General features: G+C 61.6%; 52 protein-coding genes, 1 tRNA gene and 4 pseudogenes (1 of these 57 only partly in view). 36 read left to right on the top strand and 21 right to left on the bottom strand.

What is annotated here, in order from left to right; all coding sequences use genetic code 11:
* The 6 genes from napA to msrB all read left to right on the top strand — a co-directional run.
* A protein-coding gene (napA, locus tag YY7_RS0123415) for a periplasmic nitrate reductase subunit alpha (RefSeq protein ID WP_028165373.1) crosses the window boundary here: on the top strand, window positions 1-194 show its 3' portion. 2320 nt of this gene lie to the left of the window's left edge; the window shows 194 of its 2514 coding nt (coding positions 2321-2514); its start codon lies off the left edge, out of view; the stop codon is at window positions 192-194.
* Complete coding sequence (locus YY7_RS0123420) at window positions 191-661, top strand: nitrate reductase cytochrome c-type subunit (RefSeq protein ID WP_028165374.1); 471 nt, start codon at window positions 191-193, stop codon at window positions 659-661. Before napA ends, YY7_RS0123420 begins: the two co-directional genes overlap by 4 nt.
* On the top strand, window positions 658-1296 hold the full coding sequence (locus YY7_RS0123425; protein WP_028165375.1) for a NapC/NirT family cytochrome c: 639 nt from the start codon (window positions 658-660) through the stop codon (window positions 1294-1296). The genes YY7_RS0123420 and YY7_RS0123425 overlap by 4 nt, the downstream gene beginning before the upstream one ends.
* Before the next feature lie 124 nt (window positions 1297-1420).
* Window positions 1421-2530: an ATP-dependent DNA helicase gene (locus YY7_RS0123430; protein WP_028165376.1), complete on the top strand. Its 1110-nt coding sequence runs from the start codon at window positions 1421-1423 to the stop codon at window positions 2528-2530.
* 352 nt (window positions 2531-2882) lie between these two features.
* The gene (gene msrA, locus YY7_RS0123435; protein ID WP_028165377.1) at window positions 2883-3602 is read left to right on the top strand and encodes a peptide-methionine (S)-S-oxide reductase MsrA; all 720 of its coding nucleotides are present in this window, start codon (window positions 2883-2885) and stop codon (window positions 3600-3602) included.
* Between the two features lie 143 nt (window positions 3603-3745).
* The gene (msrB, locus tag YY7_RS0123440) at window positions 3746-4156 is read left to right on the top strand and encodes a peptide-methionine (R)-S-oxide reductase MsrB (protein WP_028165378.1); all 411 of its coding nucleotides are present in this window, start codon (window positions 3746-3748) and stop codon (window positions 4154-4156) included.
* 116 nt (window positions 4157-4272) lie between these two features.
* On the opposite strand, the gene YY7_RS0123445 is transcribed toward msrB, so the two are convergent.
* The 3 genes from YY7_RS0123445 to YY7_RS0123455 are packed head-to-tail and all read right to left on the bottom strand — an operon-like array spanning window position 4273 to window position 7055.
* Window positions 4273-5802 carry an FAD-dependent oxidoreductase gene (locus YY7_RS0123445; RefSeq protein ID WP_028165379.1) on the bottom strand — a complete coding sequence of 510 codons (1530 nt, stop codon included), beginning with the start codon at window positions 5800-5802 and terminating at the stop codon, window positions 4273-4275.
* Between the two features lie 39 nt (window positions 5803-5841).
* Entirely contained in the window at window positions 5842-6294 is a 453-nt protein-coding gene (locus YY7_RS0123450) for a GatB/YqeY domain-containing protein (RefSeq protein ID WP_028165380.1), read from the bottom strand.
* 59 nt (window positions 6295-6353) lie between these two features.
* Window positions 6354-7055, bottom strand: coding sequence for an alpha/beta fold hydrolase (locus YY7_RS0123455; protein WP_028165381.1), 702 nt, complete (start codon window positions 7053-7055; stop codon window positions 6354-6356).
* A gap of 157 nt (window positions 7056-7212) precedes the next feature.
* Between YY7_RS0123455 and carA the strand changes: the two genes are divergently transcribed.
* The 6 genes from carA (at window position 7213) to YY7_RS0123485 (ending at window position 12932) form a co-directional block, all read left to right on the top strand.
* On the top strand, window positions 7213-8403 hold the full coding sequence (carA, locus tag YY7_RS0123460) for a glutamine-hydrolyzing carbamoyl-phosphate synthase small subunit (RefSeq protein WP_028165382.1): 1191 nt from the start codon (window positions 7213-7215) through the stop codon (window positions 8401-8403).
* Window positions 8404-8524: 121 nt separating this feature from the next.
* Window positions 8525-9052: a cupin domain-containing protein gene (locus tag YY7_RS0123465; RefSeq protein WP_028165383.1), complete on the top strand. Its 528-nt coding sequence runs from the start codon at window positions 8525-8527 to the stop codon at window positions 9050-9052.
* A gap of 382 nt (window positions 9053-9434) precedes the next feature.
* Window positions 9435-10892: a DUF1254 domain-containing protein gene (locus YY7_RS0123470; protein WP_028165384.1), complete on the top strand. Its 1458-nt coding sequence runs from the start codon at window positions 9435-9437 to the stop codon at window positions 10890-10892.
* A gap of 248 nt (window positions 10893-11140) precedes the next feature.
* Window positions 11141-11566 (top strand): YeeE/YedE family protein, encoded by a 426-nt coding sequence (locus tag YY7_RS0123475; protein ID WP_028165385.1) that lies wholly within the window; start codon window positions 11141-11143, stop codon window positions 11564-11566.
* An 8-nt stretch (window positions 11567-11574) separates the two neighbouring features.
* A complete protein-coding gene (locus YY7_RS0123480) occupies window positions 11575-12027 on the top strand; it encodes a DUF6691 family protein (RefSeq protein WP_028165386.1) in 453 nt (150 codons plus the stop codon).
* An 11-nt stretch (window positions 12028-12038) separates the two neighbouring features.
* Entirely contained in the window at window positions 12039-12932 is an 894-nt protein-coding gene (locus YY7_RS0123485; RefSeq protein WP_035690640.1) for an MBL fold metallo-hydrolase, read from the top strand.
* Window positions 12933-13002: 70 nt separating this feature from the next.
* Here the strand turns inward: YY7_RS0123485 and YY7_RS0123490 are convergent, their stop codons facing one another.
* Window positions 13003-13542, bottom strand: a complete 540-nt coding sequence (locus YY7_RS0123490) for a Dps family protein (protein WP_028165388.1) — start codon at window positions 13540-13542, stop codon at window positions 13003-13005.
* A 126-nt stretch (window positions 13543-13668) separates the two neighbouring features.
* On the opposite strand from YY7_RS0123490, the gene YY7_RS0123495 reads away from it, so the two are divergent.
* Both YY7_RS0123495 and YY7_RS60545 read left to right on the top strand, forming a co-directional pair.
* Entirely contained in the window at window positions 13669-14367 is a 699-nt protein-coding gene (locus YY7_RS0123495; RefSeq protein WP_028165389.1) for a class I SAM-dependent methyltransferase, read from the top strand.
* A gap of 74 nt (window positions 14368-14441) precedes the next feature.
* Window positions 14442-14518: transfer RNA gene (locus tag YY7_RS60545), tRNA-Ala, on the top strand.
* 36 nt (window positions 14519-14554) lie between these two features.
* Here YY7_RS60545 and YY7_RS0123500 read toward each other — a convergent pair.
* On the bottom strand, window positions 14555-14923 hold the full coding sequence (locus YY7_RS0123500; protein ID WP_028165390.1) for an ArsR/SmtB family transcription factor: 369 nt from the start codon (window positions 14921-14923) through the stop codon (window positions 14555-14557).
* Between the two features lie 116 nt (window positions 14924-15039).
* On the opposite strand from YY7_RS0123500, the gene YY7_RS0123505 reads away from it, so the two are divergent.
* From YY7_RS0123505 to YY7_RS0123520, 4 genes are all read left to right on the top strand, one after another.
* Window positions 15040-16212, top strand: a complete 1173-nt coding sequence (locus tag YY7_RS0123505) for an MFS transporter (protein WP_028165391.1) — start codon at window positions 15040-15042, stop codon at window positions 16210-16212.
* A gap of 144 nt (window positions 16213-16356) precedes the next feature.
* The gene (gene carB, locus YY7_RS0123510) at window positions 16357-19686 is read left to right on the top strand and encodes a carbamoyl-phosphate synthase large subunit (protein ID WP_028165392.1); all 3330 of its coding nucleotides are present in this window, start codon (window positions 16357-16359) and stop codon (window positions 19684-19686) included.
* A 231-nt stretch (window positions 19687-19917) separates the two neighbouring features.
* Entirely contained in the window at window positions 19918-20391 is a 474-nt protein-coding gene (greA, locus tag YY7_RS0123515) for a transcription elongation factor GreA (RefSeq protein WP_130226034.1), read from the top strand.
* Window positions 20392-20780: 389 nt separating this feature from the next.
* Window positions 20781-21182, top strand: a complete 402-nt coding sequence (locus YY7_RS0123520; protein ID WP_028165394.1) for a DoxX family protein — start codon at window positions 20781-20783, stop codon at window positions 21180-21182.
* Window positions 21183-21332: 150 nt separating this feature from the next.
* On the opposite strand, the gene YY7_RS0123525 is transcribed toward YY7_RS0123520, so the two are convergent.
* The gene (locus YY7_RS0123525; RefSeq protein ID WP_028165395.1) at window positions 21333-21812 is read right to left on the bottom strand and encodes an Lrp/AsnC family transcriptional regulator; all 480 of its coding nucleotides are present in this window, start codon (window positions 21810-21812) and stop codon (window positions 21333-21335) included.
* A gap of 268 nt (window positions 21813-22080) precedes the next feature.
* Here YY7_RS0123525 and trxB point away from each other — a divergent pair, with 268 nt between their 5' ends.
* The 3 genes from trxB (at window position 22081) to YY7_RS0123540 (ending at window position 25379) form a co-directional block, all read left to right on the top strand.
* Window positions 22081-23046 carry a thioredoxin-disulfide reductase gene (trxB, locus tag YY7_RS0123530; protein ID WP_028165396.1) on the top strand — a complete coding sequence of 322 codons (966 nt, stop codon included), beginning with the start codon at window positions 22081-22083 and terminating at the stop codon, window positions 23044-23046.
* Between the two features lie 2 nt (window positions 23047-23048).
* The gene (locus YY7_RS0123535; protein WP_028165397.1) at window positions 23049-23972 is read left to right on the top strand and encodes a LysR family transcriptional regulator; all 924 of its coding nucleotides are present in this window, start codon (window positions 23049-23051) and stop codon (window positions 23970-23972) included.
* A gap of 462 nt (window positions 23973-24434) precedes the next feature.
* The gene (locus YY7_RS0123540) at window positions 24435-25379 is read left to right on the top strand and encodes a 4-hydroxy-tetrahydrodipicolinate synthase family protein (protein ID WP_028165398.1); all 945 of its coding nucleotides are present in this window, start codon (window positions 24435-24437) and stop codon (window positions 25377-25379) included.
* A gap of 139 nt (window positions 25380-25518) precedes the next feature.
* On the opposite strand, the gene YY7_RS0123545 is transcribed toward YY7_RS0123540, so the two are convergent.
* Window positions 25519-27909 (bottom strand): heavy metal translocating P-type ATPase, encoded by a 2391-nt coding sequence (locus tag YY7_RS0123545; protein ID WP_028165399.1) that lies wholly within the window; start codon window positions 27907-27909, stop codon window positions 25519-25521.
* A gap of 66 nt (window positions 27910-27975) precedes the next feature.
* On the opposite strand from YY7_RS0123545, the gene YY7_RS0123550 reads away from it, so the two are divergent.
* Together YY7_RS0123550 and YY7_RS64440 are read left to right on the top strand one after the other, a co-directional pair.
* Window positions 27976-28251: a metal-sensitive transcriptional regulator gene (locus YY7_RS0123550; protein ID WP_028165400.1), complete on the top strand. Its 276-nt coding sequence runs from the start codon at window positions 27976-27978 to the stop codon at window positions 28249-28251.
* 300 nt (window positions 28252-28551) lie between these two features.
* A complete protein-coding gene (locus tag YY7_RS64440; protein WP_283807018.1) occupies window positions 28552-28686 on the top strand; it encodes a hypothetical protein in 135 nt (44 codons plus the stop codon).
* A 204-nt stretch (window positions 28687-28890) separates the two neighbouring features.
* Here the strand turns inward: YY7_RS64440 and YY7_RS0123560 are convergent, their stop codons facing one another.
* The 4 genes from YY7_RS0123560 to YY7_RS0123575 form a co-directional block, all read right to left on the bottom strand.
* Complete coding sequence (locus YY7_RS0123560) at window positions 28891-29571, bottom strand: ParA family protein (protein WP_028165401.1); 681 nt, start codon at window positions 29569-29571, stop codon at window positions 28891-28893.
* A gap of 180 nt (window positions 29572-29751) precedes the next feature.
* Complete coding sequence (locus YY7_RS0123565; RefSeq protein ID WP_051396860.1) at window positions 29752-30045, bottom strand: hypothetical protein; 294 nt, start codon at window positions 30043-30045, stop codon at window positions 29752-29754.
* 157 nt (window positions 30046-30202) lie between these two features.
* Window positions 30203-30487, bottom strand: coding sequence for a hypothetical protein (locus tag YY7_RS52505; protein WP_349642670.1), 285 nt, complete (start codon window positions 30485-30487; stop codon window positions 30203-30205).
* Between the two features lie 350 nt (window positions 30488-30837).
* Complete coding sequence (locus YY7_RS0123575) at window positions 30838-31725, bottom strand: cation diffusion facilitator family transporter (protein WP_028165403.1); 888 nt, start codon at window positions 31723-31725, stop codon at window positions 30838-30840.
* A gap of 652 nt (window positions 31726-32377) precedes the next feature.
* Between YY7_RS0123575 and YY7_RS58350 the strand changes: the two genes are divergently transcribed.
* On the top strand, window positions 32378-32707 hold the full coding sequence (locus YY7_RS58350) for a septal ring lytic transglycosylase RlpA family protein (protein ID WP_080663813.1): 330 nt from the start codon (window positions 32378-32380) through the stop codon (window positions 32705-32707).
* A gap of 38 nt (window positions 32708-32745) precedes the next feature.
* On the opposite strand, the gene YY7_RS60550 is transcribed toward YY7_RS58350, so the two are convergent.
* Window positions 32746-32892, bottom strand: coding sequence for a hypothetical protein (locus YY7_RS60550; protein WP_155255290.1), 147 nt, complete (start codon window positions 32890-32892; stop codon window positions 32746-32748).
* 61 nt (window positions 32893-32953) lie between these two features.
* Window positions 32954-33853: an alpha/beta fold hydrolase gene (locus YY7_RS0123585; protein ID WP_196237307.1), complete on the bottom strand. Its 900-nt coding sequence runs from the start codon at window positions 33851-33853 to the stop codon at window positions 32954-32956.
* Between the two features lie 736 nt (window positions 33854-34589).
* On the opposite strand from YY7_RS0123585, the gene YY7_RS62555 reads away from it, so the two are divergent.
* From YY7_RS62555 to YY7_RS60560, 3 genes and pseudogenes are all read left to right on the top strand, one after another.
* The gene (locus YY7_RS62555; protein ID WP_210164703.1) at window positions 34590-35138 is read left to right on the top strand and encodes a hypothetical protein; all 549 of its coding nucleotides are present in this window, start codon (window positions 34590-34592) and stop codon (window positions 35136-35138) included.
* A 352-nt stretch (window positions 35139-35490) separates the two neighbouring features.
* Window positions 35491-35655: pseudogene (locus YY7_RS64445) on the top strand (restriction endonuclease); the annotation flags it as partial.
* A gap of 60 nt (window positions 35656-35715) precedes the next feature.
* Window positions 35716-36476, top strand: a pseudogene (locus tag YY7_RS60560) (3'-5' exonuclease); the annotation flags it as partial.
* A 262-nt stretch (window positions 36477-36738) separates the two neighbouring features.
* Here YY7_RS60560 and YY7_RS0123600 read toward each other — a convergent pair.
* A complete protein-coding gene (locus YY7_RS0123600; RefSeq protein WP_196237308.1) occupies window positions 36739-38109 on the bottom strand; it encodes a pentapeptide repeat-containing protein in 1371 nt (456 codons plus the stop codon).
* 143 nt (window positions 38110-38252) lie between these two features.
* Between YY7_RS0123600 and YY7_RS0123605 the strand changes: the two genes are divergently transcribed.
* Entirely contained in the window at window positions 38253-38522 is a 270-nt protein-coding gene (locus tag YY7_RS0123605; protein ID WP_028165406.1) for an exonuclease domain-containing protein, read from the top strand.
* 201 nt (window positions 38523-38723) lie between these two features.
* On the opposite strand, the gene YY7_RS0123610 is transcribed toward YY7_RS0123605, so the two are convergent.
* On the bottom strand, window positions 38724-39476 hold the full coding sequence (locus YY7_RS0123610; protein ID WP_028165407.1) for a sulfite exporter TauE/SafE family protein: 753 nt from the start codon (window positions 39474-39476) through the stop codon (window positions 38724-38726).
* Between the two features lie 213 nt (window positions 39477-39689).
* Here YY7_RS0123610 and YY7_RS0123615 point away from each other — a divergent pair, with 213 nt between their 5' ends.
* Window positions 39690-40616, top strand: a complete 927-nt coding sequence (locus YY7_RS0123615; protein WP_051396861.1) for a LysR family transcriptional regulator — start codon at window positions 39690-39692, stop codon at window positions 40614-40616.
* Window positions 40617-40745: 129 nt separating this feature from the next.
* Here YY7_RS0123615 and YY7_RS0123620 read toward each other — a convergent pair whose 3' ends face one another.
* Both YY7_RS0123620 and YY7_RS52520 read right to left on the bottom strand, forming a co-directional pair.
* A complete protein-coding gene (locus tag YY7_RS0123620; protein ID WP_196237309.1) occupies window positions 40746-41150 on the bottom strand; it encodes a YybH family protein in 405 nt (134 codons plus the stop codon).
* Between the two features lie 65 nt (window positions 41151-41215).
* Window positions 41216-41620 carry a YybH family protein gene (locus YY7_RS52520; RefSeq protein ID WP_130229280.1) on the bottom strand — a complete coding sequence of 135 codons (405 nt, stop codon included), beginning with the start codon at window positions 41618-41620 and terminating at the stop codon, window positions 41216-41218.
* A 291-nt stretch (window positions 41621-41911) separates the two neighbouring features.
* Between YY7_RS52520 and YY7_RS52525 the strand changes: the two genes are divergently transcribed.
* From YY7_RS52525 to YY7_RS60570, 4 genes are all read left to right on the top strand, one after another.
* Window positions 41912-42850 carry a hypothetical protein gene (locus tag YY7_RS52525; RefSeq protein ID WP_080663810.1) on the top strand — a complete coding sequence of 313 codons (939 nt, stop codon included), beginning with the start codon at window positions 41912-41914 and terminating at the stop codon, window positions 42848-42850.
* A 776-nt stretch (window positions 42851-43626) separates the two neighbouring features.
* A complete protein-coding gene (locus YY7_RS52530; RefSeq protein ID WP_035690649.1) occupies window positions 43627-43869 on the top strand; it encodes a hypothetical protein in 243 nt (80 codons plus the stop codon).
* Between the two features lie 296 nt (window positions 43870-44165).
* Complete coding sequence (locus YY7_RS60565; protein ID WP_155255291.1) at window positions 44166-44330, top strand: hypothetical protein; 165 nt, start codon at window positions 44166-44168, stop codon at window positions 44328-44330.
* Between the two features lie 210 nt (window positions 44331-44540).
* Entirely contained in the window at window positions 44541-44792 is a 252-nt protein-coding gene (locus YY7_RS60570; RefSeq protein ID WP_155255292.1) for a hypothetical protein, read from the top strand.
* A gap of 35 nt (window positions 44793-44827) precedes the next feature.
* Here YY7_RS60570 and YY7_RS0123645 read toward each other — a convergent pair whose 3' ends face one another.
* Together YY7_RS0123645 and YY7_RS64780 are read right to left on the bottom strand one after the other, a co-directional pair.
* Window positions 44828-45136 (bottom strand): hypothetical protein, encoded by a 309-nt coding sequence (locus tag YY7_RS0123645; RefSeq protein ID WP_028165411.1) that lies wholly within the window; start codon window positions 45134-45136, stop codon window positions 44828-44830.
* 26 nt (window positions 45137-45162) lie between these two features.
* Complete coding sequence (locus YY7_RS64780) at window positions 45163-45357, bottom strand: PilZ domain-containing protein (RefSeq protein ID WP_349642671.1); 195 nt, start codon at window positions 45355-45357, stop codon at window positions 45163-45165.
* A gap of 257 nt (window positions 45358-45614) precedes the next feature.
* Between YY7_RS64780 and YY7_RS64450 the strand changes: the two genes are divergently transcribed.
* On the top strand, window positions 45615-45749 hold the full coding sequence (locus YY7_RS64450; protein WP_283807017.1) for a hypothetical protein: 135 nt from the start codon (window positions 45615-45617) through the stop codon (window positions 45747-45749).
* Between the two features lie 54 nt (window positions 45750-45803).
* Here the strand turns inward: YY7_RS64450 and YY7_RS60575 are convergent, their stop codons facing one another.
* On the bottom strand, window positions 45804-46046 hold the full coding sequence (locus YY7_RS60575; protein WP_155255293.1) for a hypothetical protein: 243 nt from the start codon (window positions 46044-46046) through the stop codon (window positions 45804-45806).
* A gap of 157 nt (window positions 46047-46203) precedes the next feature.
* On the opposite strand from YY7_RS60575, the gene YY7_RS65115 reads away from it, so the two are divergent.
* Window positions 46204-46377, top strand: coding sequence for a DUF6894 family protein (locus YY7_RS65115; RefSeq protein ID WP_433994521.1), 174 nt, complete (start codon window positions 46204-46206; stop codon window positions 46375-46377).
* Window positions 46378-46733: 356 nt separating this feature from the next.
* Here YY7_RS65115 and YY7_RS63350 read toward each other — a convergent pair.
* A pseudogene (locus YY7_RS63350) lies at window positions 46734-46914 on the bottom strand (PRC-barrel domain containing protein).
* Between the two features lie 1465 nt (window positions 46915-48379).
* Here YY7_RS63350 and YY7_RS60585 point away from each other — a divergent pair.
* Window positions 48380-48557 (top strand): annotated as a pseudogene (locus tag YY7_RS60585) (IS110 family transposase); the annotation flags it as partial.

Genomic DNA, 48557 nt, shown 5'->3' on the forward strand with positions numbered 1-48557 from the left:
CCCGCCGCGGTTTCATCCGCGTCCGGCTGGAGACCCGCGGTCGCGACAAGCCGCCGCGCGGCCTGGTGTTCGTGCCCTGGTTCGATGAATCCAAGCTCATCAACAAGGTGACGCTGGATGCGACCGATCCGATTTCGCTGCAGACCGACTACAAGAAATGCGCCGTGCGCATCGAGAAGGTGACGACGACATGATCGGAAAGTCCGCCATCGTTGTTCTTGCCATTGCGCTTGTCGCCGCTTCAAGCTCGCTGCTCGCGCAAGGCGTCACGTCCGGCCTGCGCGGTCCCGCCCCGCTCAACGAGGAGGGACCGGCGCCGCCGATGACGCCGATGCGCAACACCGCTGAACGGGAGATCCGCAACTACCCGGAGCAGCCGCCGGTGATCCCGCATTCGATCGACGGCTACCAGGTCGATATGAACGGCAACAAATGCCTGTCCTGCCATGCCCGCGCCCGCACCGGCGAATCGCAGGCGCCGATGGTGAGCATCACCCATTTCATGGACCGCGACGGCCAGTTCCTCGCCTCGGTATCGCCGCGTCGGTACTTCTGCACGGAATGTCACGTTCCGCAGAACGTCACGACGCCGCCGGTGACCAATGATTTCGTCGACATCGACACCATCCTGAATCGCCCAGCACCCGGTGGCCACCGATGAGCGACGTCGACAAGGCGCCGCCAGGCCAAGGCTGGTTTGCGCGGCCGTGGCGTTTTGCCCTCGAACTGTGGGACGTGCTGATCCGGCCGAGCTCGGTGTTCGGGCTCGGCGTCTTGGTGCTTGCCGGTTTCGTCGCCGGCGTGATCTTCTGGGGCGGCTTCAACACCGCACTGGAACTGACCAACACCGAAAAATTCTGCACCGGCTGTCACGAGATGCGTGACAACGTCTTTGCCGAATTGAAGTCCACCATCCACTTCACCAACCGCTCCGGCGTGCGCGCGACCTGCCCGGACTGCCACGTCCCGCACAACTGGACCGACAAGATCGCCCGCAAGATGCAGGCCTCCAAGGAAGTCTGGGGCCATCTTTTCGGCAGCATCGACACCCGCGACAAGTTCGTCGACAATCGGCTCGAGCTCGCGCTGCATGAATGGGCGCGGTTCAAGGCCAATGATTCGCTCGAATGCCGCAACTGCCACAGCGCGCAATCGATGGACATCACCAAGCAGTCGCCGCGGGCGAGCGTGGCGCATCAGCGCTTCCTGTTCACGGGCGAGAAGACCTGTATCGACTGCCACAAGGGTATCGCTCACCACCTGCCGGATATGCGCGGCGTTCCCGGCTGGCAATAGGCTTGGGTATCTTTGGGTATCCTGGGGCGGCCGGCCGGCACCTTGCGCCGGCAGCCTGAATGGCTAGGTTGAGGGGCTGAGTCGGCGGGCGATCGCCCGCTTGTCCTCTCCTCCGCCGAGACCCATGACCACCTTTACGCCGCATCAGGATTCCGCGCTACAAGCCGTCGCCGACTGGCTCAAGGCAAAACCCGGCCGGAACGGCACGCCGCCGATTTTCCGCCTGTTCGGCTATGCCGGCACCGGCAAGACCACGCTCGCACGCCACATCGCTGAAGGCGTCGATGGCGAGGTCAAGTTCGCGGCGTTCACCGGCAAGGCGGCGCTGGTGATGCGCAACAAGGGCTGCGAGAGCGCCTCCACGATCCATTCGCTGATCTACCGCGCCCGCGAATCCGGCGTCGAGCAGCCGACATTCGAATTGTGGGACGACGCGCCGGCATCGAAAGCCAAGCTGATCGTGATCGACGAATGCTCGATGGTGGATGCCGAGCTCGGCCGCGACCTGATGTCGTTCGACTGTCCACTGCTCGTGCTCGGCGATCCCGCGCAGCTTCCGCCGATCCAGGGCGCCGGCTTCTTCACCAATGCCGAGCCCGACGCGATGCTGACCGAGGTGCATCGCCAGGCGCAGGACGATCCGATCGTGCGGATGTCGATGGACATCCGCGAAGGCCGCGAGCTCGAGATCGGCCGCCATGGCGAGAGCGAGGTGGTGCCGCGCAACGAGCTCGATCCCGAGCGCGTCATGAACGCCGACCAGGTGCTGGTCGGCCGCAACAACACCCGCCGCGCCTACAACATGCGGATGCGACAGCGGCAGAACATCGAGGATCCCTTGCCGGTCGCCGGCGACAAGCTGGTCTGCCTGCGCAACAACCGCAAGAAGGGCCTGTTCAACGGCGGCCTGTGGCGGGTGAAAGCGCGCGCACAATCGAAATCCAAGATCATCACCATGCGCGTGATGCCGGACGAGGATTTCGGCCACAAGGTCACCAAGGTCTCCGTGCGCGGCGAATGCTTCGGCGGCGCCATCGAGAGCATCCCATGGGAACAGCGCAAGCCCTACGACGAATTCGACTACGGCTATGTGCTCACCGTGCACAAGTCACAGGGCTCGCAATGGGACGACGTCGTGCTGTTCGACGAAAGTTTTGCGTTCCAGGACAGCCGCGCGAGGTGGCTGTACACGGGGATCACGCGCGCGGCGAAGCGATTGAGCGTGGTGGTGTAAGGCCACGGGCGAGATCCGGGCCTCATGGTTCGAGACGGCGCTTGGCGCCTCCTCACCATGAGGGTTTGGCAGTTGCCCGAGGGCGGGTGGATAAGCGCCTGCAGCTCCGTCTCCGAGCGACCACACTTCCCCTCATCCTGAGGAGCGCGCAGCGCGTCTCGAAGGATGAGGCCACCGGCGGTGCCTCTTGCATCCGCGCCGCGCCGCCCAGGTTCACGGACTCGTGTCCATCCGGCCGTAACACCCCCCTCCCCAGCCCGTATCTTCGGCATCCAGGGGAAGACCGCCCGATTTCCGAAACCCGGCTTCCGTTCTAGACTGGCTCCAGGCCCTCCCATCCAAAGAGGAAACCATGTCCAATCGCCCGTTCCGCCGCCTGTCGCTCTGCGCTGCCGCCCTCGGCGCGCTGGCCATCGCCGCACTTGCCGCAGCCCCCTCGCGGGCGGCTGAAGACGCCGTGATCATTCCCGTCCCGACGCTCGACGCAAAGGCCACCGATGGCATCCAGACCGCGGTGCTCGCGGGCGGCTGCTTCTGGGGCGTACAGGGCGTGTTCCAGCACACCGCTGGCGTCGTCAGCGCGGTGTCCGGCTATGCCGGCGGCAACAAGGCGACCGCTGACTACAACATGGTCTCCACCGGCACGACCGGACACGCGGAATCCGTCGAGATCAAGTACAACCCGAAGCAGGTTTCCTACGGCAAGCTCCTGCAGATCTTCTTCTCGGTCGTGCACGACCCGACGCAGTTGAATCGCCAGGGTCCGGACACCGGCACGCAATACCGCTCGGCGATCTTCGCCACCAGCGACGATCAGAAGAAGGTGGCGGAGGCCTATATCGCCCAGCTCAACGCCGCCAAGGTCTACAAGAAACCGATCGTGACCAAGGTCGGGCCGCTCGAGGGGTTCTATCCCGCGGAGGCCTATCACCAGGACTACCTGACGCTGCACCCCAACCAACCCTATATTGCGTATAACGACATCCCGAAGGTCGAGAACCTGAAGAAGATCTTCGCGGAGAACTACATCGAGAAGCCGACACTGGTCGGGAACACCAAGGTCACGAATTGACGGAATAGTTTCCGTCATTGCGAGCGAAGCGAAACAATCCACCTCTCCGCATGTTGCGGCATGGATTGCTTCGCGGAGCCTGTCATCGGGCGGCGCTTCGCGCCGACCCGGTGGCTCGCAATGATGCAAAGAAAGGAGCTTTCATGTCCGACACCAAGACCCCAGACAAGGTCGTCAAGAGCGATGCCGAATGGCGCAAGGAATTGACGCCGATGCAATATGCGGTGCTGCGCGAGAAGGCGACCGAGCGTCCCTTCACCGGCGAATACGAGCACGATCAGCGCAAGGGCACCTATGTCTGCGCCGGCTGCGGCCAGACGCTGTTCGAGTCCGACGCCAAGTTCGATTCGGGCTGCGGCTGGCCGAGCTTCACGCAGCCGGCGGCGGAAAGCCATGTCGACGAGGAGACTGACCTCAGCCACGGCATGGTCCGCACCGAGGTACTGTGCTCGAAATGCAGCGGCCATCTCGGCCACGTCTTCCCCGACGGCCCCGGCCCGACCGGCCTGCGCTACTGTATCAACTCGGCAGCGCTGAAGCTGCAGCCGAAGTAATCTGCTCTCGTCATGGCCGGGCTTGTCCCGGCCATCCACGAAGATACTTGCTCGAGCAACAAAGACGTGGATGCCCGGGACAAGCCCGGGCATGACGGCAGTATACCGAGGGTAGGCTACGCCGCCAACGCGCCGCGCTCCATGGCGAGTTCAGCCTCGAGGCTCGCAATATCCCGATAGATCGACGCCACCGCGAGCACGCGGCCGCCTCTCTTGTAGCGCACCACGCAGTCCCGCCCAGCGATATCGCCGTCGACGTCGATCTCGTCCCATTTCTCGGCGTGGCCGACATAGTTGATCGGCACGTCGTAATGCTGGCTCCAGAAGAACGGCACCGCATCGAAGACTTCGCGCTGGCCCAGCATGTTGCGCGCAGCTAGCTGGCCCTGGCGCTCTGCCACCACCCAGTGTTCGACGCGGATGTTCTCACCGGAATGCGGATCCGGCCAGCGGGCGATGTCGCCCGCCGCATAAATGCCGGGGCTGCTGGTTTCCAGATAGGCGTTGACGGTGACGCCGCGATCGATCGCAAGCCCGGCCTTTTCGGCCAGCGCGAGACGCGGCCGCACGCCGACGCCGATCACGACGAGATCGGCCTCGAGCACACCGCCGCTCTGCAGGCTCGCGCGCTTGCCGTCGATCGCGGTGACGGTGTCGCCGAGGTGAAAGACAACGCCGTGCTCTTCGTGCAGGCTGCGGACGAAGTCGCCCATTTCGGGCCCGAGCACGCGCTCCATCGGCCGCTGCTCCAACCCGACGACGTGGACCTCGATATCCCTCGCCCGCAGCGAGGCCGCGACCTCGAGCCCGATGAAACTTGCACCGATCACAACCGCGCGGCGCGCGCCGCTCGCGGAAGCGATGATCGCGCGGCAATCATCCAGCGAGCGCAAGAGATGAACATGGGGCTGGTCCGCGCCCGGAATCAACAGACGCACCGGCTCCGCGCCGGTCGCCAGCAACAACCGGTCATAGGGCAAGGCCTTGCCATCGGCGAGCACGACCTGGCGCGCAGCAGGATCGATCGACGCGACTTTGGTCTTGAGCCGCAGATCGATCGCGGCGTCAGAATAGAAATCGTCCGGACGCAGCGGCAGCCAGTCCTCTGGCGCGCTGCCGGCGAGATAATCCTTCGACAGGTTCGGCCGATCGACAGGCGCCGCCGCCTCGCCGCTCAGCATCGTGATGCTGCCGTGATAATCCTGTCGTCGCAGCATCTCGGCGGCGGCAAATCCCGCCGCGCCACCGCCCACGATCACGATGCGGCCGGGCGCATCGATCACGCCTTTCACCCGGGGCTTGGGCTGTTCGCGCTTCTCGCGGACAAAGATGCGCTCGCCTTCGTGCTCGACCTTCCACACCGCGAGCGTGCTCAACGCCGGAGCGCGTGCAGCCTCGCCGGTGCGCAGATCGAAACAGGCGTGATGCCAGGGACAGCGGACGCTCTCGCCGACGACGAGGCCTTCCGCCAGCGGCCCGTGATAATGGCTGCAATGGGCGTCGATCGCGAAGACGTCCGACCCTGAACGCACCAGCAATACGTCTTCATCGCCGACATGGCCGAGCAGAGTGGCGCCGGAGAAGTCGGAGGGCGCCACGCCTTGCGACAGATCGGGACCGGAGGGTTGGGCTTGCTGGTCGGCCATGATGTCCTCCGTCGGTTTGAAACTGGTCCGTTCGAAGCCCTATCCCAGCGCCGCCTTCACCAGGCCACTGGCTTTCGCAAAATCCATCTGCCCGGTGTACTTCGCCTTCAACGCGCCGATCACCTTGCCCATGTCCTTGACCCCGGCAGCATTGGTCTCGGCGATCGCGGCTGATATCGCGGCCTTCACCTCATCCTCCGACATCTGCTTCGGCAGATAGGCTGAGATCACCGCGATCTCCTCGCGCTCCTGCGCGGCGAGCTCGGCGCGGCCGCCCTTGTCGTAGAGCTCGACCGCTTCCTGGCGCTGCTTGATCATTTTCTGCAGCACGCCGAGCAATTCGGCATCAGAAAGCGGCGGCTTGCCTTGGCCGCGCGCGTCGATATCGGCGTTCTTGATGGTCGAATTGACCATGCGCAGCGTGGAGAGCTTGCGCTCCTCCTTCGCCTTCATGGCGTCCTTGACCGCGTTGTTGATGTCGTCGCGCAGCATGGCCGTGTCCCTGAATGATGAAACCTTCCATCTAGGCCGTTCGTTCCGCGAGAACAACCTCAGTTCCGCAGCCATTCGACCAGCGCGTTCGCGGTCGCCTCGGGCTGTTCCGGCTGCGGCAGGTGCCCGCAACTAGGCAGGATCACGAGCTTGGCGCCTGGAATGCCGTTCGCCATCTCAACCGACAGCGAATTCGGGATGGTGTGGTCCTCGTCGCCCGTCAGCACCAGGGTCGGGCACTTAATCCAGGCCAGCGTCGGCCGCGAGTCGGGCCGGCTGATCACCGCCGTCTGCTGGCGGATGAAGCCCTCGACCCCGACATCCTCGCCCATCTCGTGGACAAGCCGGCGCAGGCCGGCGTCCTCCCGCCGCGACGGGTGCACGAAGCCGGGAAACAGCTCATCCAACACACCGCGGAAATCGCCGCTTTTGGCGCGGGCCATCATGCCGCGGCGGCGTTCGGAGGCCTCCGGCGTATCAGGGCGGGCCTGGGTATTGATCAGCGCCAGCTTTGCCACCCGCTCCGGCGCCTGGCGCATGATCTCGAAGGCGATGTAGCCGCCCATCGAATGCCCGGCCAGCGCAAAGCGCGGCGGCGCCTCGGCCAGGATCCGACGCGCGATCGCCCCCATATGGTCGTCGCGGATGTGGTTGGCGACCGTGACCGGCCCGAGCCGCCACAACGCCGGCACGACAGGGGCAAAGATCCGCGGCGAAGAAACCAGGCCCGGGACGAGCAGGATCGGCATCGTGTTGTCCATGCGGGCTCCGAAACGGGCAATTTGGCCGGGAAACGAGGTTATGGTGGGAACCCTAGCTTAAAACCCCGGAACCGCCAGTCAAATAGGCGCAAAACCCGTGTGCATGGATGCCCTTTCGCTTTGACGCGGCAGGATGTGGGAACTATGTAAAGGGCTCATGACCACATCCGAAAACGCTTCAGCCTGGCCGGACCACAAACCGACCGCGCTCCTCGTGCTCGCCGATGGCACCGTGCTGGAAGGCTTTGGCCTCGGCGCGGAAGGCCAGGCCGTCGGCGAAGTCTGCTTCAACACCGCCATGACCGGCTATGAGGAGATCCTGACCGATCCCTCCTATGCCGGGCAGATCATCACTTTCACCTTCCCGCATATCGGCAACGTCGGCACCAACGACGAAGACATCGAGACGGTGAACATGGCGGCAACGCCGGGCGCGCGCGGGGTCATCCTCCGCACCGCGATATCGGATCCCTCGAACTACCGCGCCACCCGCCATCTCGATCAATGGCTGAAAGCGCGCGGCATCATCGGCCTGTCGGGCATCGACACCCGCGCGCTCACGGCGCTGATCCGCAGCAAGGGCATGCCGAACGCCGTCATCGCGCATTCGAAGGACGGCAGGTTCGACCTGCACGGCCTCAAGGAAGAAGCGCGGGAATGGCCCGGCCTCGAAGGCATGGACCTGGTGCCGATGGTGACCTCCGGTCAGCGCTTCACCTGGGACGAGACGCCCTGGGAATGGGACAAGGGCTACGGCCGGCAGACCACCCCTGAATTCAACGTGGTCGCGGTCGACTACGGCATCAAGCGCAACATCCTGCGCCTGCTCGCCGGCGTCGGCTGCAAGGTCACGGTGGTGCCGGCGACCACGTCGGCCGAAGACATCCTCGCGATGAACCCGGACGGCGTGTTCTTGAGCAACGGCCCCGGCGATCCCGCCGCGACCGGCAAATATGCCGTGCCCGTCATCCAGAAGGTGATCGAGTCGGGCACGCCGACCTTCGGCATCTGCTTGGGGCATCAGATGCTCGGGCTCGCCGTCGGCGCCAAGACCAGAAAGATGCACCAGGGCCATCACGGCGCCAATCACCCGGTGAAGGACGAGACCACCGGCAAGGTCGAGATCACCTCGATGAACCATGGCTTTGCCGTGGACCAGGCGACATTGCCCGCCGGCGCAACACAGACCCATATCTCGTTGTTCGACGGCTCCAATTGCGGCATCCAGCTCGACGGCAAGCCGGTGTTCTCCGTGCAGTATCACCCGGAGGCGTCGCCCGGCCCGCGCGACTCGCATTACCTCTTCAAGCGCTTCGCCGACCTGATGCGCGACAAGAAGCGGGCGTAGGAACGTAGGCGGCCGAAATGAAGTTGTAGGATGGGTAGAGCGAAGCGAAACCCATCATCTGGTGGCTCACGGCAATCGCGATGGGTTTCGCTTCGCTCTACCCATCCTACGGGAGCTTCCCATGTCCGTCGTCAAGGCCGATACAACGCCGCTCACGATCGTCTTCGAGGATGACGGCCTGGTGCCGAACAATCGGCTGCCGTTCCTGGTCTACAAGGCGACCGTCGACGTCGACAACGAGCATCCGGAGAAGACTATCGAAGGGTTGTTCGGCGCCAATGGCTGGGGCGCTATGTGGCGCAATGGCGTCTACGATTACCTGCACTATCATTCGACCGTGCACGAGGTGCTCGGCGTCTCACGAGGACATGCGCGCGTACAGTTCGGCGGCGATCGCGGCAAGGTGCTGGAGATCTCCGCCGGAGACGTCGCGATCCTGCCCGCCGGCACCGGGCACCAATTGATTGCCGCGAGCGATGATTTCTGCGTGGTCGGCGCCTATCCGCCGGGACCGTCGATGGAGATCACGCGACCGACGCCCGAAAATCACGCCAAGGCGCTGAAGACGATCCCACAGGTCGCGACACCCAAGACCGATCCGGTGATGGGCGAGAATGGGCCGCTGGTGAGGTTGTGGAAGCGCGGCTGACCGTGCGGGCCAAGTGGCCCATCGCGCGTCCCCATGGGGTCAGCAGGACCGAAAGATGCGGGAAGTGCCCGCGGGGATATGCCTACGAGCGGGCACATAGCGCAACGAGCTAGCGATGGCCCGACTGGTTCACATTCACGCTTGTGCTAGATTGTACTCGTGGAGGTAGTTGAAACAGTCGTTCTTCGACATCGGACTTTATAGCATTTGATTCAATAATCTGCCCCGCGGGCGTCGGGTCGCGTCTTATGCTGCACACCCCCTCTTGCACAGCTGACATCCCTTGCCTGAACGCGAAGACTTCGAAGTCGAAGCATCCAACGATTGTGGAGGCCTGCCCCCATAAATCACGACAGCACACATCAGTTGAGGAGTAGTCGATATGTTTCGAGGAATTCTGACGCTGACTTTGTCTCTCGGCCTGGGCGCGGCGGCTCTGCCCGCTGCGCTTGCGCAACAAGCGGCGCCGGCAATCACCGAGCAGGAAGCGCACGCCATCGCGGTGGACGCCTATATTTATTTCTACCCTATCCTGTCGATGGACGTGACGCGGAAGCAATTCACCAACGGCACCACCGATTTCAAGGGCCCGATGAACACGTTCGTCAACGTGCCCGAATATCCGCCGGCGAATTTCAAGGGCGTGGTGCGCTCCAACTTCGACACGCTCTATTCCGTGTCATGGCTCGACATGACCAAGGAGCCTGTGGTGGTCTCGGTACCCGATACCGACGGGCGCTACTACCTGCTGCCGATGCTGGACATGTGGAGCGATGTCTTTGCGTCGCCGGGGTGGCGGACGACGGGCACCAAGGCGGGCACCTTCCTGCTGACGCCTCCCGGCTGGCGACCGGATCTGCGTGACAGATTTATCGATGAGTTCAAGCTCCCGAGAGACACGCAGCGGATCGACGCACCAACGCCTTATGTCTGGGTGATCGGCCGTACCAAGACCGACGGCCCGGCAGACTACGATGCGGTTCACAAGATCCAGGCGGGTTACAAGGTCGCGCCGCTTTCAGAATTCGGCAAGACGCCCAAACCCGTCGAATTCAAGCCCGACCCAAGCGTCGACATGAAGACGCCGCCGAAAGTCCAGGTCGATACGATGACGGCCGGCGTGTATTTCGCCTATGCGGCCGAACTGCTGAAGCTTCACCCGCCTCATATCACCGATCAGCCGATCATCGCGCAGATGAAGAAGATCGGCATCGAGCCAGGCAAGAGCTTCGACATCGGCAGGATCGACCCTGTCCTGCAGCGCGCCGTCGAGACCGCCCCGCAGGACGCGCAGAAGCTGATGGCCTGGAAGGTGCCGACGCTTGCGCGGGTTGCCAATGGCTGGTCGATGAACACCGATACGATGGGTGTTTACGGCAACTACTATCTGAAGCGTGCCATCGTCTCGCAATTGGGGCTCGGCGCGAATCTGCCCGAGGACGCCATCTATCCGCTCAATCTCGGCGACGAGACCGGCAAGCCGCTCGACGGCGCAAGCAAGTACACCATCACGTTCGAGAAGAATGCCGCCCCGCCGGTCAACGCGTTCTGGTCGATCACGCTGTACGATCCGGAAGGCTTCCAGGTCGGCAATGTGCTGAACCGCTTCGCAGTCAGCAGTTGGATGCCGTTCAAGTATGATGCGGACGGCTCGCTCGATCTTTACTTCCAGAACGAAAGCCCGGGCAAGGACAAGGAAGCCAATTGGCTTCCGGCGCCGAAGGGCCCCTTCAACCTGACCATGCGCCTCTACAGTCCGAAGTCCGAGGCGCTGACCGGAAAATGGAATCCTCCGCCCGTCGTCAAGACGCAGGCAACGCTGGGATTGTCGGCACAGTAAATCTCGATCGGGCGTCGGCGCCGTCTCAAGACCCACTAAAGCGGGATGACTTTTCTTCGAATCGTCATCCCGCTTTGATCTTTTTCGGAAAACCGGTGCCCACTTTTCTGGATCATGCTCTAGATTGGCTCGCGCAATCAATTGGGCGAGTTGATCAGACGGCTGGCGGATGACGGATCCGGTTCGCAGCCTCCGCACTTTCGGACGCCGCCCCCGTCTCAGTGACGGCCCATCGAGGGAGCAAGAAGATGCCGACCACCTTCACGCCGATGACCGCGCTGCTGGGCGGAGCCTTGATCGGCCTTTCCGCCGTGGCGTTGATGGCGTTCGCCGGGCGGATCGCGGGAGTGAGCGGCATCGCCGCCCGCCTGCTTCCGCCGTTCAACGATCAGGAATGGCCCGGTCGCCTCGCCTTCATTGCCGGGCTCGTCGCCGCGCCCGTCGTGGTACGGGTTGCGATCGGCAGCCTTCCGCCGCAAGCCATCGAGACCGGCGGCATACTTTTGGCGATCGCGGGCCTTTTGGTTGGCTTCGGTTCGGTATGGGGCAGCGGCTGTACCTCCGGCCACGGCGTCTGCGGCATATCGCGGCTGTCGCTTCGATCCATTGTCGCTACACTGGTCTTCATGGCGACGGGATTTGCGACGACCTTCATCATCCGGCATCTCGCATGAGGTCCCGCATGTCTGTTCTGATCCAGTTCGTCATCGGCCTGGCATTCGGACTCGGGCTACTGGTCTCCGGCATGTCCAATCCGGCGAAGGTCCTGAACTTCCTAGACCTCGCGGCGATTCGCACGGGATCGTGGGATCCCAGTCTCGTATTCGTGATGCTAGGTGCCGTCATCATCACGTTTATCGGCTTCAGGCTTGTGCTGAAGTGGCCGCGACCGGTTCTTGCGGGTGCATTCCATCTGCCGACCAAAACCGATTTCGATTTGCGCGTGATCGTCGGACCTGCGATTTTCGGGGTAGGCTGGGGTATCGCCGGTTTCTGTCCCGGTCCCGCCTTCGTGGCGCTTGGTTATGGATCGTCGGCGTCGATCCAGTTCATGATTGCCATGCTGGTCGGGATGGCCGGCGCCCGCGCGCTCGCCGACCGGCAGCCGGCGCTTGCCGGATCACTTTACGAGTAGAGGAGCAGCCCATGTCCGACATTCCTCACACCGTCGACCTCTCCGTGAAGCCCGAGGTCACCGCATTCTTCGATCCGGCGACCAACACCGTCAGCTACGTGGTCAAGGACCCCACATCGAAGGCCTGCGCCGTGATCGATTCCGTGATGGACATCGATTACGCGGCCGGCCGCATCGCCTACCAATCCGCCGACAAGATCATCGATTTCATCACGAAGCACCGCCTCAAGCTGGAATGGCTGATCGAGACCCATGTTCATGCCGACCATTTGTCGGGCGCGCCCTACATCCAGAGCAGGCTCGGCGGCAAGATCGGCATCGGCGAGAAGATCACGGTCGTGCAGGAGACGTTCGGCAAGATCTTCAACGAGGGCACCGAATTCCAGCGCGACGGCAGCCAGTTCGACCGCCTGTTCAAGGACGGCGACACCTACCAGATCGGCGCGATGAAGGCCTTCGCGCTCTATACGCCCGGCCATACGCCCGCCTGCATGACGCATGTGATCGGTGACGCGGCCTTCGTCGGCGACACCTTGTTCATGCCGGACGGCGGCTCGGCGCGCGCGGATTTCCCGGGCGGCAACGCCCGCGATCTCTACCGCTCGATCCACCGGATTCTGTCGCTGCCGAACGAGACCCGCTTGTTCATGTGCCACGATTACGGCCCGAACGGGCGCGAGATCCGCTGGGAGACGACGGTGGCCGAGCAGCATGCCCACAACATCCACGTCCATGACGGCATCACGGAGGACGAATTCGTCGCCACGCGCGAAGCGCGCGACAAGACCCTGCAGATGCCGAAGCTGATCATCCCCTCGCTGCAGATCAACATGAAGGGCGGCAAGCTTCCGGCGCCGGACGCCGACGGCAAGCAATATCTGAAGGTGCCAATTAACCTGTTATAAGCTCAAACGGTGGCTAGGCAGCCGGCTGCCGTTCCGCGCTCTTCGTCGCCGTTGCGCAACGTCTTTGGTGCTACGCCGCATTACTGCCTTCCTGGCGGCTGGCCTCGAACAGGAACCAGGTGCGCCGCTCGGTCTCGTCGATGAAGGTCTCGAGGATGCTTGCGGTCGCAGCGTCGCCGTGCTCGTCGGCGAGGTTGCGCGCCTTCCGCATTGCGGCGGCGACGTGCTTGTTGTCTTCCATCAATTCGCGCAGCATCTCGCGCGGCGGCACGTAGTCCTCGTTGTTGTCCTTGATGGTCTGCAATTTGCTGACCTGGCTGATCGATTTCAGCGTGGTCCCGCCGATCTTGCGCACCCGCTCGGCCAGTTGATCGGTGGTGGCGAAGATTGCGTCCGACTGCTCGTCCAGCATCAGGTGGTAATCGTGGAAATGCCGGCCACTGACATGCCAGTGGAAATTCTTGGTCTTCAGGTAGAGTGCGAAGGCATCCGCGAGCAGCGTATTGAGCGCCGCCGAGACCTTCGTGACCGCCTCGTTGGGCAGGTCGGTCGGGGTATCGAGGTCGGGGGAGATTTTGTCGGATTTTGGATCAGGCTTGGCTTTGCTCACGTTGAACCTTCCTGTTAGGACACCGGACACCGGCGGCCCGAACTCCTGGTCGCCGGCCCCTCTAACGCATCATACGGATGCCGGTTCCTATGCCGGAACCCCAAGTTTTTGCCGGGCCCACTGCCGATGGATGAATGGATCGATTATTACGATTCCACGCATACGATTTATGTCAGCAAGCTGCATCGCGACCTGCATTTCCGGATCGTTGCGCGGGATATCATTGCCTATATCTCCTCGCCCGACGCCGTCGTGCTCGACTATGCCTGCGGCGAAGCGCTGTCCGCAGCAGAGGTCGCGGATGCCTGCGCCACGCTCTATCTCGCGGAGCCCGCGCCCGGCGTGCGCGGACGGCTGATCGCGCGCTTTGCGCCCAACACCAAGATCCGGGTGCGCTCGCTGGATGAGGTGGGGCAGATGGCCGAAGGCTCGGTCGATCTGGTCGTCATGAATTCGGTCGCGCAATATATGACGGCGGAGGAACTGGACGCCGCATTCGCCGTCATTCGCCGCCTGCTCAAACCCTCCGGGCGCCTCATACTCGGCGATGTCCTGCGACCCGAAGTCGGCATGGGCAGGGACGTTCTCGCGCTGTTGGGTTTCGGCGCCCGCCACGGCTTCCTCAAGGATGCCCTGCTCGGGCTGATCAGCACGGCGCTGTCGGACTATCGGCAACTGCGCACACGGATCGGCCTGGAGCGTTACGGCGAGGAGCAAATGCTGAAGAAGCTCGCGGCCGCCGGCTTCAAAGCTTCCCGCGCCCCCCGCAATATCGGCCACAATCCATGGCGGATGACGTTCGTCGCGCATCGTCCCGACGCGTGATCGTGCAACGCAACCGTTAGGGTTAATCCGGGGTAAGGATGGCTAGCGCCTGCGAAATGGGCAATGATCGCCTCGGCCCGGTGGCGGAACGCGTCGACGCGGGAGCAGTGCATTGCTCTTTATCCTGGTTCAAATCCAGGCCGGGCCTCCAACCTTCGCCGCTTTGCGGTTTCCGCTCGCGAGCCAGTCAGCTCGCAGCCACCACTTCGCATTCAGGAAATTGCAGCCGGTCGGCATCCCGCGCGGCCGAGGCGAGGATCACATCGAGCAAACCGGGAAAGCGCGCGTCGAGATCCGCGCGGCGCAGCCTCATATAGCGCGTGGTCCCGGCGATGCGGGTCTGCACCAGCCCCGCCTCGCGCAATTTCGCGAAGTGATAGGCGAGGTTCGACTTGCCGCTGAAGGCGTTGAAGTCGCCGCAGCGCAGCTCCGTGCTCGCGGAATCATATTTCGCCAGATTGTAGACGATCGCGAGCCGCGTCGGGTCACTCAGGCAGTCCAACACCATCGGCAATTCAAGTTGATCCCGCGTGGGGTGCAAGGGCGTTCGGCTCATGACCCAAACATAACCGCGCGGGTTTGCTGTCGCAATGTTCAATTGTAATTGAACCAATTGACATTCGTCACCGCCCGCTCGATAGTTCAATAAACCTTGAACATCGGGGGACCATCATGAGCGTGTTCTGGCTGGCGCTTGCCGCCTTTGCGATCGGCACTGAAGCCTTTGTGATTGCTGGTCTTTTGCCAGGGATCGCCAGCGACGTTCAGATCTCGGTCGCGGCCGCCGGCCAACTGGTGACGGCTTATGCCCTTGCCTACGCGATCGGCTCACCGATCCTGGCCGTCGCCTTCAACAATTTCGACCGCCGGAACGTACTTGCGCTGGCGCTTTCCTGCTTCATCGCGGGCAATCTGGTGGCCGTATTCGCTCCCGGGTTTCCGCTACTGCTGGCCTCGCGCGTGCTGATGGCGCTTGGCGCCGGCCTGTGCATGCCAACGGCGCTCGGCGTTGCGGTTGCCGTTGCCTCGCCCGAACGGCGTGCCCGGGCGGTTGCGCTGGTCACCTCAGGCATCACGGTCGCAACCGTGGTCGGTGTTCCCCTGGGCACCATGATCGGGCATCAGTTCGGCTGGCGCGCGACCTTTGTCATGGTGGCGATCCTTGGCGCCATCGCACTTGCTGGCCTGCTGCTCGGCTTGCCGCGTGGCCTGCCGAGCAGCACCGCAACGCTCGGCGAGCGGCTCGCGGTGGCGCGGCACGGCGCCGTCCTCCATGCGCTCGGCACCACCGTGCTGTGGGCGCTCGGCGGCTTCACCGTCTTCACCTATCTCTCGGTCCCACTGCAAAAGCTCGGCTTCGACGCCTCGGATATCAGCCTGACGCTGCTGGTGTTCGGCTCGGCCGCCGCGATCGGCAACATGCTCGGCGGCACGCTGGCGGATCGATTTGGCACAACGCCAACCTCGGCGCTCGGACTTGCCGGCATGTCGATGGCGCTGATTCTGCTGTCGGTCACGCTGAAGACCGCCGCTCCCGAAGCGGCGCGCTACATCGTGCTTCTGCTCGTATTTTGCTGGGCGATCTCGGGATGGGCGTTCTATCCCGCCCAGATCGCCAGCATCATCCGGATCGAGCCGCAGGCCGCGATGATCGCGGTCTCGCTGAACGCCTCCAGCATGTATCTCGGTTTCGCCCTCGGCGGGGCGGCCGGGGGCGCGGTGCTCTCGGCGCTCGGGCCGACCGACCTCGGCTGGGTCGGCGGTGCCAGCGTCGCTGCGGCACTTGCCGTGCTGTGGCGACGCGCCCGGCAGGAACGGCTGAGACTCTACAAAATTGCCGGTTGACGGCGACTTTTTCGGGGTTTCGCAGGCCAAAAATCTGGTCTAAAGACCACCCGCGCGCGAGGGCATCCCTCACGCTGTGGCGAAAGGGACGCGCGGTAGCGCGCCCTTTTTTTGTGCCCGAAAATTCCTGTTCCGCGAGAGCCGATGCCCAAACGAACCGACATCTCCACCATCCTTATCATCGGCGCCGGTCCTATCGTGATCGGCCAGGCCTGCGAATTCGATTATTCCGGCACCCAGGCGGTGAAGACGCTGAAGGAAGAGGGCTACCGCATCGTCCTGGTCAACTCCAATCCGGCGACGATCATGACCGATCCGGAGCTCGCGGACGCCACCTATATCGAGCCGATCACGCCCGAAATCGTCGCCAAGATCATCGAGAAGGAGCGCCACGTCATCCCGGGCGGCTTTGCGCTGCTCCCGACCATGGGTGGCCAGACCGCGCTGAACTGCGCGCTGTCATTGCGCAAACAGGGCACGCTCGAGAAATTCGACGTCGAGATGATCGGCGCCACGGCCGATGCCATCGACAAGGCCGAGGACCGCGGCCGCTTCCGCGAGGCGATGACCAAGATCGGCCTGGAGACGCCGCGCTCGACCCAGACCAAGACCCTGCCCGACGCGCTGCGCGCGCTCGACCATATCGGCTTGCCCGCCATCATCCGCCCGTCCTTCACCATGGGCGGCACCGGCGGCGGCATCGCCTATACCAAGGCGGAATTCATCGAGATCGTCGAGCGCGGCATCGACGCCTCCCCCACCGACGAAGTCCTGATCGAGGAAAGCGTCCTCGGCTGGAAGGAATTCGAGATGGAGGTGGTGCGCGACAAGAAAGATAACTGCATCATCATCTGCTCGATCGAGAACCTCGATCCGATGGGCGTGCACACCGGCGATTCCATCACGGTGGCGCCGGCGCTGACGCTGACCGACAAGGAATACCAGGTCATGCGCGACGCCTCGCTGGCGGTGCTGCGCGAGATCGGGGTGGAGACCGGCGGCTCCAACGTGCAGTTCGGCGTCAACCCCGCCGACGGCCGCATGGTCGTGATCGAGATGAACCCGCGCGTCTCGCGCTCCTCCGCGCTCGCCTCGAAGGCGACGGGCTTCCCGATCGCGAAGGTCGCGGCCAAGCTCGCGGTCGGCTACACGCTCGATGAGATCGCCAACGACATTACCGGCGGTGCGACGCCGGCATCGTTCGAGCCGACGATCGACTATGTCGTGACCAAGATCCCGCGCTTCGCGTTCGAGAAGTTTCCGGGCGCCTCCACCACGCTGACCACGTCGATGAAATCCGTCGGCGAAGTGATGGCGATCGGCCGCACCTTCCAGGAGAGCCTGCAGAAGGCGCTACGCGGATTGGAGACCGGGCTGACCGGCCTCGACGAGATCGAGATCGAGGGCCTCGGCCAGAGCGACGACAAGAATGCGATCCGCGCCGCACTCGGCACGCCGACGCCGAACCGCTTGCTGCAGGTGGCGCAGGCGATGCGGCTCGGCTGGTCGAATGAGGAGATCTTCAATTCCTGCAAGATCGACCCCTGGTTCCTCACCGAGCTGCGGGGCATCGTCGAGATGGAAGCCAAGGTCCGCGCCCACGGCCTGCCGCCGAACGGCTACGGCATGCGCATGCTGAAGGCGATGGGCTTTTCGGATGCGCGGCTCGCCGTGCTGGCCGACACCACGGAAGGTGAGATCACTGCCAAGCGCCACGCGCTCGGCGTCCGCCCCGTATTCAAGCGCATCGACACCTGCGCCGCCGAATTCGCCTCGCCCACGGCCTATATGTACTCGACCTATGAGGCCCCGTTCGCAGGTCTCGCTGCCGATGAGAGCGCGCCGTCGGACAAGAAAAAGGTCGTCATCCTCGGCGGCGGTCCGAACCGCATCGGCCAGGGCATCGAGTTCGACTATTGCTGCTGCCATGCCTGCTTCGCGCTCGACGATGCCGGTTATGAGACCATCATGGTCAACTGCAATCCGGAGACGGTGTCGACCGACTACGACACCGCCGACCGGCTCTATTTCGAGCCGCTCACCGCTGAGGACGTGCTCGAGATCATCGCGACCGAACGCAAGAACGGCACGCTGCACGGCGTGATCGTGCAGTTCGGCGGCCAGACCCCGCTGAAGCTCGCGCGCGCGCTCGAGGCCGCGGAGGTGCCGATCCTCGGCACCTCGCCCGATGCGATCGATCTCGCCGAGGACCGCGACCGCTTCAAGCGCGTGCTCGACAAGCTCCGCCTGAAGCAGCCGAAGAACGGTATCGCCTATTCGGTCGAGCAGGCGCGCCTGGTGTCCGCCGATCTCGGCATGCCGCTCGTGGTGCGCCCATCCTACGTGCTTGGCGGCCGCGCGATGCAGATCATCCGCGACGAAAACCAGCTCGCCGACTACCTGCTCGGGACGCTGCCCGAGCTGGTGCCGGGCGACGTCAAGGCGCGCTACCCGAACGACAAGACCGGGCAGATCAACACCGTACTCGGCAAGAACCCGCTGCTGTTCGACCGCTATCTCTCCGATGCGACCGAGGTCGATGTCGACTGCCTCTGCGACGGCAAGGACGTCTTCATCGTCGGCATCATGGAGCATATCGAGGAGGCCGGCATCCACTCTGGCGATTCCGCCTGCTCGCTGCCGCCGCATTCGCTCGATGCCAAGACGATCGAGGAGCTCGAGCGGCAGACCCGCGAGCTTGCGCTCGGCCTCGACGTAGTCGGGCTGATGAACGTGCAATATGCGATCAAGAACGGCGATATCTATGTGCTCGAGGTCAATCCGCGCGCCTCGCGCACGGTGCCGTTCGTCGCCAAGGTGATCGGCACGCCGGTCGCGAAGATCGCGGCGCGCATCATGGCCGGCGAGAAGCTCGCCGACTTCAATCTCAAGAAGAAGAAGCTCGAGCATGTCGGCGTGAAGGAATCGGTGTTTCCGTTCGCGCGCTTCCCCGGCGTCGACACCGTGCTCGGGCCGGAGATGCGCTCGACCGGCGAGGTCATGGGCATCGACCGCTCCTTCGAAGTCGCCTTCGCCAAGAGCCAGCTTGGCGGCGGCACGCGCGTACCGCGCAAAGGCACGGTGTTCGTGTCGGTGCGCGAGACCGACAAGAACCGCATCACCGATGCGGTCAGCCTGCTGCATGGGCTCGGCTTCAAGGTGATGGCGACGTCGGGCACCCAGCGCTTCCTCACCGACAAGGGTGTGCCGGCAGAAAAGGTAAACAAGGTGCTGGAGGGGCGGCCGCACATTGTCGACGCCATCACCAATGGCGACGTCCAGTTGGTGTTCAATACCACCGAGGGTCCGCAGGCACTCGCCGACAGCCGTTCTCTGCGGCGCGCTGCCCTCTTGCATAAAGTGCCGTATTACACCACTCTTTCAGGCGCTGTAGCGGCGGCCCAGGGCATCCGTGCCTACCGGGACGGGGACCTTGAGGTCCGGACGCTGCAGAGTTACTTTTCCGAGAACTGACCGTCAGCCTCGGCCCAAGATCTGTTCCCAGGGCCCGCTAAACGGTTGGTAATGAAGCCGATACGGCTGGAACTCACCGCCCGTTTGGATGTGTCTCGGCCCCTCAGGGGCCGCGAATCACTAAGCGGGCGGGCTGGCGTTTTGAGCCGTGATGGCCGGAGTCTAGCGCAACCGAAGCAACGCCTGGCCGCGCTCCGCTGCGGTTCGCCCCGATTTGAAGGATGAGAGATGATGGAAAAGGTTCCGATGACCGCGACCGGATATGCGGCTCTCACGGACGAATTGAAGCACCGCCAGTCGGTGGATCGTCCGCGAATCATCGAGCATATCGCCGAGGCGCGATCACATGGCGACCTCTCGGAAAACGCGGAATATCATGCCGCGAAGGAAGAGCAGTCCCATAACGAGGGCCGCATTGCGGAGCTCGAGGACAAGCTCGCGCGCGCCGACGTCATCGACATCACCAAGCTCTCGGGCGACACCATCAAATTCGGCGCCACCGTTACGCTGATCGATGAGGATACCGAAAAGAAAGCGGTGTGGCAGATCGTCGGCGAGGTCGAGGCGGACGCCAAGAAAGGCCGCATCTCCATCACCTCGCCGCTTGCGCGCGCGCTGATCGGCAAGACCAAGGGTACGACCGTGGAAGTGATGGCGCCCGGCGGCGCCAAGGCCTACGAGATCACCAAGGTCGAGTGGCGCTAGATCTATTCCATTTCGCGCATTCAAAAGAGGCCGCGTTCTCCCGACGCGGCTTTTTTCTTGCTGTGGCCCGGGCGGAGCCAACGGGTCGCGCGAACGCGCGCCCCGTTGGCTCCGCCCGGCTACAGGTTACGGTTTATATTCCGTTAACGGGATTGTGAGTGGAACCGCTGTCGCATTTCCCTCGTCTGCGACACGTACACTTGATTATGCTTCATAACTATCGCGAGGGGACATTCCGGTAACGGCGCCGATTTTTTGGTTCGGCACAAGGAACTGCGCGCGCAGTTCTGCGTATCGAGCTGACCGCCTGTGGACAGCGGCATTTCATCGCGAGACGACCATTCGCCGCGGACGATGCCCGCGGTCATGCACCAGAGGGGGTAGAACATATGGACCAGATTTTCTCGAAATGGCAGCCGCTCGCGCTCAGCCTGTTTCGCTTCATCACCGGGCTTCTGCTGTTTCAGTACGGCGTCGCCAAGATCTTCAAATTTCCGGTCATCCCCTATTTCGCCGACATCCCGCCGCTGATCGTGGCCGCCGGCATGCTCGAGCTCGTGCTCGGCGCGCTCCTGATGGTTGGCCTGTTCACTCGGCTGTCCGCATTCATCCTGTCGGGCGAGATGGCCTTCGCTTACTTCCTCGGGCACATGTTCAAGAACCCGTCCGCGCCGGTGTTTCTCCCGTTGCTCAACAACGGCACCGCAGCGATCCTGTTCTGCTTCGCCTGCCTCTATCTCGCAACCGCCGGCGGCGGCCCCATCAGCATCGACGCCGCAAGGAAGAAGTAGTCGTCGTCCTTCACCTCCCCTTGAAAAGGGGAGGTCGGTTTGCGCGTGCACCGCGCAAACCGGGTGGGGATCATCTCTCTCCACAAGCACCAGCGCCCGTGGCGGACCCCCATCCCGACCTTCCCCCTTTCAGGGGAAGGAGAAGAAACCTCACCCCGCCGCTTTCACATCCAGCGGCACGGCGGCCTCATATTTCGAATTATGCAGCACCAGCGATGTCCTGACATTGCGCACGTGAGGCGCGGCGGTGAGGTGGGTGACGAAGTTCTGGAACGTCGCCATGTCAGGGGCCACGCATTTCAGGATGAAATCCACCTCGCCCGACAGCATCCAGCACTCCCGCACCAAGGGCTCCTTGCGCACGAAATCCTCGAACGCGCGCAGATCCGCGTCCGCCTGGCTCGACAGGTGCACCGCGGCAAACACCGTCACATCGAAGCCGAGCCGCTGCGGGTCGAGCAATCCGCGATAGCCCAGGATATAGCCCGCTTCCTCCAGCGCCCGGACGCGGCGCAGGCAGGGCGGCGGCGAAATGCCGACGCGCTTGGCCAATTCCACATTTGTGATTCGGCCATCGGCCTGGATTTCGGCGAGAATCCGAAGGTCAATCTCGTCAAGATTCTTAGACACGCGGGTCTGGTTCCCAAGGGCTTGGAGGATTTGGTGGTTCTGACGGCAACTCTCATAACCCAGTCGGCTCGACAGCCGCAATTTTATTGCGCGTGCAGTGCGAGATTTGGCGCGGTCCCGGGGAAAAACCGCTGATATGGATTGCAATTCTTGCATAGCTACCCAGATATATTAGAGTTGGATTTGACTCTGGCGGCGCCGCCGCGATGCCTTTCCAGGCGCTTTCCGCACAAGTCCTGACAAAATCGCCCCTGTGAAGGGATTCGCTATGCCTGCTCCAATTCATGCCAAGGTCGTCATCATCGGGTCCGGTCCGGCCGGCTACACCGCGGCGATCTACGCGGCGCGGGCGATGCTGGAGCCGGTGCTGATCCAGGGCATCCAGCCGGGCGGGCAGCTCACCATCACCACCGATGTGGAGAACTATCCGGGCTTCGCCGACGTAATCCAGGGCCCCTGGCTCATGGAACAGATGGAGAAGCAGGCCGCGCATGTCGGCACCAAGCTCGTCACCGATCTCGTCACCAAACTTGACCTGTCGCAGCGGCCGTTCCGCCTGACCTGCGATAGCGGCGATGTCTATCTTGCCGAGACCGTCGTGCTCGCCACCGGCGCGCAGGCGCGCTGGCTCGGGCTGCCGTCGGAAGAGACGTACAAGGGCTTTGGCGTTTCGGCCTGTGCAACCTGCGATGGCTTCTTCTATCGCGGCAAGGAGGTCATCGTGGTCGGCGGCGGCAACACCGCGGTCGAGGAAGCGCTGTTCCTCACCAACTTCGCCTCGCAGGTCACCATCGTGCATCGCCGCGATCATTTCCGCGCCGAGCGCATCCTGCAGGACCGCCTGTTCAAGCATCCGAAGATCAAGGTGGTCTGGGACAGCGCCATTGACGAGATCCTCGGCGCTGAGAACCCGACCAAGGTCACCCATGTACGCTTGAAGAACGTCAAGACCGGCGCACTGACCGAAGTGCCGGCCGACGGCGTCTTCATCGCCATCGGTCATGCGCCTGCGACAGATCTCGTCAAAGGCCAGATCAAACTCAAACCCTCCGGCTATGTCGAGGTGGCGCCCAATTCGACTGCGACCTCCGTGCCCGGGCTGTTTGCCGCCGGCGACGTGGCGGACGAAACCTATCGCCAGGCGGTGACGGCCGCCGGCCTCGGCTGCATGGCAGCGCTCGAGGCTGAACGCTTCCTGGCTTTGCGCGCGAGCGATCGCGCGGCGGCGGAATGATCATGGCTAGAACACGCGATGGATTTACGGACATGGACTGGGACAAGCTGAAGGTGTTTCACGCGGCGGCGGAAGCGGGAAGCTTCACGCATGCCGGCGAGCAGCTTGGCCTCTCGCAGTCGGCGGTCTCCAGACAAGTCAGCGCGCTGGAGCAGGAGCTTTCGGTCTCGCTGTTTCACCGCCACGCCCGCGGCCTGATCCTCACCGAGCAAGGCGACCTGTTGTTCCGCACCGCCCATGACGTCTTCATGCAGTTGCAGGCGGCGCGGGCAAAGCTCACCGACAGCCGGGAGCGGCCGAGCGGCGACCTCAAGATCACGACGCCGCCGGCGCTCGGCATCAACTGGCTGATCCCGCGGCTCGACGAATTCACCCAGCTCTATCCGGACATCCGGATCTCGCTGATCGTCACCGACGAGGATCTCGATCTCTCGATGCGCGAAGCCGATGTCGCGATCCGCACCCGCAAGCCGACGCAGCCCGACCTGATCCAGCGCAAGCTGTTCTCGATCGGCTTCCACGCCTATTGCTCGCCGGAATACATCAAGCGCTTCGGCACGCCGCGCACGCTCGACGATCTCGACTCGCACCGCATCATCATGCTCGGTGACTCCCAGGTCCCGACGCATCTGCAGAACCGCGCCTGGCTGATCGATGCCGGCCGCAACGGCTCGGGTCCGCGCGAACCCTACTTCAAGGTCAACAACATCCTGGGGTTGGTACGCGCCTGTCAGCAGGGCCTCGGCATCGCCGCGCTGCCGGATTACCTGGTCGAGGAAGATAGCCGCCTGGTGCAACTGTTCGGCGAGTCCGACTCGATCCAGCTCGACACCTACTTCGTCTATCCCGAAGAGTTGAAGACGGTGGCGCGCGTGCAGGTCTTCCGCGACTTCGTGGTCAGCAAGGCGCAGCGCTGGCCCTCGTGATCGGCCTGTTTTCATAGAGGCCCCGGACTCCGCATGTCTGACATGCGGCTCGGACGGTTGCTGCAGGGCACTGATGGGGATCATAGTGCTTGTGCGCTGAGCGGCCGCGCTACGCTTATGTCCCCCTCCTCCAGTGGTGCGGAAGCTCAGTAATCCCTCTTGGAAGGTGATTGTGTCGGCCTCACGTGGCCAATACCTTAAGCCGGGCTCGATCGAGCCCGGCTTCTTTTCGCCTTCTGCCCTCAACCGTGCATTGACAACCTCCGGCTGTCCCAGCAGTATCGCGACATGATCACGAATTCGTGCGCAGCTCTGTCGAAAAAAGCTCCCCATGCGGGGAGCCGAGATCGACGCGCGCGATAAAGTTATATCGACCGAACCGATCCCGAAGACCCCGCCGCCTGGACGGGGTCTTTTATTGGTCCCGTCTCCGGCGTTTCACGCTACTCAAGGAGAAGGACCATGACTGATCTATCCGAGCCACTACAGGGCCTGTGGCTGCCCCTGATCACGCCATTTCGCGACGGCAAGCTCGACGAGCAGTCCCTGCGCCGTTTGGTGCGGCACTACGCAAGCGGCCCGGTCGACGGATTGATCCTCGGCGCCACGTCAGGCGAAGGCATGTCGCTGGCTATCTGCGAGCTCGAACAGCTCGTGGAGGTGGTACGGTCAGAGATCAACGATGTCGGCCGTTACCTGCCGATCTGTCTCGGCCTCTCCGGCGCCAGCACCGCCAAGATCAAGGACGTGCTGGACGAGACGGCGGCCTGGCCGATCGACTTCTACCTGATCGCGAGCCCCTACTACGTCAGGCCGTCGCAGCGCGGCCTTCTGCAGCATTTCACCGAGCTGGCCGATCACGCCTCCTGGCCGCTCCTGATCTACAACATTCCCTACCGGACCGCGGTCAACATCACCAACGAGACGCTGCTCGCGCTCGCAGAGCATCCGAACATCGTCGGCATGAAGGACTGCTGTGCCGACCGCGCGCAATCGATCGACTTCCTCGCGCAACGTCCGCCCGGCTTCCGCGTGCTGACCGGCGAGGACGCGCAATATTTCGACGCGCTCAGCGACGGCGCCGACGGCGCGATCCTGTTGTCCGCGCATGTCGAAACCGAAGCATTCGCCTTGGTGCGATCGCTGCTGAGGCAGGGCAAGCGCGAGGCCGCATCGGCAGCGTGGCAAGGCATTTCCGACTTGACGCGCCTGTTGTTCGTCGAGCCGAGCCCGGCGCCAGCCAAGCATTGGCTGTGGCGCACGGGTTTGATCGACAGCGCGGAAGTGCGACTGCCGATGGTCGAGGTGAGCATGGAGCTTGCGGCGCGGCTGGATCGCGAGATCGAGCGCAGGAGTCGTCAACGCGAGGACAGCCTCGTCGTCCCGGCCTTGAGCCGGGACCCATAACCACAAAATCTCACTGTGGCGCTAAGCTGGAACTCCGCGCGACTGCAAACAACCAACATTGGTGGTTATGGGTCCCGGCTCAAGGCCGGGACGACACCGGTGTTACCATTGTGAGCAGCGTAGCGCGAAACAGCGACAATCAATCCAGCTTCGCTCTTGCGAGCCTCAGTGCGTTGCCGATGACGCTGACGGAGGACAGCGCCATCGCGGCGGCGCCGATCATCGGTGACAGCAAAATGCCGAACACCGGATAGAGCACGCCGGCCGCGATCGGCACGCCGGCGGCGTTGTAGACGAATGCGAACATCAGGTTCTGGCGGATGTTGCGCATGGTCGCAACCGATAGCCGCCGCGCCCGCACCAGGCCGCGGAGATCGCCGGTGAGCAGCGTCACGCCGGCGCTCTCGATCGCGACGTCGGTGCCGCCGCCCATGGCGATGCCGACATCGGCGGCCGCCAGCGCCGGCGCGTCATTGACGCCGTCACCGACCATCGCGACGTTGCGGCCCTCGCCGCGCAGCCGCTGCACCACCTCGTTCTTGCGTTCCGGCAGCACGCCGGCCTCGACCTCATCGATCCCCAGCCGTTTGGCCACCGCGCGCGCGGTCGTCGCATTGTCGCCGGTCAGCATCACCACGCGCAGGCCGTCGCCGCGCAGCGCCGCCAGCGCCTCTTTGGCCGACGGCTTGATCGGATCGGCGATCGCGATCACACCGGCCGCACGCCCATCGACCGCGACATAGATCGCAGTCGCGCCGTCCTGCCGCGCGGTCTCGGCCGCCGCATCGAGCGCTGATGTTGCGATCTTCAGTTCGCCCATCAGCATGGCGTTGCCGAGCGCGACCTGCTTGCCTTCGACCGTGCCGGTCGCGCCCTTGCCGGACGGCGAGGTGAAGCCGCTGACTTCGGCGAGCGCAAGCTGGCGCTCCTTGGCAGCGTTCAGGATCGCCAGCGCCAACGGATGCTCGCTGCCGCGCTCGACGCTGGCGGCAAGGCGCAGCAGTTCGGTCTCGTCGAACTCCTTCGCGGCGATCACGCCGACCACCTTCGGCTTGCCCTCGGTAAGCGTGCCAGTCTTGTCGAGCACCAGCGTGTCGATGCTCTCCATCCGCTCCAGCGCCTCCGCGTTGCGGATCAGGATGCCCGAATGCGCGCCGCGCCCGACGCCGACCATGATCGACATCGGCGTGGCAAGCCCAAGCGCGCAAGGGCAGGCGATGATCAGGACGGTGACGGCCGCGACCAGTCCGAAGGTGAAGCGCGGCTCGGGCCCGAACACCGCCCAGGCGGCGAACGCCAGCACCGCGACCGCGATCACCGCGGGCACGAACCAGCCGGCGACGCGATCGGCGAGCCGCTGGATCGGCGCCCGCGAGCGCTGTGCCTTCGCGACCATGTCGACGATCCGCGCCAGCATGGTGTCGCGGCCGATCTTCTCGGCGCGCATGACGAAGCCGCCGCTCTGGTTGACGGTGCCGCCGATCACGCGGTCACCCTCGTTCTTGGACACCGGCATCGATTCGCCGGTGACCATGGATTCGTCGAGCACCGCGTGACCTTCGATGACGATGCCGTCGACCGGCACCTTCTCACCGGGACGCACACGCAGGCGATCGCCAACCGCGATCGCCTCGATCGCGACGTCTTCATCGCCATGGTCGGTGATGCGCCGCGCCGTCTTCGGCGCCAGCCCGAGCAGCGCGCGGATCGCGCCCGAAGTCTGCGCCCGCGCCCGCAACTCGAGCACCTGCCCGAGTAGCACCAATACCGTGATCACGGCGGCAGCCTCGAAATAGACCGCGACCTGGCCGTGCATGTCGCGGAACGCCGGCGGGAACAGATGCGGCGCCAGCGTGCCGACCACGCTGTAGACATAGGCAACACCGACGCCCATCGCGATCAGCGTGAACATGTTGAGATTGCGCGTCACCAGCGACTGCCAGCCGCGCACGAAGAACGGCGCGCCGGCCCACAGCACCACCGGCGTCGCCAGCGCGAACGAGATCCAGTTCGCCCATCCCATCGGCACCAGTTCGAGGCCGAAGGCATGGCCGCCCATCTCGATCGCGAACACCGGCAGCGTCAGCACCAGCGCGATCCAGAACCGGCGTGTCATGTCGACGAGCTCCGGATCGGGCTTGTCGTCGAGCGTCACCTCTTCCGGTTCGAGCGCCATGCCGCAGATCGGGCAGGAGCCCGGCCCGACCTGCCTCACTTCCGGATGCATCGGGCAGGTGTAGATGGTGCCGGGGGGCAGCGCCGGCTCGCTCTCGCGGGGCTTTAAAAATTTCTCCGGCTCGGCCGCAAACCGTTCGCGGCAGCGCGCGCCGCAGAAGACGTAATCCTCGCCCTTGTAGCTGAAGCGATGCTTGGCGGTGGCACGATCGACCTTCATGCCGCAGACGGGATCGGTCGCAAGCGCGCCGCCCTCGTCCGCGGCGCCGTGCTTGCCGCCGCAGCAGCTAGCCACTGGGGCGCCATGATGATGCGCGTGCCCCTCATGCGCGTGACCGTGCCCTGCCTCTGTCATAGCGAACTCTTCCCGGGCCGAGCTCCGGCCCTTGAACCTGATACCCTATGGGGGTATATGAACCCTATGCGTGACGAGATCAAGAGTTCCTGCCTCAAACGGCTGAAACGAATCGAAGGCCAGATCCGCGGCCTCGCCAAGATGGTCGAGGACGACCGCTATTGCATCGACGTGGTGACCCAGATCGCCGCCGCACGCGCCGCGCTGCGGCGGGTCGAGGAGGAGGTGCTGCGCGACCACGTCGCCCATTGCGTCGAGCACGCGATCTCCTCCGGCGACAAGGCCGACCAGCGCCAAAAGATCGCCGAGTTGATGGACGTGATCGGCCGCGCTGATCGGTGATGCTCTCGCTTCCCCTCAGACGGCGTGAATCGCGGCTGACCTCCATCCCAGCCTTCCCCCTTTCAAGCAAGGAGCGCAGGGAGTCAGCGGCTGCGTGGTCAGCTCCCCTTGAAAAGGGGAGGTCGGTTTGCGCGTCAGGCAAACCGGGTGGGGATCAGCTCTCTCCACACGCGCAAGAAGAGGCCGCCGCGCCGTGGTTAATCCGCGGTAGCACCTGTGGTCAAATGCAAGCGAAACTGCGAGCGGAACCTTAAAAAGCTTCAGCTATCCATCGCCCCGCCAAAGAATACGGGGCGCATCGTGCACAAAGAATTTGATCCAGTTTTACACCATCAAGGATTTACGACCGGCGACATCCTCTGGGCGCTCGGCATCTGGTCGGTGATCCTCACCCTCTCGCCGGTCATCATCTTCTACATGCTGATGGTGGCGTGAACGCCACCACGCACTCAGTCATTCCGGGGCGCGCATCGCGCGAACCCGGAATCCATTTCGCCGCGCAGACTGCGGATAAAAGGATTCCGGGCTCGCGCGATGCGCGCCCCGGAATGACAGCGTGCGCTGGTCACCAACAACCAACCACCAACAAAAACGCGCGGGGAGCCGCGCGTTTTTGTCAGTCTGGAGGCCTGTCGTTGATCAGGCCGCCTGCTTGTGCATCGCGCCGCTGGCCGATGCCGCGCCGCGGATCGCCTTGATCGAACGTTCGATCGCGGCCCACAGCCGGCCGATCTCGGCGGCCGCGCGCCCCTCGGCATCATATTCGCGGGCGCCTTCACCATGGCTCAGCGCCATCAACAGATCGGCGCGGTTGGTGATCTGTCCGCTCCAGACCGGTGCACGGAACTTCGCCAGCGACTCGCGCGCGATCGTGACGATCGGGCTCTCGGCGCCATCGCGCTGAGCCGGCGCGCCGTTGATCACGACCGCATAGGGCTTGCGCGTTGAACGGCAGGTCTGGATCGTTTCCTGCACCGCGTTGACGTCGAACACGCCAGGCCGCGCCGGAATGATCACCATGGTCGCATTCTTGATGGCATCGTCGACGACGGCCGACAGGTTCGGCGGCGTGTCGATGAACACCCACTCGATCCCGTCGCGCTTGGCCGCAGCCACGATGCCGCTCACGGAATTGACGGCGGCCTTGATCGGCGGTTCGTTGGTGCCGCGCAGCTTGTGCCACAGCGTCAGCGAGCCCTGCGGATCCGCGTCGATCAGCAGACAAGGCTTGGTCGATTTGTGTACATGGGCAGCCAGATGAGCAGCCAGGGTGCTTTTGCCCGAGCCCCCCTTACGCGAAGCAAAAACAATCACGTTCATTACGTTGGCCTCCAGATTGACCCCAGACCTCGAAAATGAATCAGCGTGGTGATTCGCGAAAGCAGAAATTTGCGGACAATGGGGCGTAAGCCGCAAATTGCCGGAAAATGTTGTTGTTTGAGTCACACCTTGCGGTGCACACAACCAGCAATAGAAGCGGATGCGCGTTTTTGCCGCGAATCACGACACGTTTTTTGCGCGCCGGCGCTCGGTCCACTTGCGCTCAACCCACCCGAGAGTCCGCGCGGTGGGCTTTTGTAACACTGGCACGTCTTGCGCGAACAAAAGGAGTCCAAGCGGCAGCATCCATAGGCCGAGCACCGGCAGGAAGCTGAAGACGCCGCCGAGCATCAGCAGAACGGCAAGCGGCATCCGCGCGTAGCGCGACGACGGCTTGCGCAGCCAACCGACGAACCTTGCGGGCCGCGGCGGCAGCTTGCCTTCGAACCAGGCAAAGTGCCGGTCCATTTCCATTCTGTCGTGTTCGCTCACCGGATTCTCCTCTGGTGAGAAGATGTTGATGAGCGAAAACGCCGCAAGGCGTCAGTCTGTCGCGCGCGCAGGACTTGAACCAGCGCTCGTCCGACTCACGCCGGACTCGCGTTGCTTCGCGATTTCGCGATGTCGCACCTTATTCCGCGGACCTTGCGCGACGCCTGCGCTCCCGTCGTTCCTCCGGGTCAGCACTGAAGAACACGCGGCACGGCGGCGAGAGCTGCGCCTTGTTGCGGACCATGCAGGCGGTGATCATGTCGACATCAGGAATGAACGCGCTGCAGAGTCGCATCGCATCGGGCGAGCAAGCCTGCTGCTGCTCGGGCGTGTAAGCGGCGCCGGGTCGTGGCCACGTTGCGACGATCACCGTCGCGGCCAACAGCAAACCGAACCTGTAATAAGTGGAGCCGAGAATCGTCATTGTTCCTCTCGTCATCGATCTGCGGAAATAGTCGATGAAGGCTGTTGGATTGGCAAGCCAAGGTGACGGGAACATCACAGCCGAAGCGCGGCACGGCGTCAGCAGTAAGATGGCCAGAACAAGGAAGGATGATGGCTTGATGGAGCGATACAGGTGCCGGAATTGCAGCGGATGGACTTAGCTGCTGATAACGCTGAAGAAATTCTTTCCAGTAATGTTACATTCGTATCAGGCGCGGGTGTTGCGCAAAAGCTTCATCGCATGGCGAGTTTATGCAGACTCATTCACTCGCTTAGGGATCACCTGATGTCCCGACCTCGATAAGGTCACGCTCAGGTGACAAGCCGGTATCAGACGACGACGATGCCGGAATGTTTGGCCTTCTCTTCCGGCTCCACATGGATGGTGATCCGCCTGTCTTCATCCTCCGCCCGCAAGGCCGCTTCGAGACGGTCACATATCCGATGCGCCTCTGACACCGTCATCTGCCCGGGGACGACGAGGTGGAACTCAATGAACGTGACACGCCCCGCGTGGCGCGTGCGGACGTCGTGAGCTTCCAGCGCACCGGCTGCATGGTCGGCAATCGTCCGCCGAATCGCGTTCAACGTCGCCTCGGGCACCGCTTCATCCAGCAGGCCCCCGGCGGACTCCTTGAGGACCCCCCAACCGGACCACAGGATTGTCGCAGCGACGATCAGGGCAAGCGCAGGATCGAGAAACTCCCATTTCATGACGAGCGCGAGCACAAGCCCGATCAGTATGCCGACGGAAGAGATCACATCGGTCAGGAGATGTCGGCCGTCCGCAACCAGCGCCGGCGAGCGCATGCGCCGTCCCCGCACGATCAACACCCAGGCCCAGATGGCGTTGACGATGCTGGCGAGCCCGTTCACGAGCAGCCCTTCCGGCACGACAGCCAGTTTTCTCGGGTGCAGGAAGCCGTCATACGCCTCGCGCACGATCAGGAGCGCCGCGATGATGATCATCACGCCTACCAACACCGCACTGAAGTATTCGATCTTGTGATGCCCGAACGGATGATTGGCGTCGGCGGGCTTTGCCGACATGCGAACCGCCCACAATGCAACAACGGCGGTGACGACGTTGACGATGCTTTCGAGCGCGTCGGAGTAGAGTGCAATGGACCCGGTCAGCCAATACGCCAGGTATTTCAAACCGAGCACCAAAACGCTGACGAGAATGCTTCCTATCGCAACGTTCAGTGGCTTGTTCATCGCTCGGATCGTGTTGAGTGGTGGGCCACGTGCTGTACCGAGGCGACGGAAGGCTTGCAACTTCAATCGCAGCGCTCAGATGCGAATGAATTTGAGTTGCGCCACACGCGGAGTGCAGCGCCACGACAAGTACGATCCGCTACAGGAAGCGGGTCGACCCGGGACTTGTTCGAGTTCGGTGATTGACGTTGCGGAGTATCGGAGCGTCACGTCAGATGGCTCGCTCCGCGCAGGCTCGTTTAAGGGGCTCTCAAGGGGTGAGAATTGAGCCTCTCCGTCGACGGTCTGTCATCCCGTCTCACCGGCTCGGTCTTCACCGGATCCACCTTGTCGCACCAAACGCACTTGAGTTCTGTTCTCCCGTTCGCGCTCAGCACCGGGACCAATCTCCTGCCGCAATGCAAACACCGCGTAACCGGGTCCATCGCGTTTCTCCGTCCGGTGCCAACGCAGGAACGGTAGCCACGTTCCTAAGCTGGCAGACAACGAGAGCTCCGGCTAATGCCGAGCCGGCCGAGAAGTGCTTCTTAGGCTTTGTGCGTGGGCCGCGGCGCTTTCGTTGGCGAGGCCTGTGCTGCAGGACATCCACGGCACAGGAACCTCGAAGCTCCGTGAAGGTTGGCAGATCGGGCGGGAGCCTGGAAGGGAGACGATGATCCGCCCAATCTGTACCGCCTTGGCGCTCACTTGCTTGTCAGCATCTGCATCGGGATCCGCGGAAACTTGTGTTGCCTCTCATTATGGCTACGTCGGCGGTCGAACTGCGTCGGGCGAGCGGATGGATCCAAACGCGATGACCGCGGCGCATCGTACCAGGCCATTCGGCTCTCACGTCACAGTCACCTCGCACTCAACCGGCCGAAGCGTCACGGTTCGGATCAACGACCGTGGTCCCTTCATAAAGCGGCGGTGCATAGACTTATCGACCGGAGCCGCGCATGCGCTTGGGATGGCCGGGACCGCGCCGGTCTCACTCGAATGACGAGCGAGCTCTTCGCGTCCGAGCTTCGCAAGGAAGAATCAGCCCGCCTCATTCTCGTGGAGAAGAGCTTCGTCCACGATTCCATTGAGCGTGCGCCGTGGATTGGAAACAACGAGAGTTGCGTCTTGCAAATTCGGGGCGATGCCATCGGCAACATGCAGCGGCTTCGCATTCTTGATCGCCAAAGACGCGGCTCACGGCGGGTTGCTCGCGCCTCTCTCATTCAGCGATCTCCTTAGTAACGACCTAGCGGCTTGTCACGAAGGTGATGATGGCCTCATCAAAGGCAGGTGCATTTTCGCCAGGGACGGTGTGAGAGGAGTCGGGAATCTTGATGCGCATTCGCTTGGGAAGGCAATTTTCCAACTGGTCCACGATGCGATGAAAAAACGCGGGACTCCGCTCACCATTGATCAGAAGTGTTGGCGCCGAAATGCGCTTTGCCATTTCACAGGTAAACACCGGACGTGGGCGGGAACTTATCGTGTCCGCAACCGCCGACGCCGCATTGTCGGACATCATTTTGCGATCGCCATCTGATCGTCGGTCGTAGGTGCCGGGTCCGCCAACCGCTTCCGCAAAGAGGCGCAGCCCTGTATCGACATCGTCTTTTCGGAACGCTTCCCGCGAGGAAGCAAATCGCGCGCCCCACTCTTTCAGTAGTTCTGCGCTCCCCGGTATCCCCGCGAGCAGCCCCGCAGCCGGCGGTTCGTTGACGACCAGCGATATTACCATCTCGGGATGATTGGATGCGAAGAACAGCGCGGCATGTGCACCGGCCGAATGCGCGACGATGTGCGCGCGTTTTATGCCGAGTTCTGCGAGGATGGCGGCCAGATCCTCGCCGTGGACGTCCGCCGCGGCATCTGGCAGGCCGTCCTTGCTAGTTGCGTTGGGAAAATGGTTCTGCCGGCTATAGGCGATGATGCGATGTTTTTTTGAAAGCACCGGAAGGTGCCCATTCCAGAAACGATAATCCTGAAGTCCACCGTGCACGAGAACGATCGGATCACCCTCGCCGGCCTCTACATAGGCGAATTTCGTATCGGCGGCCCTCAGCTCTTTGACATTCTCGGCGATGACTGGCGACGAGAGTCCAACCGCGAAGGCGACGCCGGCGAGCAACCCCTTGATCCCGAAGTGCATGATCGAACTCCAGCGGTTGAGGCAGAGCACCATACGGCCCCAACCGTGAATTCACCATGCGTCGTTGCGTTGCAGCCGTTGATCAACCAAGAGCTGAAAGCGGGCTCGGCAATCTGACGCGCCCGTAGCTCCTGAGGAGCAAATAGTCGGCCTATCAAGCCACGTTGGAAGCGGGTGCTATCCGCCCAAGGTAAGAGCGAGTCGTCTGGACTCAATAAAATCGGGGCTCTGCGAATCCGTGGTGAGTCGGATTCCGTAATAACGGTGAGTCGGAATCGCCGATTTTCGGGATAACGGCGAGTCGATGCAATCAACCCCACTTCTAAGCTATTGTATCGGCTTGGTTTTCTTAGTCGGATGGTCGAACCTCCGCGGGGCCATCACTACGCACCTGCGGTCCTCGGACCAGCCAGCCCATAGGCGTGCTTTATTCGGCTTCAGTTGCTCCGGAGCCATCGCCGGTACCGACGGGGCCTGCCGCGCGCGGGCTCGCGGTCCTCTCGTCTCCAATGCCGGAGCCTCCAGCCTTGACTGGCCGGAGGCGCGCCGACGATGCGCTCACGCTCGGCCGCCGCAGCGGTCCGGATCCCGTACAAGCGTTCGTAAAAAGTGGTGCGTCAGTGACCGCCGAGCGCTGATCTCTCAGCCGCTCCGCCACGAATCGTGCAGCAATGTGCACTTCACTGGGCGAACGAAGCGCGGAGGAAGCGTGCCAAGGGGACGAATAATACCGTTCATGGAGATCGTTCGCTCTCCTTTGATTGTCGATGCGGTCTATCAGGGCGACCGCAAGGCAAGCGCAGCCGACGATCCGTTGCCCAGGCTGTTGGACGTTTCAAACCAAGGTGGCTTTAGATATCGCGGGAGCCTCGACAATCCCAGTCTCGTTGCCCTGAAGACTTCGCTCGATGATCCGGATTGGCCCGATGCCATAGACCGAGAGAGCGGCACTTTCATTTACTTCGGCGACAACAAGAGACCGGGACTGGGCCTCCATGAAACGCGCCGCTTCGGCAACGAACTTCTCCGCAGGTTCTTCGAGCGCCTCCATGCCGGCGCTTCCGGAAGGCGGTCGATCCCTACGATCTTCGTGTTCTCCGGCACCGGTGAATGGCGTGACGTTCGCTTCCTAGGCCTAGCGATACCAGGCGGCCCTGACATCGAGAATTTCGACGACTTGGTGGCCGTCTGGAGGTCGAGCGAAGGTCTGAGATTCCAAAACTACCGCGCTCGTTTCACCATTCTGGACGCCGCCGAGATTCCCCGTTTTTGGATCGACGCCTGATCAACGGGACGGATCCGTTTGCTCGCGCCCCCGGCGTGTGGGCCGACTGGGTTCTCACGGGCCGCTGCCGTCCCTTGAAGGCCGTCCGCTCGATCGAGCATAGAAGCAAATCGGAGCAACTTCCGGGCGCGCCTAATGACCTCGCGATGGTGGCGAAGATCCAAGCCTTCTTTCAGTCGCGCCCCCACGACTTCGAGCGTTGCGCGACCGCCTTGGCGAGGATGCTGATCCCCGACATCGTGGAGGTCGACGTCACTCGTCCGTCAAGAGACGGCGGGCGGGACGCAATCGGAAAAATGAGGATTGGCCGCGGCCCAAGTTCGGTCCTGGTCGAATTCGCGCTCGAAGCCAAATGCTATGTGTCGGCAACTCGGTTGGCGTCAGGGAAATGTCCAGACTGATCTCCCGGCTTCGACATCGTCAGTTCGGAATCATCGTAACGACAAGCTTCATCGACAGCCAAGCCTACCGGGAAATCAAGGAAGACCAGCATCCGATCGTCGTGGTTTCGGCCGCCGATATCGTGGGCATTCTGAAATCGCACGGCTATGGCGACGTAGCCGCCGTTGAGAATTGGCTCGATACCGAGTTCAGCGGGAGGACCGTAGAAATGATTCTGTTGGGAGATGCTGAATCCTCCGCTACTTGGCTTTCTTCCTTTGAGGGACGGATCGTCGGGGTCCGCGACACCTTCTCGGCCTTCAACGAGCCGAGCGCGCCGATTTCCGCGGAGGTGACGGCACTTACGGGCATCACCAACGAGATGGTGGCCGGCCACAGGTTTGACGACGCGGCCATCGCCGCCTTCGCGGAAACCGCGGTCGTCGTCATCGCGCACAACAGCGGCTTCGACAGAAAGTTCGCCGAACGCTACTGGCACCTTTTCGAGCACAAGGCCTGGGGCTGCAGCATGAGCGAGATCGACTCGCGCAAGCACGGCTTCGCGGGAGCGAAACTCGGCTATCTGCTGAATGGTGCCGGCTTCTTCCACCAGGCGCACCGAGCCGTCGACGACTGTCACGCTCTGCTGGAGGTGCTCGCCTTCGAGCTTCCGACCACTGGTTCGACAGCGCTCGCGCTCCTGCTCGAGACCGCACCCAAGCCGACGATGCGGGTCTGGGCAGAGCAGACCGCGTTCGAGCTCAAGGACTCGCTGAAGAGGCGCGGTTATCGCTGGAACGACGGCAGCGACGGGAGACCGAAAAGCTGGTTCATAGACGTCGACGAGACCGCCCTCGCCGACGAGATCGCGTTCTTGCGAACCCAAATCTACATGCAGGACGTCGAGCCCGGCGTGCAGGGCTGACCGCCTTCACCCGGTTCTCCGGCCGCATCTGAGGCGGCCGCTCAGACTTACCGGGCGAGACAGGGCGACCAGTCCTGGCTTTTTATGACGACGGGTCGCATTGCGGAGTCGAGTGCGCCTGAACATTACAAGGCATAGTAACTGATGCCATCCACTCGCCGCGCGCCTTACGTTGACGATATAGGCGCGTTCGCTCGGCGTGAGACATTTTATCGGCCCGCTGCCGCATCAAGCTCTTTCGCTCCGCCACACCTTGAATAACGTCCCAGTCGTCGACGCTCGGCACCAGAGCGGCTATTTCGTCTCCACGCCATGGTCAGTCCCCTCCGGTGTGTTCGGCGCCGGCGGGCGCCATCGCTTGACCGCCCGGTCTGGCGGTACGTAGTTCAGCAATGCTGGCTCAAGGCGATCGAGTGTGACGGCTTCTATAAGTTGGTCTTGAACTGATTTCGGCCAATCCAAGCCAGACGGGAAGTTATCGGTCCTCCGTCCAACCGAAACGTTGACAAACTCAGTAGAATCCAAGTTTGCCTTTTCGAAAGACGCCGCTTCAATTGAACCGCCTTCGAATTTTAGATCGCGCAACTTGGTGTCGATAAACTTCGCTCCGAGGAAATCACCATTTTTAATTACCGAACTGCGGATCGTAGCTTCAATGAAAGATGTGTCGCGAGCTTCCACGTTCGAAAGCTCGACCCCCGACAAATTAGCATTCTTGAAGTTTGCACCGGACACAGTCGCGCCTGTGAAATCGGAGCCTCTAAAATCAATTTCAGACAGATTGACGTTGCGCAGGTCGGCCCCGCGAAGATCAGCCTGCGCGAATATAGCACCTGAGTCATGGAGGCTAGGCAAGTTGACCTTCATTCGAATGAGCGCGGCAATTATCAGGCCGCGTTCGGGGCTGAGAGGCTTAGAAATTTGCTTGGGAGTACCACCGACCGCATCATTCTTGAAATCGAGATATGCATAGGGTGTAGCGCTCGAGGTCAGAACGATAATTCGTGCAAGCAAGTCTTTCGGAAGACCTGCCTGCTCCTCGCTTTTCGGTAATTTGGCCACCTCCTGCACAATCGAGAAAAGTTCAGTTGCGAATGCTCCTCGCTTTTGTGCATCGGCCACCATAGTCTGCTGATCGATCTTTTCATTTTGTTGCTTCAGCAAACCCGTCTGTTCGCGCAGCAGGGTGTTCTGACTAAAAAGCAGAACAGCTCCAATCACTCCGCCAAATGAGATCAATAGCCCCAAGGCTGCCTGTGCAACAAAACGTCTCGTCGCACCAATTGAATACCAAGCGACACCTTCTTCCACTGCCCGCCCTACAAATTGGATGGCTTCGTCGGAGTTACCCCTGGCATGCGCACGGCTTGCTTGCGTAAGGTCACTAACCATGCCTGCTAGGGTGCCGCGAGCACTTGCAAATACTCGTGGCACAATCAGCAGCGTGGCAACGCCGGCGACGACGAGGCAGAGTCCCAAAGACAGGAAAGCGCCTATGGCGAAGGACAGCAGCAGATCTCCGGATAGCTCGAGACGTCCTACCGCCAGATAAAGCGCTGGTCCCAAACTGGCGCCAAGGAGAAGGCCAACGACCAGCGTCGAGAGCAGTCGAGCAGGGCTTCCTTTTTCGAGCACGATCTGATTGTTCTCGGTCTGCGAAGACATTCTATCTTTCTCCCGATACCTGGCGGCTTGCTCTAGCATGGTACCGCGGGGAGAACACCAGTGCACCTTTTAGGTGTGGGACCGCTTGCCGAATGCCGCCGCATTAGTTGCCGCTCATTGTCCCGTCTGAATACCATCCTCGCTTGCGCGTAGCACCCGCGGCGCAGCCTATCTGGCTGCTGCGCCGCCTGGTGCCGCGGCTTCCGTACGCGCCTTCCGTCGGTCAGGACGTCAAGACCGCCATCCTGCTCGACACCGAAACCACCGGCCTCGACACGCGAAAGAACGAGATCATCGAACTTGGGATGGTCAAATTCGACTATCTGCCGGACAGCCGGATCGCCGGCGTGCGGGACGTCTTCTCGGCATTCAACGAACCATCCGAGCCAATCACGGTATCAAGCGACAATTAAGTGTTGGCTAGACAATTAAGTTTTGGCTAGACAATTAAGTCTTGGCGGCCGGAGCGAAATGAGGCTCGACCGCCAAGCGCCACGCGACCTTTCACTCCTGCTCGTCCATCCGTACAAAGTCCCCCATTGCCCATCTGAAGCTGTTCGCCAGATAGCGCGCTCGCAGCGGCGAACCGCTGAGTGGCGGCTTCACCATCTGCCTCAGAAGAAGAGTGGGCGAACGACGAGTTCAAGGCCAAGAATGGCAAGGAAGATCAGAAACCAGCGCCGAAAGGTTGCAGCGCTTATGCGCTCGCGGACCGTTGTTCCGACCCACATGCCCAGCAACGAGGGAATGATCGCGAGTGCGGACAAAGTAGTATTTCCAAAATGGAAAGCTCCGCCACGAGCCAAGCCCGCCGCAAGCGCAATTGTTGAGACCGTGAACGACAGTCCCAGTGCCTGGATAAGATCATCTTTGGAAAGGCCGAGGGCCTGGAGATAGGGAACGGCGGGAAGTGTGAAAACCCCAGTTGCTCCGGTGATTGCCCCGGTTGTCAACCCAATAACAGGCGACAGTAAACGCTCAAGGCGCGCAGGAACCGACAATGGCTTCGCCCACAGGCTGTGCACCGCATAGAGAACCAAGGCGGAGCCCAATCCAACACTTGCGTATTCCGTATTGGCGCTCGTCAGAAGCCATGAGCCGGCGAGTGTGCCAACCACGATGCCGAGCATCATCGGCCAAAGCCTTTTCATCAGGGCCAGGAAATCCGGTCCCGTGAACAGCTGCCAAAAATTGGTGACAAAGGACGGAATGACCAGCAGCGAAGCTGCGCTAACTGGCGACGTGATCGCACCGAGGATACCCATTGCGACGGTCGGCAGGCCCATCCCCGTCACGCCCTTGACGATCCCGGCGAGGAAAAACGTCGACGCGATAATCAGAACATGCAGCGAAAGATAACCATTCATGTTGACTCGCTCGGATTGGGCGGTGTTGCATTTGAAGACTTCGCGCGTGCCGATGGCAGCCATGCGCATATGGCGTGACAGATTGGCGAGCAAACCTAGCTCTCATCAAGGGCACCTCTCCAATCCCTTGTGTCAACGTCAAAAATCGGAGAATATGGCGTCGCATGTAGTAAAGTACGCTCGCCGACCAAGCGCCGCAATTGGTCATTTCCGATGGGAGAATTCGGAAAAACCGAAGGAAAAGCATTGCGCTTCGATTTGACGGATATGCGGTTGTTCCTGACCGTGGTGGAGCAAGGCAGCCTCACCAAGGGCGCCGAGAACATGAATCTGGCTCTCGCTTCCGTGAGCGAACGCATTTCCGGAATGGAATCTGCGCTTGGCGCGCAGCTCCTGGAACGAAACAGGCGGGGGGTCACGACGACTGCGGCCGGTGATGCCCTGATCCGCCATGCCCGTTTGATCCTGGACCAAGTGGAGCAGATGCGCGGAGAACTGCGCACCTATGGCGCTGGCCTGAAAGGGCGCATCAGGCTCTTGTCCAACACGGCTGGGTTGGCCGCTTTTCTACCGCCGCGACTCCGCCGATTTTTGGTCGCTTATCCGGACCTTTCCATTGATCTCTATGAACGCCCGAGCACCGAGATTGTCCGGGCCATCCTGGAAGGTCGGGCTGATCTCGGTGTTGTAACCTACATGGCTGATCTGGCAGCGTTGCAGACCCGCGTTATTGCGCAAGACCAGCTCGTCGTTGTGGCGAGCGAAACACACCGCATCAGCGATCAACAATCGATAGCTTTTGCGGACGTCGTGGGTGAGCCGTTCGTCGGTCTGGCCGACACTGCACTGGAAGCTTATCTGGGAGAACGGGCTGCCCGCCTGGGCCGCCAGATTTACTACCGCATTCAACTCAGGCGGATTGAGTACATCGCAATGTTGGTCGAGTCTGGCGTTGGGATCGCCATTTTGCCCGAGGTTTCCGCCAAAGAGTTGGGGCACCTCGGCTTGGCGATCGTGCCGCTGCAAGACCGCTGGGCGCTGAGGCAACTTCATCTTTGTGCGCGTGATTTCTCAGCGCTCACGCCGCACGCCGGCTTGCTCGCGCAACAGCTTATGGAGCCGAAGGTCGCTATCCCTTAAGTGCTTCCGGGCGTCGCTCGGTCGGGTTCAAGGCAGCGATGGCCGCCTCGAGATTGAGGCGGCCGATCCGCGCCTCGCCCGATGGCGCCGAGAAGAGTGGCTCCGGCGCCAAGAGCTGTCGTGGCGGTGTCAGGCGGGCTTTCGCAATACCGCCCCTTGATTGTTATCGATTATGAACCGCCAGCGCCCATCCGCGCCGCGGCGCACGATATCGCACGCCGTGCCTTTGAGGTGCACCTCCTTGCCGTCGCGACCCGTGCCATCGATCCACCAGTCATACACGAGCTGGGCGATATCGTCGGCGACGAAAATATGGCGCACCTTTGTCACGAGCGGCACGCCGGGCTCGACAAAGCGCTCGAGTCGGACGGTGATGTCTGCGTGACCAGTGACGGTTCGCCCGTCATCCTCGACGAACACGCACTTCGGGTCGAACATTTCAATCAACGCGCTGACCTTGCCGGAGTTGAGTCGCTCGATCAGCGACGGGACAACGCCTTCGGGTTCAGTAGGGAGTGGAAAGGACTCAGACATCATTGATCTCCTGTTCGTGCTGGTTGAAACGGTTTTTGATAGTAGGTGCTCGGCTGGCGCATATGTCAGGCGGGCTTTCGCACTGCCGTCCCTTGATTATTATCGATTATGAACCGCCAAAATCCGTCCGCACCGCGGCGCACGACATCGCATGCCGTGCCTCCGAGGTGCACGTGCTTGCCGTCGGGCCCTGTGCCATCAATTGACCAGTCCACCACGAGCTGGGCGATCTCGTTGCCGGCGAACACATGGCGCACTACGGTCTTCACCGGCAGGCCGAGCATGATATCGCGCTCGAGTTTGGCGGCGATCTCTGCGTGACCAGTGATGGTTCGCCCGTCATTCTCGACGAACACAGACTTCGGTTCGAACAAGGCCATTACCTCGCTGACCCTATCGGATTTAAACCGCTCAATCAGCGACGGGACAACGTCTTCGGGCTTAGTAGGGAGTGGAAAGGACTCAGACATCATTGATCTCCTCTTCGGGTTGTTGAACCACAATGCGGGACGAAATTTTCCAATTGCCGTATGTATGGTTCCGATTGCAGCTTCGGCGAATATGCCGTCGCACGTCGCAAGTAAGCTCGCCGGCTAGACGCCACAATTGGTCATTTCCGATGGGTGGGTTCGACAGGACCGAAGGAAACGAATTGCGCCGCGTCGATGGCAATCGATTCAATAACCGATGGTCATTAGACATCGAGTTTCGCGTTCCTATTTTCGTCTCGTCTGCAAAGGAATTCGGAAAATTAGATTATAGTGAAATACACAACGAGATTATTTGCCCAATTTCTTGCGGTTACCTTCGTGGGAGGAATTGGGCTTGCGGTCGATACCACGGGTATATCTCTTATCCTGTTTCCCGAGGTGGCCGCTTTAGCGTATGATGTATTCACGCGCCCCCGCGGAAAATGGGCAAGCCAACCAATCAGACTGATTGCTACCCCTACGATCACCGCGATCCTGGGGGTGATGATTACTCGCCACTGGGAATACAGCGCCCTCGCGGTAACTGTTGTTGCCCTCCTGAGCCTATTTGTTATTAAACTGCTCCGATCGAACATCGGAGCTGCGATCTCTGCCGGTGTGCTTCCAATGGCCCTCGGCGTGATGAGTTGGGGTTACCCTGCCGCCATTCTCGCGGGACTCGCCGTACTCGCCATTGCGTTGACGTTCTGGAAGCGCCTTGATCCCGATAGTTACCTATCTGAGGGGGGCAAAGAGAGCCGGATTATTGAGACCGCCGAAACTCCGCCGAGAGATCGGTTCTGGATCTTCGCACTGACGGCATTCGTCTTCGCGCTGGGAGCGGTGGCGCAAACAACGGGATTGCGCTTCCTGTTATTCCCTCCGCTGATCGTCGTAGCCTATGAATTATTTGGTCACCCGGACCTTCCTGGCTGGATGTCACGGCCGGTATTGTTTCCTCTCGTATGTTTCCTGACCGCATCCGTCGGCTTACTCTTGAGCACGGGCTTTCACACAGAATTTTTGGGCGTGACGGCTACCATGCTTTGCTCGATTGCTATTTTACGGATGTTTAAAGTCCATATGCCGCCTGCCCTCGCCGTTGGTTTGATACCGTTCGTCATCGACCATCCCACCTTTTGGTATCCGATCTCGGTGTTCTTGGGCGCCGCCGCACTAATCGCGGCCACCGGAACATACAGCTTTATTACTAGTAAATATTTCCGCTAACGCTTCATGCTGAACCATCAGATCGCCGGTCAGTGTCTCACGTTGTTCTCGTGAGGCTGCAATCTTATTACGCTCAGAAGGCTTACTCATTCGCGTTGCCCCTTGAGTCGGCTGCACCGGACCCGAGGCCACCAAATCGGACGGCGGCGGGAGTGGCGTTGCCGGGCTTGCCGTGGCCGCTGGTCGATCGCCTGTAACGAAAATGACGCCCATCGCTTTTCTTCATCATTTTCCGATTCTGGTTGCCCTGCCGACATGAAAAAGCTGTAGCGCGCCTTAGACGGTTATAACGTAAACGTAGTGCGCATCTTCATCGCTCCCGGCAAGCCAGCCGCCGATGTTTGAGCTGGGTCTTTAGCCATCACACGCAACGACGGAACTGAGCAATCGTAGCCCACAGTGACCCCGCGCAATCCTTGCTGTGCTCGCGCGACATCTACGAAGTTCTCAGAGCTCACCGAGCGAAGTTCGCGACGTCGTTTGTGCAAGCACGACGGCATTGATTGCCGATTCAGCGACTGAACGTGGCTTACAAGTCTGTGCAGAAAAAAACGTAGGCGTCGACTGCCATGCGGCTCGTGGCATTCCTCGCTACGGCATCACGCTGCGCGGCGGCAATAACGATCGTCTATCGAGACTATGACGAGAGTTGATTTCCCTCGCCGGCGCTGCAAGGTCATTCTCGTCATGTGGTGGATAGATATCTTTAACACGAATGGGAGCTACGATGAAGATTCAAGTCCGCAGCCTCGCGATTGCGCCGGTGGGGAGTGCCCATGATCAGTTACGCTAAAGACACCTATCCGCTCTTCACGGACAAGGATGTCCGGGGCATGTCCAAGTTCTTCGACCTCCGCAGCTTTGGAGACGTCAAAGCGCGGTCCGAGCAGATCTCCAATCGAATTCGTGGAATTGGCGGCTCGGTCATACCGCCGCCGCCGCCGAACGGCGATGGTCCTTGGTCGCAAGAGAAGATCGATCTATTTGAAGCGTGGGTGAAAGAAGGATGCCAGCCGTGATTGAGCAACGCTGCTGCTAATTGCGCGTCGGTTAGCCAATCCCACTGCGAGATCATGATCACCGCTTCGTTGGGGTTTTCCCAGCGGGCAAGCCGGCCGTGGAAACAGCGCTGGTTGACCGTTTACGACCCTATGAGCGCAATTCGCGGCGGCATTCGCCGGAGCAAATCGAGCAAATCGCTGCGTCAATCCGAGTTGGATCATTCCGATCTCGGCGCCGATGACGGCGCGGTTCTCGCCGCTCACGGCCGGTTAGCGGCGGGGAAATTGCTCGAGTCGCCGAGGTACCGGTCATCGTGGCGCGCGGCTGGTCGGAACAGCAGAAGCGCGCCTATGTCATCGCCGACAATCGGCTCACCGACGCGACCGATTGGGATAACGAGATGGTGCGGCTTGATTTGACCGATCTGCTTGAGGGCGGCTTCGAGCTATCGCTGACTAGGATCACCGAGGACGAGTAGGCAAGATGAGGATAGTTTTCGCGTTAGCCGTTCTTGCAGTGTCGTCATCAGCATTTTCAAAACAATCGCCGCTAACGGGAGAGCCTTACTGACTGCATTTGCTGTGCAATAATTCTGGAGCGAAAATCTCGGGACTAACCAAGATTTGCTACTATAGCTGCGCAAATCCGAGCGTGCCATGACGGCGAGGACGTAGAAGGCCAGCCCGCGTTGGACCACACGCTGGAAGTTGAACCGAAACGCGCAATTCCGCCCAAAGGAGAATTCACAGTAGTTGAGCACGCGATTGCCACTCCACTCAAGACCGCCAAGGCATTCGGCCATCGATATCCCGGCGACGTTGCTCAGTCGCGCCAACAAAGTGATCGAATTGAGATGCTGCTTGCTGCGGTGCATAAGTCTCTTGTTGGCCCATCGCGTCATTTCGCTGCGCAGCGGTATTTGGTCGGTATCGGGGCATAGCGGACGTCGAGCAAGCTGCACCAATCAAACTCGATTTATGAGACGCGCCCTAGATATTCGGCGCAGATCGCGGCGAGCGCATTGCCTTGCGGCGATCGATTGGGATTGTCCGGGGCGCGCGGCTTGACCGCCCTGGCGATCGCGCGCTCGACGATTCCGATCTGATCCCCGTACAGAATGAATGTCATGTCGCGATAGGGCGACCGATCGCCGTCCGGCAATTCCGGCATCTGCTCAAGCTCGGAAACGCCGACCGAAAGCTTTGATAGCTCGTCCTCGGAGATGCCGGTCAGGGCGATATCAAAACCGACATCGACCAAATCGCTCAATTCGAGCCGCAGCATCTCGTCGTCCCAATCGCTTGCGTCGGTCAGGCGATTATCGGCGATGACATAGGCGCGAATGTCCTTGCGCTGGGAGGAAGATGGTTGGTCCCGTCCGCGAATTCTAAGGCGGCTCCGGTCGTGGAAATGTCGCGAACCGTACAGGGGTACTTATCGCCACCATAGTCAATGGCAGCCCGCTTGTTGACGCGGTACCGGGGAGCAATGCGAGTTTCGACCATAGTTGTGGCCCGGAATATTAGATCGCGCAAACAAATACTAGTATGGCGCGCTGGAGTTAATCGATCCGAAAAGATCGCCGGCCGAGTCTAATCCCGAGCGACGCGAGTATACTCCATTTAATATTTAATGAGTTGAATACCAATTCGTGCCAGCATTCCGGCGTTTCAGATAGGTCGCGCGTTGAGCGGCAGCAATTCCGAAATAGTTTTACCCGGACCGCCGGGTTGGGCGGTCTCCTCCTACAGGAGAGGCCCACATGCTCAAGGGCTTCGTACTTGCTGGCTTGGTGCTGCTTGGCGCAGCGCAGCTAGATCAGTATCTCACCCGTGGCCGATATACCGACGGCGCCTTGGCAATGCTGCGACAGATCAGGCACTCGTTTCGGGTTTGACGTTCGCCCGGGGGATTTTCATATGTCCCCGCTCAATCATCTTCTCGTGCGACGTTACCCTGATCCGAAACTACTCGTCAGACCGCTGTAGCCCGCTTCCATTTCTGCAACGATGTCTTGCAAGAGACGGATTGCGAGCGGATCAGTGACCTCGCGCTCCATGATGCGGTAGCGCATCACCCGCTCCTCAAGTTCCTTTTGCTCGTGCTCAGCCAACTCGCTCATGTAAACATGACGCCGGGCAAGACCGGTGGTTGCGGGAACTTGAAAACTCTCTGTCGAGATTTGTGGGCGCATTTGAGCCCCAATGTGGAAGTTATCTATCTCTGATTGTGATCCTTTGAACAGGAACAGCCGCGAGGCTTTGGATTGTTACGCCTATGCCCCGATACTACTTCGACGTTCGAAACGATGATGCCATTGCCCCGACGAGGAAGGGCTGGAACTGCTCAATATTGAAGCGGTCCAAGAAGAAGCCGCCCGAACCTTGGCTGACATGGCAAAGGACGCTGTAAACCAGAGCGCCAAGAATGCCTTAGCGCAGCGCATGGCGATCGAGGTCAGAGATCACGCTGGACCGGTTCTGCAAGTCAAGTTCACGCTTGATCTGGAGCGGCAAAAGCGCTGAGGCCGCGCCTGTGTTCCCCTTGTCAGTCCCGGAACGGGTCCAGTTCGGGGCATGCCTGTCGCCGTTCCGTGAGGCTCCTATAAGGGAAGCGGCCTCTACCTCGTGGAGAGGGCAGAGGGCCGCTCCTCTGTCACGGGCGTCCATACAGACGCACATTGGCAATAGCCACATCTCCCCAATCGTTCCAATCGAGCGTGCATGCGAGGCAGTGATGAACCCTCTCTCAGCGGGCGATGTGTTCCTGACCGTCGCCGTCATGTCGACGACGTTTCTGATCGAGGTCGGCTTCTTCATCCTGATCGGAATGTTCTGAAAGGAACGCGCGCTGTGGGCAGCGCGCGGCCGGATGCAAGCAACTAGTCCTCCGGGAACTTGATGGTTGAGACCGGCCATTTCCCCATTATGGCCTTTGATCGAAATCCGAAGCCCGTGCAGCTCATCCAGCCAAACGTTCTCGACCGCGCCGGCCTTTCCGTTGGTAAGGACGACGGCGATGCCGATTAATTCGGATTGTGCCTCACCGAACTCATTCAAAATTTTGACGCACGAAGCTTAGTCGATGGCACTGCTCGTCCCTGTTCCGCCGAGCCGTCTGTGCTGTCCCAACGCGGCTCAACGGCGCGGCTTGTCCCAACGCTCGGCCGCTGGAATGATCGATGGTGGCTGCTCTTCTAATGCGCGGAGCCGGTTGATTTGCGTTCTAACGCTCGCTGGCAACTCCGGCTCTGGTTTTAGCGACGCCCGCAATCTCTCGCCGATCTCTCGAACAATAGCGAGGCTGTGTTTGTGGTCTATGTCAATGCGGTTGCGCATAGCGAAACTCGCAACAGAAACGGCACCGCTGGCAATTCCGAAATGGAGACCGCCGCCTTTGGCTATCTGCGCGAGCGCTTGTTCTGAAACAGCGGGTCTTTGTGACCTTTGGCTATCCGCGACATGCGCCGTGTAGTTTTAACGGCGAGCGGCGGTCTCGTGGCTTCTAAAATCGCGGCGGGAGCTTTCGTTCCTAATCTCCGATCGCGACGCCTTTGGATGGAACGAGGAACCTATTCGAGTGCGGAACCGAAGCATTTGGCGAGCCTTCCTGGCGGGCAATCCACCCCATGCGAACTCTCCAAGGGCGAAACACCCGTGGCGACGCCGTGCTGGTGGACGCGAGAAGCAACAGCGCAACGCATGGGCGGATTTTGGTGCATCCCTCATGCAGATAAAATGCACCATGCGAACCACGGCGCGTGCGCAGCGGCTTGCGATCGTGGCAGGTATAGCGTTCGATGCTGAGCACGAGATGCCGTCGTCCGGAAGACTGGCAAGTGCGCGGCCGAATTGCGCGCGGCGTTGTGGCGGCATAAGCAAATCCATGATCGTGATGGATTTGAAGGGCCGAATAACCATATCGCCAATTTGGCGGATGCGGCATTGGGAACTGTAGGAACCAAAAAAACCTGTTCAACGTTGTAGACGGGCCAGATGGGTCTTGTCCGATGAACGAAGCGACATTCTTCATTATGGGCGTAGCGGGTTTGGGCATATGGGCCGCTATCGTCGCGGTGTCTGAGATCATCGCGGCACGGGAACGAGGGCGGCTACGGCAGTGAGCCCGTGATGAAGGCTGCACCGAGATAACCCATGTAAGCTTTCGCGCGCTTGCAGCGCGGCGGCGGGGGCGATCGTTGAGCGCTCGCGTGAAGCCGATGCGTGCAAAAACATTGTTGGTCCGCCATTCTCCGCAACAAGCCATCGCGGCCTGCCATTCCGCATCGGCGTCTTTTTCGGAATCCGGCTCGCATAGGCCGCAGCATCGTGCATGATCGGCGCGACCACCGCGTTCGGCGCAGTCGAACCCATAAACGAGATGCGGTCCGGGGATCGGTTTGGACCTGGTGCCCCGATTGCCTTTGAACTCGGGCTCGACATCGACCGCTAATGGAATGGTCCGGCCGTGCTCCGGCCCTGCCAGTGCGAGAAGCTGGCAAGGGGCGCTCAAGACAAGGAGCACACCATGTCTCAGAAGCTCAACGCAGCGATCGCCGTGATCGGCATCGATATCGGCAAGAACTCGTTCCACCNCGTGGGTCATGATCACCGCGGTGCCATCGTGCTGCGACAGAAGTGGTCACGCGGCCAGGTGGAAACGCGGCTCGCCAACCTGCCGCCGTGCTTGATCGGGATGGAGGCTT

The sequence above is a fragment of the Bradyrhizobium elkanii WSM2783 genome (assembly GCF_000472865.1).
GTDB lineage: Bacteria > Pseudomonadota > Alphaproteobacteria > Rhizobiales > Xanthobacteraceae > Bradyrhizobium > Bradyrhizobium elkanii_A.

What these genes read in the sequence shown, in the direction of transcription:
- YY7_RS0123420 (WP_028165374.1), top strand. Translation starts at nt 191, where the DNA reads ATGATCGGAAAGTCCGCCATCGTTGTTCTTGCCATTGCGCTTGTCGCC.
- YY7_RS0123425 (WP_028165375.1), top strand. Translation starts at nt 658, where the DNA reads ATGAGCGACGTCGACAAGGCGCCGCCAGGCCAAGGCTGGTTTGCGCGG.
- YY7_RS0123430 (WP_028165376.1), top strand. Translation starts at nt 1,421, where the DNA reads ATGACCACCTTTACGCCGCATCAGGATTCCGCGCTACAAGCCGTCGCC.
- msrA (WP_028165377.1), top strand. Translation starts at nt 2,883, where the DNA reads ATGTCCAATCGCCCGTTCCGCCGCCTGTCGCTCTGCGCTGCCGCCCTC.
- msrB (WP_028165378.1), top strand. Translation starts at nt 3,746, where the DNA reads ATGTCCGACACCAAGACCCCAGACAAGGTCGTCAAGAGCGATGCCGAA.
- YY7_RS0123445 (WP_028165379.1), bottom strand. Translation starts at nt 5,802, where the DNA reads ATGGCCGACCAGCAAGCCCAACCCTCCGGTCCCGATCTGTCGCAAGGC.
- YY7_RS0123450 (WP_028165380.1), bottom strand. Translation starts at nt 6,294, where the DNA reads ATGCTGCGCGACGACATCAACAACGCGGTCAAGGACGCCATGAAGGCG.
- YY7_RS0123455 (WP_028165381.1), bottom strand. Translation starts at nt 7,055, where the DNA reads ATGGACAACACGATGCCGATCCTGCTCGTCCCGGGCCTGGTTTCTTCG.
- carA (WP_028165382.1), top strand. Translation starts at nt 7,213, where the DNA reads ATGACCACATCCGAAAACGCTTCAGCCTGGCCGGACCACAAACCGACC.
- YY7_RS0123465 (WP_028165383.1), top strand. Translation starts at nt 8,525, where the DNA reads ATGTCCGTCGTCAAGGCCGATACAACGCCGCTCACGATCGTCTTCGAG.
- YY7_RS0123470 (WP_028165384.1), top strand. Translation starts at nt 9,435, where the DNA reads ATGTTTCGAGGAATTCTGACGCTGACTTTGTCTCTCGGCCTGGGCGCG.
- YY7_RS0123475 (WP_028165385.1), top strand. Translation starts at nt 11,141, where the DNA reads ATGCCGACCACCTTCACGCCGATGACCGCGCTGCTGGGCGGAGCCTTG.
- YY7_RS0123480 (WP_028165386.1), top strand. Translation starts at nt 11,575, where the DNA reads ATGTCTGTTCTGATCCAGTTCGTCATCGGCCTGGCATTCGGACTCGGG.
- YY7_RS0123485 (WP_035690640.1), top strand. Translation starts at nt 12,039, where the DNA reads ATGTCCGACATTCCTCACACCGTCGACCTCTCCGTGAAGCCCGAGGTC.
- YY7_RS0123495 (WP_028165389.1), top strand. Translation starts at nt 13,669, where the DNA reads ATGGATGAATGGATCGATTATTACGATTCCACGCATACGATTTATGTC.
- YY7_RS0123500 (WP_028165390.1), bottom strand. Translation starts at nt 14,923, where the DNA reads ATGAGCCGAACGCCCTTGCACCCCACGCGGGATCAACTTGAATTGCCG.
- YY7_RS0123505 (WP_028165391.1), top strand. Translation starts at nt 15,040, where the DNA reads ATGAGCGTGTTCTGGCTGGCGCTTGCCGCCTTTGCGATCGGCACTGAA.
- carB (WP_028165392.1), top strand. Translation starts at nt 16,357, where the DNA reads ATGCCCAAACGAACCGACATCTCCACCATCCTTATCATCGGCGCCGGT.
- greA (WP_130226034.1), top strand. Translation starts at nt 19,918, where the DNA reads ATGGAAAAGGTTCCGATGACCGCGACCGGATATGCGGCTCTCACGGAC.
- YY7_RS0123520 (WP_028165394.1), top strand. Translation starts at nt 20,781, where the DNA reads ATGGACCAGATTTTCTCGAAATGGCAGCCGCTCGCGCTCAGCCTGTTT.
- trxB (WP_028165396.1), top strand. Translation starts at nt 22,081, where the DNA reads ATGCCTGCTCCAATTCATGCCAAGGTCGTCATCATCGGGTCCGGTCCG.
- YY7_RS0123535 (WP_028165397.1), top strand. Translation starts at nt 23,049, where the DNA reads ATGGCTAGAACACGCGATGGATTTACGGACATGGACTGGGACAAGCTG.
- YY7_RS0123540 (WP_028165398.1), top strand. Translation starts at nt 24,435, where the DNA reads ATGACTGATCTATCCGAGCCACTACAGGGCCTGTGGCTGCCCCTGATC.
- YY7_RS0123545 (WP_028165399.1), bottom strand. Translation starts at nt 27,909, where the DNA reads ATGACAGAGGCAGGGCACGGTCACGCGCATGAGGGGCACGCGCATCAT.
- YY7_RS0123550 (WP_028165400.1), top strand. Translation starts at nt 27,976, where the DNA reads ATGCGTGACGAGATCAAGAGTTCCTGCCTCAAACGGCTGAAACGAATC.
- YY7_RS0123560 (WP_028165401.1), bottom strand. Translation starts at nt 29,571, where the DNA reads ATGAACGTGATTGTTTTTGCTTCGCGTAAGGGGGGCTCGGGCAAAAGC.
- YY7_RS0123565 (WP_051396860.1), bottom strand. Translation starts at nt 30,045, where the DNA reads ATGGAAATGGACCGGCACTTTGCCTGGTTCGAAGGCAAGCTGCCGCCG.
- YY7_RS52505 (WP_349642670.1), bottom strand. Translation starts at nt 30,487, where the DNA reads ATGACGATTCTCGGCTCCACTTATTACAGGTTCGGTTTGCTGTTGGCC.
- YY7_RS0123575 (WP_028165403.1), bottom strand. Translation starts at nt 31,725, where the DNA reads ATGAACAAGCCACTGAACGTTGCGATAGGAAGCATTCTCGTCAGCGTT.
- YY7_RS58350 (WP_080663813.1), top strand. Translation starts at nt 32,378, where the DNA reads ATGATCCGCCCAATCTGTACCGCCTTGGCGCTCACTTGCTTGTCAGCA.
- YY7_RS0123585 (WP_196237307.1), bottom strand. Translation starts at nt 33,853, where the DNA reads ATGCACTTCGGGATCAAGGGGTTGCTCGCCGGCGTCGCCTTCGCGGTT.
- YY7_RS62555 (WP_210164703.1), top strand. Translation starts at nt 34,590, where the DNA reads ATGGAGATCGTTCGCTCTCCTTTGATTGTCGATGCGGTCTATCAGGGC.
- YY7_RS0123600 (WP_196237308.1), bottom strand. Translation starts at nt 38,109, where the DNA reads ATGTCTTCGCAGACCGAGAACAATCAGATCGTGCTCGAAAAAGGAAGC.
- YY7_RS0123610 (WP_028165407.1), bottom strand. Translation starts at nt 39,476, where the DNA reads ATGAATGGTTATCTTTCGCTGCATGTTCTGATTATCGCGTCGACGTTT.
- YY7_RS0123615 (WP_051396861.1), top strand. Translation starts at nt 39,690, where the DNA reads ATGGGAGAATTCGGAAAAACCGAAGGAAAAGCATTGCGCTTCGATTTG.
- YY7_RS0123620 (WP_196237309.1), bottom strand. Translation starts at nt 41,150, where the DNA reads ATGTCTGAGTCCTTTCCACTCCCTACTGAACCCGAAGGCGTTGTCCCG.
- YY7_RS52520 (WP_130229280.1), bottom strand. Translation starts at nt 41,620, where the DNA reads ATGTCTGAGTCCTTTCCACTCCCTACTAAGCCCGAAGACGTTGTCCCG.
- YY7_RS52530 (WP_035690649.1), top strand. Translation starts at nt 43,627, where the DNA reads ATGATCAGTTACGCTAAAGACACCTATCCGCTCTTCACGGACAAGGAT.
- YY7_RS0123645 (WP_028165411.1), bottom strand. Translation starts at nt 45,136, where the DNA reads ATGCTGCGGCTCGAATTGAGCGATTTGGTCGATGTCGGTTTTGATATC.
- YY7_RS64780 (WP_349642671.1), bottom strand. Translation starts at nt 45,357, where the DNA reads ATGGTCGAAACTCGCATTGCTCCCCGGTACCGCGTCAACAAGCGGGCT.
- YY7_RS64450 (WP_283807017.1), top strand. Translation starts at nt 45,615, where the DNA reads ATGCTCAAGGGCTTCGTACTTGCTGGCTTGGTGCTGCTTGGCGCAGCG.
- YY7_RS60575 (WP_155255293.1), bottom strand. Translation starts at nt 46,046, where the DNA reads ATGCGCCCACAAATCTCGACAGAGAGTTTTCAAGTTCCCGCAACCACC.